The organism is Ignatzschineria sp. LJL83, from assembly GCF_054871845.1.
This window is the reverse complement of record NZ_JBTXLY010000008.1, coordinates 1-57,671: the sequence shown is the minus strand read 5'-3', so window position 1 is coordinate 57,671 and position 57,671 is coordinate 1. Positions and strand designations below refer to the sequence as shown.

Here is a 57,671-nt window from a genome sequence, read left to right as displayed (position 1 = left end):
TAACGGGATGAACTTATTGGGCGTGGATGCTTATTATCAGATGATTGTAAAAGGGAGTGTCATTTTATTAGCAGTTTTAATTGATAATAAAACAGTTCGTTCTTAAAAATTGGTGGGTAAAACAATTCAAAGGATCAATATAAGACGTTTTAAAAGGTATCTGTAAAATTATTTTTAATAGTATCGTAATGATATTACAACATTATTTAATTAGGAGTATTTATGAAAAAACATCTATTAAAAACGGCGTTAGTGAGTGCTTTAAGTATTGGTTTAATGGGAAGTGTTGCTTTTTCACAAGAGAAAATGGCGCTTGTAGTATCTACTTTAAATAATCCTTTTTTTGTGACATTGAAAGATGGTGCGGTACAAAAAGCGAATGAGCTCGGTTATGAATTAGTGGTATTAGATTCTCAAAATAATCCAGCAAAAGAGCTTGCAAACGTGGAAGATATTCTCGTAAAAGGGACGAAAGTTTTATTAATTAATCCTACAGATTCAGAAGCCGTTGGAAATGCCATATCTGCTGCTAATAAAGCTGGTGTGCCGGTAATTACCCTTGATAGAGAAAGTCTTAAAGGAGAGGTTGTCAGCCATATTGCATCTGATAATGTTGCCGGTGGAAAAATTGCCGGGGATTACATTGTTGAGCAATTAGGCAATGATGTGAAAGTTATTCAGCTTCAGGGAATTACGGGAACATCGGCATCTCGTGAGCGTGGAGAGGGCTTTAAACAAGCGCAATCTGAGCATGATTTTACAATTATTGCTGCGCAACCTGCGGATTTTGATAGAGCAAAAGGCATGAATGTTATGCAAAATCTGTTAACTGCAAATCCAAATGTTCAAGCCGTATTTGCGGAAAATGACGAAATGGCATTAGGCGCCATTCGCGCCATTCGTTCTGCTGGAAATAGTAATATTTTAGTGGTGGGTTTTGATGGTACAGAAGATGCCATCAAAGCTGTTGAACGTGGTCAAATGGCAGCAACGATTGCTCAGCAACCAGAATTGATTGGCGCAAAAGGCGTGGAAGCGGCTGATTTAATTATTAAAGGTGAAGCGCCTGATAGTAATATTCCTGTGGAATTAAAAGTGATTACAAAATAATAAATAGTAGTCGAAAGGGATTCTTTTTGACTTATAAATATTATTTGAGTCTTAGGGGTCAATAAAGAAACCTCTACTTTTATAAAGTAAGAGGTTTTTGTATTTATTAAGATTATTTATACAAGATAGGGATTTAAACCGAAGGTCTTATAGTGTGCATTTGATAGTTTTATAGATAATGGAAGAGTGATTAAATCTTCAATAAATGGATCTGAGTTAGGGGTTTGACTACGATCTAGAAATTTTAAATAGCTATAACATTCATCGCATACTTCAGCATGCATTGGGCTGTTGAGTTGTTCAATTTTATCTCGATAAAGAAATTGATTGCTATCACAAATAGTGCAGGTACTTCGAACGACATGCCATTTCGTTTCACAAAAACTACAGTAGAGATAACGCAATCCATGCTCAGAGTTATCTAATACACTACTAATTGCCGGCATTTTACAACATGGACAGGACTCTTTATTATCGACCATATGTTTTTCACCTACAGAACAGTTCGTTGCGAAAGAATGTAACAATGCTTGCATGGATGTTAGTAGAAATATGCGTTTAGGTGCAGGAATCAATTCTAAATCAAGATTTAAAATTTTTTGGAAATACTTGTTATTTTGGTGCGCATCTTCAATTTTTTCTAATAGATTCAGTAATATTTTGATAATTTCACTATATTTCTGAGAATCATCTGATTTTTCGAATATCTCTATAAGAGATTCACACAGAAGAATAGTTGCTTGTTTGAAATTCTCTGAAAGATTTGCAGTATTAATGATGGATGATTTTTGAGAAAAGGAAATCGGTGTATTCTGACAATTTAGAGATTGAAAAATAGTATTTTGAGCAGATACAATTGCCATTAAGAATGGAATAATTGGGGAATGAGGTTGTTTTTGAAGGGCAATTTCTAGTGATTGCAAACGAAGTAAGTAATTATTTTTTTCAGGAAATATTACTTGGACAATTTCTTGAGTAGTACTAGTTGAATTCATTTCCATATAAAATAGATCTCATTATCAAATTTTTTGGAGTTACGTGAAAACCAGCTATTGAGAGAGCTGGTTTTCATAGAAGTATTAATGATAATAATTATATAATAATGAATGTAAATTATTTATTTTGCATCATCTGTTTTTGAGGGCGTGGTCACTTCTTTGTGCCACAGAGGATGATGACTCTCTGCCCATTTTTCAGTAACAACGCCTTCTGTCATTGCTCGAATCGTCCCTTTCACCCAAATAGCCGCATACACATGCACGATAATTGATGCGATGAGAATCAGTGCAGACCATGCATGAAGTAAAATCGCAATTCTTCGAAGCGGAATACTAAACTCATTCGCAAAGTAGGGTTGCCACATCATAATGCCAGTAACGATTAAAATAATCATTGTTAAAGACATGATCCAAAACATGATTTTTTGACCGGCATTATATTTCCCGACATTCGGCATATGTTCGCCTTTAATGACTTTCTTAACAGAGAAAGCCCATTTGATATCTTCTTTGTTAATGAAGTTGCGACTCACATATCGAAAAAATTGCACAAAAAAGCCAACAAACATAATCACGCCGACAAAAGGATGCACAATTCGTGCCATTTGTGGTGTGCCAAATATTTGGCTGAACCAGAAAAAGCTTGGATAGAAAAAAGCTAATCCTGAAAATGCTAAAAGAATAAAGCATGCCGCAACAATCCAATGATTAATACGTTCAGATGCGGAATAGCGTTTGATCAATCTATTTTTAGTCATCGCTTATTCTCCTTTTTTAGAGTTTTTCTTGGGATCAATCACGTCTTTTCCTTCATCAGGATCATCAGCGCGACTCGGTCCTACGGTTACGTAATGTAAAAATCCAGTAAAGATTGCTGCCGCAATTCCAAATGTGGAAAGTGGTTTTAAGAAGCCTTTCCAAAGACTTGTGATCGGGCTAATTTGTGGATCTTTTGGTAAGCCACTATAAAGTTTAGGATTATCTGCATGATGAAGCACATACATCACATGGGTTCCGCCAACGCCGGCAGGATCATAAAGACCGGCATTTTCATAGCCACGATCATTGAGATCTTTGATGCGCATATTTGCATACACTTTCATATCTTCTTTAGACCCAAATTGAATCGCACCTGTTGGGCAAGACTTCACGCAAGCAGGCTCTTGTCCTACGGCAATGCGATCAGAGCAGAGCGAGCATTTATAGGCTTTATTATCTTTCTTACTTAAACGGGGAATATCGAAAGGGCAGCCGGTAATACAGTAACCACAGCCAATGCAGTTTTCTTGATTGAAATCCACGATTCCATTATTGTATTGCACAATGGCACCGGGAGAAGGACAGGCTTTTAAACAGCCCGGATCTTCGCAGTGCATGCAGCCATCTTTACGAATCAGCCATTCAAGTTTGCCATTTTCTGTGGTTTCATTGAAGCGCATCACCGTCCAAGAATCATTGGTGAGATCAGGGGGATTGTTATAGGTTCCATCGCAAGTTCCCACAACATCTCGAATATCATTCCATTCAGAGCACGCAACTTGACAAGCTTTACAGCCGATACAAGTTGTCACATCGATGAGCTTTGCAACTTCCACTACAGGCTTACGAACATCCGGCGATTTCGTTGAGGTTGCGGAACGTTGTTTAATATCTAAGGATTCTAAAATCATTTTCAGCAGCCTCTTATGCGTTGAGTGGTTCGATATTCACAAGGAATGTTTTATATTCAGGAGTTTGTGTATTAGCATCTCCCACGGCAACAGGCAGGAAGTTTGTCATAAATCCTTTTTGTGCCACGCTTTCAAAGCCCCAATGCAGTGGAACGCCGACTTGATGAATGGTTTTTCCATCGACCGTTAAAGGTGTGATTCGTTTAGTCACAACGGCAACGGCTTCAATAAAGCCACGATTGGAAGAAACTTTGACTTTGTCGCCAATATTAATCCCTTTTTCGGCCGCGAGTTCTTCGCTGATTTCTACAAATTGTTCCGGTTGCGTAATTGCCGCAAGCAGTGCATTTTTCGTCCAGAATTGGAAATGCTCTGTTAAACGGTACGTTGTGCCGACATAAGGGAAATCTTCATGAGAACCGAGAAGTTCACGATCTCGTTTAAAGATCCGCACCGCAGGGTTATTCACTTGTGAATAGAGCGGATTATAACCAAGCGGATTTTCCATCGCTTCAAAGTGCGTTGGGAACGGTCCATCGACGAGTTTATCGGCGGATGATAATCGTCCAACCCCTTCAGGATTCATAATGAAAGGATTCATATCACTGCCAGGTTTTGCCGTTGCATCAAAGTCTGGCACATCCCAACCAACCCATTTTTCATCATTCCATTTAAATAGACGGCGTTTTGGATCCCAAGGATTTCCCATTCTATCGGCAGAAGCTCGGTTATAGAGAATTCGTCTATTTGCCGGCCAAGCCCACGCCCATTTTGAAGTGATTCCTAAACCTGAGGGATCGCTATTATCTCGGCGCGCCATTTGGTTGCCTGCTTCTGTCCAAGAGCCGGCATAAATCCAGCAACCAGAAGCGGTTGAACCATCGGCACGAAGTTCGGCAAAGCTACTTAAAAGCTCGCCTTTTTTACGAATGATATTACCATTCGCATCGTAGAGATCCTCTAAGGCATAACCATTTTGTTCTTTGGTAATCTCTTCCGGCGTTGGGAATAAGGGCTGTGCGTAATCCCACTGAATATTCATAATGGGTTCATGGAAAGCACCACCTTCTTTTGCATAGAGTTCACGAAGTTTAAAGAGTAGGCGAGATAGAATCTCAGTATCCCCTTTAGATTCTCCAGGTGCATCTGCCGCTTGGTAATGCCATTGAAGCCAGCGAGCAGAGTTCACAATAGAACCTTTTCCTTCCACAAAACAGTTTGCCGGCAAACGGAAAACCGTTGTCATGATCTCTTTGGGATCGCTGTCATTATGTTTGCCGTGATTTTCCCAGAAGCTACCTGTTTCTGTGGTTTGTGGATCAATCACCACAAGGTATTTCAGTTTTGAAAGAGATTCTCTATTTTTATTGGAATCTGGAATTGCCGCTAAAGGATTGAATCCTTGACAGATATAGCCATTCATTTCGCCATTACGCATCATTTCAAATGAGTGAATAATGTCATACATTTTGTCCCATTTTGGAAGGTAATCAAATGCGAAGTTATTGGCTTTTGTCGCATGTTTTCCATAAAAGGTTTTCATCATACTATTGAAGAATTTAGGCGTGTTTTTCCAATAGTTCATCTGTTCAGGACGAAGGGCTTTGGGCGTTGTTTCTGTAATATATTTCTCATAGCTATCTTGAGAATCGCTTGGAAGATTGAGATATGCCGGCAACTGCGTTGAAAGCAGACCTAAGTCTGTTAAACCTTGAATATTGGAATGTCCACGAAGTGCATTCACGCCACCGCCGGGAACGCCCATATTTCCTAAAAGAAGTTGCACCATTGCCATAGTACGAATCATCTGCGTACCAACAGTATGTTGCGTCCAGCCCAGTGCATATAAAATCGTAGAAACACGGTTATTTGCTGAGCATTCTCCAAGAGTTTTTGCAACATGGAGGAAATCTTCAATGGGCGTTCCTGTCACACGATTGACCATTTCCGGCGTGTATTTCTCATAATGTTTTTTCATCATGTTGAATACAGAGCGAGGATGGGAAAGATCATGAGAAGTATCCAGTTTCGCATAGCCATTTTCATCAAGATCGTATGTCCAAGATTCTCGTTCATATTTTCCTGATTTAGGATCCCAGCCCGAGAATAAGCCATCTTCAAAATCATAATCAGGATGCATGATGAATTTCGCATTGGTATATTCACGCACATATTCCCAGTTGATTTTATTATTTTCAATCAGCCAGCGAATTAAGCCGCCGAGAAAGACAATATCAGAGCCAGAACGAATTGGCGCATAGAAGTCGGCAACGGCAGCGGTTCGATTAAATCGAGGATCCACGCACAGAAGTTTTGCACCCCGTTTTTTACCTTCGATTGCCCATTTAAAACCCACAGGATGCGCTTCAGCGGCATTTCCGCCCATGACTAAAATGACATCGGCATTACGAATATCGACCCAGTGGTTTGTCATAGCACCACGGCCAAAAGTTGCCGCTAAACTTGCTACGGTTGAACCGTGGCAAACACGTGCTTGGTTATCAATAGAGAGCATGCCAAGGGAGCGAACAAATTTGCCGGTAATAAAACCATTCTCATTGGTGGTTGCTGATGTTGCTAAAAATCCAGTAGAAGTCCAGCGATTGACGGTAACACCGTCCTTATTTTTTGCTTGGAAGTTTTCATCACGGTCATCTTTCATAAACCTAGCTATTTCATCAAGCGCAGAATCCCACGAGATTGGTTCCCATGTATCAGAGCCAGGGCGGCGAACTTCAGGATATTTCACGCGATTAGGGCTATGCACAAAATCAATGACGCCGGCACCTTTCGGGCAGAGAGAGCCTCGACTAACAGGATGATCGGGATCTCCCTCAATATGCATAATCTCGGCATGGGAATTTTTAGATTTTCCACCCATAGAATATACGAGCATACCGCAACCGACTGAGCAATAAGTACATACTGTACGAGTCTCTTTTGCTCTAGAGATTTTATACTCTCGTACTGCTGCTTCTGAAATATTTGGAACCATTCCAAGTGCTGCAAGGCTTGTTCCGCCTACAGTTCCTGCCGAAACTTTAAAAAATTGCCGTCTTGATAAGTGCATAATCGATACCTTTCTATTCCAGAAATGAACGGCAATGATGACTTTTAAAGTATATAACCGTTGCTAATCTAGGGGATATTCACAAAATAAACGTTATATTTTATCTTTATAAAAAGGATAATATTTCAACATGTGTAAATGTTTGTATTCATCCACAGAGGCGAGAGAATTCAAAATGTCATTGAGGATATTTCTTAAATAACAATAAGATGGGTTTTATCGCTTCATGAATAGAATAGTGAGCTATGATGAAAAATAGAATTTAAAGATCTTCAAAGAGAGCGTTTTAATATTATTGAGTGTTTACTCTGTGAAATGATAATTTTAGATTTGATTTCAGGTATACTTTTCTAGATGTTGAGTTTTGAAATGAGAGTACTCTTTTCTCGATTTACTTGTAGAAAGAGGGCGAAGCTCATATGTGAGTGCCTAATAGTTTCTCTCATGATTCCATTTCTAATGGAATAAAACTCAATAACAATATAATAAGCGAGTTGAATGGATACCATTAAATATGCGTTTATAACCCTTTTTTCTTCCATTACTTTGTTAAAGACCGTGCTATGAATAATTTAGAACTTGAAAATATTATTAATCAAAAATTAGAGAGCAATTCAATTAAGGATTATGTTCCGAATGGTTTGCAGATAGAAGGGAAACAAGAGGTAAAAAGAATTTTAACTGGCGTTACCGCAAGTTTAGAATTGATTGAAATCGCCATTGAAAGAGAAGTAGATGCGATTTTGGTCCATCATGGGTATTTTTGGAAAAGTGAATCTCCTCTTATTAAAGGGATGAAATATCAAAGAATTAAAAAACTCATTGAAAACGGTATTAATCTGTATGCATATCATCTGCCGTTAGATTTACATTCGGAACTTGGAAATAACGTATTGTTGGGGAATCTCTTGAATGTTCAAAATATCGCTCCACTTTCTGATAATCAGCCATTAGTGCTAACGGGAGATTTACCGGTTGAGATGGACATTGTGACTTTCTCGAAAATCATTGATAAAACGCTTCATAGACAACCTTTTATTGAAGCTTCAGGTCCTAAAGTGCTGAAAAAAATCGCTTGGTGTACGGGGGCTGCACAAGATTATTTAGAAGAAGTGGCAAATGCCGGCTTTGATGCATTTATTACCGGAGAAGTGTCGGAGAGAACCATCTATATTGCAAGGGAACTAGGCATTCATTTTATTGCGGCGGGGCATCATGCAACAGAGCGAGATGGTGTAAAAGCTTTGGGGCAGTGGTTGGCAGATAATTATCATTTAGATGTGGAATTTATAGATATTAATAACCCTATTTAGATGTAAAATAAGCGATTGAGTCATAGAAAATGGCGATGCAGTTGGGGATAGTGTAATGCTCCTAGAATGATTGTAATCAATGGATCAAATCCATAAGGATGTTCTCTTCTGACAAGTCATTTGAATATTGCTAAGCATGCTATTCATGACGCATTCGACAGAAATAAATAAACAGAGTCAATAAATCTAGGGAAGCATTCATAAAATGCTTTTGACCAAGGAAATATATAAATGTCAGTACCGCAAGATGATCTTGAAACAAGCAATGAGAACGATTTGCAAGCAGATACCGCTCAGCAGGCTTCTGAAAGCGAATCCAACAACATTAAAAAACCGCGACCTAAAAAAAAGAAACGTTCTTTATTGGGCCGTTTGATCACATCTATATTTAGTACAGTGTTCATGCTTGTCATTTTAGTCATCTCTTTGCTCTATTTTTTTATAGATACACAAGCGGGATTAAAAACATTGACGTATCTCGCGAATCGTTACGCCTCTGAATATGTCTCTATTGAAGAGGCAAATGGTAGATTAGGTAAAGACTTTAGTTTAAAAAATGTAGAAGTGCGTTTACCGAATTACCCGGCATTAGAAATTCCATATATCGCTTTGAAATGGGATTATTGGCAATTATTAGAAAAAAATGTAGACATTGAATCATTGCAGATTTCAGGGGCGGATTTAAACTTTACGCCCATTGCAGAAGTACTAGCTCCGTCTGAAACAGAGAGTACAACGCCATTTTCATTAAAAGATCTGAATATCCCAATCAATGCAACATTGTCACTTGTAGATTTAGATAGCAGTACGTTGAAAATCGGCGATACGCATTTAGCAGTCAATAACTTCAGGATAGAAGCGCTCACTTTAGTGGATAATCATTTGCGGTTAAAAGATGCGATAGGCGATCTGCAGGTTTTAGTAGGAAGTGATATCGATCTTCCTTTTATAGTGGCTTTAAATGGCGATGTCACAGCAGAAACAGAATTATTGGATCTTAATTTAGCAGTTTATGCGCAAGATGCCTTGATACAAGGGAATGAATTAAATCTTGCTTTAAATAGTGAGTTAAAAGGCACTTTAGATCAATTTGATCTGAATTTAGATGGGCGCGTGGATTGGCAGAATGTGCTCAATGACCCAATTTTATTGAAATTAAACAATCATATTACCTCTTTAAATGAGGTTAAAACCTATTTACATATCAAAAACCTCAAAAATCAAATCACGCTCAATAGTCTGTGGTTAATGGATAAACCATCGGATTTTGATCTGGATTTGAAGATGAATGTTCCTTATTTATCACAATTGCATCCTGGAATCAGAGGATCGGTTTATGGGGATATTGATCTAGAAGGGGATTTAATGAAACCTCTTTTAACAGCAGATATGAGTGTGAAGGGATTATCCGCATTTGGAGTGCAATTAGAATCTCTGCAATTAAATGGTACACATGATAATTATGATGCAAAAGTCTCTTTAGAAGCGAATCGTTTAAAATTCCAGGAATTTTATTTAGCCTTAATTGGCCTGCATTTAGATGGAACTCTGACAGAAGAGTTTGAGTTTGATTTAGTGGTAAAAGATCTAGTAAAAGCAGAAAGTCCTGCAGACATAGAGGAAGTTACTAAGAAATATGGCGATACTTTAGATATTGAATATACTAAAACCTCAGAGGGAGAAGACGATGAAGAGGTTTGGTATGCAGAGAATGTTCCCTTAGATTTAACACCAAAAGGTTCTGTAGAAGTATTGGTTGAAAATATGATTTATGATGTGAAAGGAACAGCTGAATCTCATAAATTTAAATATGCATTGAATAGTCTTTTAGGAAATATTCAATCGACAGGGATTGCATCTCTGAAAAATATCACGACAGATCCTTCATTTCATCTATTCCTTGAGCAATCGAATGTTCAATCTCCTTATGTAGGTGATTTTAAACTCAATAAGCCGGCATATTTTTACTTTAATGCATTGCAACAAGTTGTAAAACTTAGTCCTGTTTGTTATCAGCAAAATTATGTGGCGTTTTGTACGGAAGGTGCAAGAACGGATAAGGGGCTAAATACGGCAGTTATGACATTACATAATTTGCCATCTTCATTACTGACACCCTATTTGCCGGAGGATATTTCTATTAATACCAAAGCAAATGCCACTATTGCCGGTAAGTTTACAACCATGGAAGACTTTCTTGGAATTGTGAATGTGTCACTTTCAAAAGGAGATATTCGCTATCGCTTACAAGGCAGGGAAGTACTAGTGCCTCTCGATAAAACACAATTAGAAGTATTGGCGAAGCCTCAAGGTATTACATCTAATTTAAATGTAGATTGGGGAAAATACCTTGCGATTAATGGCAAAGCGTCTTTAACAGATCTTCTTAAAGAGAATCTTGTAGATGCAAGTCTAAAAGCGAATATCCCGAGCTTTGATTGGGTCTCGCCCTTAGTCCCAGTATTACAAGATTTAAATGGACAAGTGAATTTTACCTCAACAGTCACGGGTTCTTTACATAAACCGACATTAGCCGCTGATTTATCAGTGAGAGATGGAAGATTATATGTGGCCTCTTTAAATAGTCGTCTGAAAGATATTAATTTAGATGTAAATCTCAAAGAGGGAACGCCGGAGTTTTTTATTAAGGGAAATATCGGCACCAATGAGGGTAACTTAAAACTAGATGGTTATTACAATATTGCTAATTACAGTACTGCTATTACAGCGGATGGTGAAAATCTATTACTTGCAGATAGTGACAATATTAAAGTAAAAGTCACTCCTCACTTGAAATTTGTTGGCACTGGTAAAAATGGCGGTGATAAATATCAATTAACGGGAACAGTTCGAGTACCAGAATTAACGTATCTTCATTCATCAGGAGGAAGCGGTGGTTCAGTCGTAACGGTATCTGAAGATACGATCATCATTGGGGATGGAAGTGATCAGAGCCGAGAAAGCAGTTTTATGGATAATTTCAAGATGGATTTGAATGTCATTTTAGGACAGAAAATTCTTGTAGGAGCGGAAGGGCTTAAAGCAAATCTGAGCGGTAGTTTAAAGGTTCTGAAAGATTACCAACAACCTATCCGTGGTTTAGGTGTAATAAATGTAGGAAAAGGGGAGTTTGATATTTATGGACAAGTATTAACGCTTGATCGCGGAAAAATTCAATTTTCAGGAACTACCATTACAAACCCCGCTTTAGATATTCAAGCTTCTCGTAAGTTTGTTAATGAAATTGAAGGAAGAGAGATGCAAGTGGGGGTGAAGGTATTAGGAAGTGTGGAAGCTCCTAGAATTCAGCTTTATTCATCTCCGGCAATGACGGATATTGAAATAGCATCTTACTTATTTTTGGGAAGAAGCCCGAATTTAGAATCGCCTACGGAAAATCTAATGTTATTAAATATGGTTCGTAAAGTTGCTACAGGCGCTCCTATTTCAAGTTCTGAAGAGAGTATTGCTAATCAGTTGGGATTAACAGATTTAGGGTTTGTAACGACCCCAACGGGAGCAACAGGCGTTGGCTTAGGGAAACGTTTTGCGAATAGTTTTTATGTAGGATTAGGGGTTGGTATAGAAGATAGTGAGGGTGCATTTGCCATATTCCGCTATAACTTTATGAAATACTTTAACCTTAATACGGCATTTATGAGTGAAGGTGAGAGTTTTAATATTAACTATTTAAGAGATTTCTAAGATTGTTTAATATTGTTTCTATAAAGCATGCAAAAAACTAGATTTAGATGTATTGATGCTGAACTTTTTTAAAGTTTTAAGATTTTAAAGGGTAGTATTAAAAAACGCTGTTAGAGCTCACTCTTGTAGATGAATGAAGATATCAGTATTATCGGTATCTAATAGTGTCCAATATACAAAATTAAAACCCACTGAAAACAGAAAGTATTCATCTGTTTTCAGTGGGTTTTCTTATTCTTGCCCAAATGAATGTATCTAGTTAAGCACCATTTTGTCCACGATTACGTAGCGCATGATCTAGTAATACAATCGCTAACATCGCTTCGGCAATCGGTGTTGCACGAATGCCGACACAAGGATCATGACGGCCTTTGGTAATGACGGTTGTTTCTTCGCCGAAAGCATTGACGGTTCTTCCTTCTAAACGAAGGCTTGAAGTCGGTTTTAGAGCAATGTGGGTAATGATGGGCTGACCTGAAGAGATGCCACCTAAAATACCGCCGGCATGATTGGAGAGAAAACCTTCTTTGGTGATTTCATCTCTAAACTCTGTGCCGAGAGCTTCAATACAATCAAATCCATCGCCAATTTCAACGCCTTTAACGGCATTAATGCCCATCATGGCATGTGCAATATCTGCATCTAAACGATCAAATACTGGTTCCCCTAAACCTACCGGCGGATTATTGGCAATCACTGTCACTTTTGCACCGATAGAATCGCCGGATTTACGGAGTTCATCCATATAGGTTTCAAGCTTTGCCACATCTTCAATTGCCGGCCAGAAGAAAGGATTGTTTTCCGCTTCAATATCTTCTTTTTGGAAAGTAGAAGGTTGAATCGGACCTAATTGAGAGAGATAACCATAAATTTCTGTATTGTAGAGTTTTTTGAGTGCCGCTTTGGCAATAGCACCGGCAGCAACACGAATGGCAGTTTCTCTTGCGCTTGATCTTCCTCCACCACGATAATCTCTAAATCCATATTTATGATGATAGGTAAAGTCGGCATGTCCTGGTCTAAAGAGATCTTTAATATCGTTATAATCTTTCGAGCGCTGATCTTCATTCTCGATGATTAAGGCAATAGACGTTCCTGTTGTTTTGCCTTCAAAAACGCCGGAAAGAATAGTCACTTTATCCGCTTCACGGCGTTGTGTTGTGTGACGAGATTGCCCAGGTTTACGGCGATCTAAATCGATTTGAAGCATTTCTTCATTAATCTCAATGCCGGGAGGACAACCATCGACAATCGCTACTAAAGCTTTGCCGTGACTTTCTCCTGCGGTACTGACACAAAATAGTTTACCAATGCTATTGCCGGACATGCGTGAATTCTCCCTTGCAGATACAATTAATGTTTATTTTATTAGCCATGCAGAATAGCATTTTTTTATATAGATAGCATCTCTGAATCCGCATTTTCAGAAGCATAAGAAAGACCTAAACAGAGGATTGTTGAGAGATTAATTTGATATTTTTTTAACCAAAAGTCGACATAATGTGTTATAAAATGTTGGAAATTTTTGAAAGAGTGCCTGTGTCATTGAATATAAATGGGGCGCAATTGATTCTTAGATATGAGTGATTTAGTCATTCATCGAATCAGATTAATAAGGGATTTGTAGATGGTTTTTCAAAAAAATAGTTTAGTTATAAAGTACGGCTTATGGGTGCTTTTGGCGCTTTTGTTATTATGTTTAGGACCTTCAAAAGCACAAGAAAACTCAGAAGAAAATGCTTTTCTATGGACGATTCAATATAACAATCGAGATGTCGGAACATTATTAGGAACGGTTCATATTGGGAGTGAAAATGCGACTCTCTCTTCAGAAGCGAAACGATTATTAGACCAAAGTCATACGTTGGTAACAGAAAATACAGTGCTTTTTAAAAAAGATGCACATTTTCAGGAAGTCTATGCTAAAGCGATTATTAATAGTTTTAAGCCTTCTACAGAAACTTTAGAAGAGCGATTTGGTAGCGAGTATGCGAAGGCTATTCAAGATATCTTAATCAGTTATGGTGTCGTTTCTGTTTACCAGCAAGATAGAATGTCTAATGAATTTATCATGATGCTGATGCTTGCGAAAGTAGGAGGCGATTATCATGAAATTTATGGTGCGGAAAAGCTACTACAGAACTATTTATCTGAACGTAAAATTAAAAATATAGGTTTAGAAAAGGTTGAACAGACACTTAATCTCTACGTTGAAGCAGCGAAGCCTGTTTCTAAGTTCATGATTGAAGCATTAGTGGATAATCAAGCAGAATTGCAGATGCTATTGCAATCTTTGATCACGAGTTATGAGAAGAAAGATATCGTAGGCTTTTTGGATGGGTTAGAGCAATTGGATGAAATCGGTTCTTTTACAGAAAGCCAGCAACGCTTAAAGGATGAAAATTACCATCAAACCCTGATTGTCGATCGTAACAAAGATTGGATAGAAATATTACAGCCCCTCTTGAAGCAGGCGGATAATAAAGACCAACCATACTTTATTGCTGTAGGTGCTATGCATCTTTTTGGTGAAGAGGGCATGGTTCAATTACTTGAAGCAAATGGTTTTAAATTACTGCCGATTGCTGAATATTAAAAGTTACAGTAGCTGAGAATATGTAAAGGAATATCACTATACGATAGAGATAAGATGTTTTATGATTTATGAGCGCTCTTCAAGAGAGCCATTCATTTCTTCATTGATGAACAGTTATCAGTGATCTTCATTTTTCATTATCTCGTTCAAAAAAAGGATTTTTTTGTATCATGGCAACTTTTAGGCAGTACCTAACGCAAAAAGGGATTTCGCTTTCACCAAGAGTTTATTTTATTGATGCGCTGAGTTATATGGCGCTTGGACTTTTCTCATCACTATTGATGGGGCTTATTGTTAAAACGCTTGGACAACAACTTGGAATAGAATCTTTTGTGGAGTTAGGTAGCTTTGCGATGGATCCGAAAATTGTCGGAGGAGCGATTGGTGTTGCGATTGCCATGAGTTTAAAAGCTCCTCCTTTAATCCTTTTTTCAGCGGTATTTGTCGGCGCGTTTGGGAATCATTTAGGAGGTCCTGCCGGCGCTTATGTGTCTGTATTAATTGCGGTCGAAGTTGCGAAACTTGTGTATAAGCTCACAAAATTAGATATTATCTTAGTACCATTTTGTACCTTCCTTGTGGGATTTTGGATTGCAAAATGGGTTGGCATTCCCATCAGTGAATTGATGGAAGGATTAGGCGATTTAATTAACTGGTCCACGGAACAACAACCTTTTGTGATGAGTATTTTGGTCGCAACCTTAATGGGATTAGCTTTGACAGCCCCCATTTCAAGTGCGGCGCTCTCATTTATGTTGGGGCTTGAAGGATTTGCTGCCGGTGCTGCTGTCATTGGCTGTAGTGCACAAATGATTGGTTTTGCAACTGCAAGTTATCGTGAAAATGGCTTTGGAGGATTTATCGCACAAGGACTTGGAACCTCTATGTTACAAATTGCCAATATCATCAAAAATCCGATTATTTTATTACCGCCCACAATTGCCGGAATGATTGTCGCTCCGATTGGTATTGTACTGTTTAAAATGACCAATAACGCAGCCGGTGCCGGTATGGGAACGAGTGGATTTGTAGGGCAATTTATGGCATTTGAGTCAATGGGATTTAGTTGGATGACGGCTTTGTATGTTGCCCTTTGTCATTTTATATTACCGGCATTGATTAGCTTATTACTTGCAAGATATTTTTATCAAAAAAATTGGATTAAAATGGGAGATATGCGCTTACATTATGAGTAACTCTTGCATTATCAACAGGTTTGAAAAATAGCACTATTTTAGTGCTATTTTTTATGAAGCTTCCTATGCTACTATAATTTCTGTAGTAAGTTTCGGCATGAATGATTGAATTTAGGGGATATTCCAGATAGAAATATTTCAAATATGAATCATTACATGATTGATAATTTGGATAGAAAAGGATTAATGATGGCTAATAGAACAGATATTACAATGGGTGGAAACCCAATTACGCTTATTGGTTCAGAAACTATTGTAGGCGATAAAGCAAGAGATTTTACAGTGGTAAACTTTGATCTTCAGCCTGTAACATTGGCGAGTTTTGAAGGGAAAGTGAAAGTTATTTCTGTGGTTCCTTCTATTGATACGGGGGTATGCTCAATCCAAACTAAGAGATTTGAATCAGAAGCTGCAGCATTAAAAGATACTGTTGTGATTACAATTTCTGTAGATCTTCCTTTTGCGCAAAAACGTTTCGTAGGTGAGAACCTTATTGAAAATAATATGCTTCTCTCAGATTACCAAACACATGATTTTGGTGTGGAGTATGGTTTTGAGATTGAAGGCTTAGCGCTTTTAGCTCGTGGTGTTGTGGTGATCGATAAAGATGATGTTGTTCGCTATGTAGAATATGTGAAAGAAGTCACAACAGAGCCTGATTATGATGCAGCATTAGCAGTAGCAAAAACTTTAGCGTAATAAACTGATCATTCACATCTATAATATATAGATGTGAATAGATAAAAGAATGAATAAGAAGCATGATATCTTTGTAGAAATTATGTTTCTAAAATCAAAAAACCTTGAAATTTCATGATGATATTTCAAGGTTTTTTTATATTGTCTATATCTGTTTTCTATATTTTTCTATGTTTTTTTATAGATTTTTATATGATTGATATAAAAATTGAAACTCTCTTGTTAATTCATAATGAAAATTAATTGCCGGCAGCGGTTAGGCTTTCAAGATATTGATTGATTGCATCAGATTCATACATCCAATTCACAGTCCCATCTGCTTGTTCAATACGAAGGCAAGGAACTTGTTTTTTTCCACCTTCTTGTAACAGTTCATTTGCAAAAGTTTCATTATTTTTCGCATCACGCAATTCAATATGAAGATTTAAGCGAGTAATGGTTCTGCGTACTTTTACACAGAAAGGGCACATGTGATATTGGTAAAGTGCGAGATTTTTGGTTTTTTCATCAATCATTTTTTGTGCTTCAGGCGAACGCTTTACCGGCGTAGGTGCAAAAGTACTATCAAAGAAGAGAATGGTTTTTCCAAGAATATTACGAATAAGTTTCATGAGAATGTCCTTATTAAGTCAGAAATATTAAATGATTAAATGATTAAATGATTAAAGAGAAGGATAAATGAGCTTTGTTATTAGTGTAGCAATATTTTTCAAGAAAAATAAAAGATACATAAAAGGGATATAAGCTAGAAGAAATTTTCTTAAGACTCTAAGTTGCGATGATGATCCCGTAACCAAAGATCTAAGCTATTAGTAAATAGTTGACGATCTTTTTGTGTTAAAGGATCAGGGCCTTTCGTTTGAATGCCACTTCCACGCAGTGTTTCATTGAAGTCTCGCATGGTTAATTTGGCATCAATCGTACCCAGATCATAGAAATAGCCTCGAGGATTGAGCGCAAATCCTGCTTTATCCAAAACATCTTTGGCTAATGGAATATCCGCCGTGATGATTAAATCATCTTTTTGTGTAAGTTCTACAATGCGTTGATCGGCAACATCAAATCCTGATAATACTTGAATTGTTTTAATAAACGGAGAGCGTTGTACTTGGATTCTTTGATTGGCAATAAAAGTAATCGTAACTTTTTCACGAATTGCTGCTCGGCATAAAATGTCTTTAAGTACATTGGGAATTGCATCAGCATCCACAAGAATTTGGGTCATAGAGAAATCAGTTTTAATAGTAAAGTAGGGCGCATAGTTTATCAGTTTAAGCGAAGAGATTAAAGAAAAGCCCTTTGACTATGGAAGCTCAAAGGGCTTTAGGAGTTATCTTTTGAATCGTTAGATTTAAATCATTAACGAACGATCATAATATCGCAAGTTGAATAGCGAACTGTGCTCTCAGATACAGAACCTACAAACATTTTTTCAATCATGCCATAACCTGTTGCGCCCATGACAATGAGGTCTGCTTGTACTTCAGGTGCAATTTTTTTCGCAATAGCACTGCGTGGAGATCCTTCTTTTTGAATAGTAACAACATCTGTAAGACCTGCAGCTTTTGCTTTTTCTGCCGCATGAGCAAGGACTTTTTTAGCATTATCTTCGGCATACTCTTCTAGAGGCTCTCTATATGCAATTGCAAGAGAATATGAACGAACATCAATCACATGCGCAATGGCAAGCTTACTGCTATAGAATTTTGCTAATTCAATTGCACGATCTAATGCTTTTAGGGAAGCTTCTGATCCATCAACAGGAACTAAAATTGTTTTATAATTGGTGCTCATATAAATTCTCCTAGATTAATATTTATGGTTTTTATCATTTAAATTCAGTCTATTTATTATATAGAACTTTACATGTATTTACAGTTAAAGAGATGACCCTAATCAGCTATATAGTAATTAATGTTTCTCTTAAATCGATCTACTAAGATTGAGTATATAAGATTTATTTTAAATTTTTTTAATAAAAACAGAAATACTAATAATTACCGAGTATTAATAATAGATAAGGTTGATATAGATTGAATCACTAGAGGTTTTGATGGGTTAGTCGAGAATTAATGAGATATACTCTGCTTGCCTTAATGGTTGATAGCACAGTGAAGTTAAGGTAATAAAAAAGCACTTCCGAGTGAAGTGCTTTTAGTTTTGTATCCGATTTATTTCAGTAGTCTTTGAATTTTACTTACCAAGATCTTCAAAAAATCGTTTGGCTTTATTGAGCCATCCTTTCTGTTTAGGTGCGTGATTCTCACCAAGCGTTTCGCCAAACTTCCGGAGCATCTCTTTTTGTTCAGAGCTAAGTTTTACCGGTGTTTCTACCTTGATAGAACAGTAGAGATCGCCTTGAGCGCCGCCACGTACAGGTTTAACGCCTTTTCCGCGTAGTCTAAATACGCGATCTGTCTGGGTTTCGCTTGGAATCTTGAGGTTTACTCTGCCATCTAATGTTGGCACTTCGATCTCGCCACCTAAAGCCGCAGTTGTAAAACTTACCGGCAATTCACAATAGAGGTTTTCATCTTCACGAGTAAAGATAGCGTGTTTTTTCACGCGAATCTGCACGTAAAGATCGCCGTTAGGACCGCCATTTTCTCCAGCTTCACCTTCGCCGGCAAGACGAATGCGATCGCCGGTATCAACGCCCGCTGGCACTTTAACTTCAAGCGTTTTGTTTTTCTTAATCGTGCCACCACCATGACAATGTGTACATGGATTGGTGATTTTCTTACCACGGCCATGACAATCTGGACATGTTTGCTGAACAGAGAAGAATCCTTGGGAAACTCTGACTTGTCCGGCGCCATTACACGTTACACAAGTGACCGCTTCAGAACCTTCAGCTGCACCTGAACCATTACAATGATGGCAATGAACGGTTGTAGGAACGGTAATGCGAGTTGTTGTGCCAAATACAGCTTCTTCGAGAGAAATGTCTAATTGATAGCCAACATCTTCACCTCGATACGCTCTAGGACCACTTTGATGATGACCACCGCCACCACGACCGCCGAAGATATCCCCGAACATATCGCCGAAAATATCTCCGAAATCTGCGCCACCAAAGCCACCGCCACCGAAACCACCTTGTCCCGCTTGGCCATTAATGCCGGCATGACCAAATTGGTCATACATTTTTCGTTTTTCTTCATCGTAGAGAACTTCATAAGCTTTTTGAACTTCTTTGAATTTCTCTTCCGCTTCTTCTTTGTTATCTGCGTTACGATCTGGATGGTACTTTCCGGCCAGACGTCTATAAGCTTTACGAATATCGTCCTGTGTCGCTGACTTTGACACACCTAAGACTTCATAATAATCGCGCTCCGACATATATGCTTATTCCTTACTGTTAAATCTACAAATTCGTATGGGATCATTAAAAATTGATCAGGATAGATCGAATCATGATCGATCTTTGGCGCTTGTGCTTTTTCAAGCTCGCCGATTCATGTTTTGAAAAAATATCTGGGGGATATTAAAACATATTATCAATCGGGAAATCATTTAAATATCCATATTGATAAGATGTTTCATGGCTTTAAAAGAAGGATACCTCCAAGAGGTATCCTATCTGTCTTATGAATAAAAAGAGCGATTAGTCTTTTTTATCTTCTTTTTTGTCGTCTTTTACTTCTTCAAACTCAGCATCCACAACGTTATCATCTTTGCTTTCAGATGCTTCTTCCGCACCTTCCTGCTCAGCATAAGCTTTTTGTGCTAATGCGCCGGCAAGTTCTGTGAGTTTTTCAGTTTTAGCATTGATTGCTTCAAGATCATTGCCTTTTACAACTTCTTTCACTTCTTCAATCGCAGCTTCAATCGCTGTTTTTTCACTTTCTTCCACTTTATCAGCAAGATCTTTGAGAGATTTTTCTGATGCATGAATCATTTGTTCAGCCATGTTACGAGCAGATACTAATTCTTGGAATTTCTTATCTTCTTCCGCAAATTTCTCAGCATCTTTTACCATTTTCTCGATGTCATCTTCAGATAAACCTGAGTTAGAACGGATTTGGATAGATTGCTCTTTACCTGTTGCTTTATCTTTCGCAGATACATTCATGATACCGTCTGAGTCAATATCAAATGTTACTTCGATTTGTGGTGTGCCACGTGGTGCTGGCGGAATATCCGCAAGATCAAATTGACCTAAAGAATGATTTTCTGTCGCTTGTGGACGTTCACCTTGTAATACATGGATTGTTACAGCAGGTTGGTTATCTTGTGCTGTTGAGAACGTTTGGCTTGCTTTCGTTGGGATTGTTGTATTTTTCTCAATAAGCTTTGTCATTACGCCGCCCATTGTTTCAATACCAAGTGATAAAGGTGTTACATCAAGAAGAAGAACATCTTTAACATCCCCACCTAAAACACCGCCTTGAATTGCCGCACCAGAAGCTACTGCTTCATCAGGGTTTACATCATGACGAGCTTCTTTACCAAAGAACTCTTTAACTTTCTCTTGAACTTTAGGCATACGCGTTTGTCCACCAACGAGGATTACATCGTTGATTTGGCTTGCTGAAAGACCTGCGTCTTTAAGCGCTGTACGGCATGGTTCTAACGTACGATCAATTAAATCATCTACTAATGATTCTAATTTAGCACGCGTCATTTTGATATTAAGGTGTTTTGGACCTGTATTATCTGCTGTGATGTATGGGAGGTTGATCTCTGTTTGCTGTGCTGAAGAGAGTTCAATTTTCGCTTTTTCACCAGCATCTTTCAAACGTTGAAGTGCTAATGGATCATTTTGTAAATCAATCCCTGTCTCTTTTTTGAATTCTGCAACAAGGTAGTTGATCACTGCGTTGTCAAAGTCTTCACCGCCAAGGAATGTATCTCCGTTTGTAGAGAGAACTTCGAATTGTTTGTCGCCGTCAAAATCTGCAATTTCGATGATAGAGATATCGAATGTACCGCCACCTAAGTCATAAACTGCGATTTTTGTATCGCCTTTATCTTTATCAAGACCGTAAGCAAGTGCAGCTGCTGTTGGCTCGTTGATGATACGTTTTACATCAAGACCTGCGATTTTACCAGCATCTTTAGTTGCTTGACGTTGTGCGTCATTGAAGTATGCAGGTACAGTGATAACCGCTTCTGTCACTTTTTCACCTAAATATTTTTCAGCTGTCTCTTTCATTTTCATTAAGATACGTGCTGAAACTTCTGGTGGAGCCATTTCTTGGTTTTCTAATACTGAAACCCAAGCATCACCGTTGTCTGCTTTGATGATTGAGAAAGGAACGAGTTCACGATCTTTTTGTACTTCAGCATCATCAAAACGGCGTCCGATAAGACGTTTGATTGCATAAAGTGTATTTTTTGGGTTTGTGATCGCTTGGCGTTTAGCAGGCTCACCTGTTAAAACTTCATCTGCTGTATATGCAACTACTGAAGGGGTTGTACGATCGCCTTCTGCATTTTCAATAACACGTACTTTGTCGCCTTCCATGACAGCTACACAAGAGTTCGTTGTTCCTAAGTCAATACCAATAATTTTAGCCATTGTTAATTTCCTTTAATGAATATATTAATTAGTTAATAGTCTTTTTTGTGCGTGTTATGACTTCACATCGTAAGTAAGTCATATTTGGGCCTGAAGACAATATGGGAACAAAAAAGGATACTTCAAGGAGATTTATAAAATTTTTTTAAATTTTCTTAAAATTTTGATGAATTATTGTATATCTAGCTTTGGATGATACTTAGGATCTGGCGCCAAAGATATCGCTTCCCACCCGTAAAATAGTGGCTCCTTCAAGAATTGCGAGTTCTAAATCTTGACTCATTCCCATGGAGAGATCTTTTGCTTCTTTGGGTAATAATCCTTCAGAAATCATCTTGAATTGTAGCTCTCTTAGGTCTGAAAAGCCTTTGCGCACGATCATTTCATCATCAGATTGCATGCCGATTGTCATGAGTCCTTGAATCGATAGATGGGAAAACTCTGCAATTTCGGTAAGAAACTGCGGAAGATCTTCCGGCAATACGCCTTGTTTTTGAGGATCACGGCTACTGTTTACTTGAATCATAATGTTCTGTGTAAAATTATGTTCAGATGCATATTGATGAATTCTGCGAGCAATTCTAGTTCTGTCGACGCTTTGAATGCAGTCAGAAAGAGCAGTAACCTCGTTGACTTTATTCCCTTGTAGCGTGCCAATAAAATGCGTCTCTCTTGGGGTAATCAATGTAGGTTCTTGAGAAATAAAAGGTGCTTTATCGACAAGTTCCTGTGCTCTGTTTTCGCCAATCAAACCATAACCTAGCGCAATGGCTTGGTTAATAGTCTCGGGTGAGCGGGTTTTGGTAGCAAGTAGAAGGGAAATTTCTTTCGGATCTCTTTTTGCTAGAGTTGCGGCATTGAGGATTCTTTCATTGATGCGTTGAATATTATTGAGTAATTCAGTATCAGTCATAACGGTAACCTTGGTGTGACTTGTGAGCTAATCATTCGGTTAGCTATTTTAAATCTAGATTGGCCTGCGATCTAGATTTAGTGTGAAAGTGGTTCGGAGAAGGAAGTAGATATCTGATGTGATCCCCTAAACTCTGATTGGTTTATTGGAATACTTATCATCCATATTTGTAATCTGAAGAGTCTTAAGAGCCTTTTTTAGGGTCAATATCTAAAGACTTTAGCTTGCGATATAAGTTTGTACGCTCCATTCCGACAAGTTCTGCTAAATTTGCGATATTTCCTTCAGAGCGTTCAAATTGTGCAATTAAATAAGCTCTTTCAAATTGTTCTCTTGCTTCTCTGAGTGTTAAGTGAAGTTGGAGATGATCGGAAAAAAGGAGGGGGTCAGAGCTTTCAACTTTCACATCATTTTCTAAAGCTTGATTAACTTCTTCAAGGGAAACTTCATCATTTTTACCGAGAACAAGCAGGCGTTGAATGATGTTTTTTAAGGAGAGATGATTGCCTTTCCAGTGATGATTTCTAAGGCGATTTTGCGCAGCGATAGAGAAGTGACGATACGTCAGATGTTTGTCATCTACAAAATGATGGACATAATAGTTAATCAGCTCTGGAACATCTTCAGGATGTTCTGATAATGCCGGGATATTAATGACAATTCCATTCACAAGATGCCATAGCGCCTCATTAAAATTACCGCTATCAACTAAGTGATAGAGAGCGGATTGCGCTGAAAATAGGAAGCGTATATTTGCTTGAGTAAGAATGGCAGTTTGAGGGTGAAGATATGATTTTGTTTGGAGTAAATCATAAATAAGCTGTTGCGCTTGAGGATCTGTCTGCTCTAGATTACTAATATAAAGCGTGCCACCTTCAATGGATTGTAGAAGCTGTGATCTTTTTTCGCTATTTTCAATAAGTTCTTTGACGTCATTTAGCGTCAGTGAATTACAACTAAGTTCTAAAAAAGGCGCGGTTTTTCGTTGTGAATTTGTATGAAGATAGCTTGCGATACCGGCAACTTCAGAGCCAAAAGAGTGAGTCAAAAGTATATTGCTTTCAACTTTCGCAATCTCTTGTAACTTTTGGCGTAAATTATTCATCGCTAAACTTTTACCGACAGGCTCAAAGATAGGCGTATTTGAAGGTTGAATCATTGGGGAAGTAGTCGTTTCTATTGGCTCTTTCGCATCTTCTAGTGTTTTTTCAACGACGAGAAGAAGTTTGGCGAGAGTTAAGGGTTTTTCCAGGAAATCGGCAGCCCCGAGTTTTGTTGCTTCAATGGCATGCTCTAATGTTCCATGACCACTCATCATGATCACAGGGCAGTGGAGCTCTCCATTTTGACGCCATGATTCAAGCAATGAAATACCATCAATATCCGGCATCCAAATATCTAGCAAGATAAGATCAGGCTCACGTTTTGCTTTTTGTGCTTTTGCTTCAGCGCCGTTATAGGCTGTGGCAACTTCATACCCTTCATCTTGTAAAATATCACTGACAAGGTTACAGATATCTTTTTCATCATCAATAATCAAAATGTGAGGGGTTTTAGGCGACATATTTTTCGTATCTCTTAGGTTTAAATGATTAAGTAGCTATCATACGATAGATAGGGATATAGGCTCAAATTAACATCTCATTTTTGGGGAATGATCGTTAGTAATAAAAAACCTTAGCATCTCACGATTACTAAGGTTTTTAGTATTATCAGCTAGCATTACGAAAAGTAATCCATCAATAAAATGATTATTTAGCCGTTGTTAGGCATCTTTATCGGCATCAGTCTTTTTTGTTGTGGATTTTGTAGCTGTCTTTTTAGGTGCTACTTTAGTCGTAGTTGTTTTAGTTGTTGTTGCTTTTTTCGCAGTCGTCTTTTTGGTAGCCGTTTTAGCGGTAGTCTTAGTTGCGGCTTTCTTTGCCGGCGCTTTTTTAGCGGTTTCTTTCTTTTCTGCTGTTTTGCTCGCAGTTTTTTTAGTAGCCGCTTTGCGTTTACCTTTTGCCGGCGCTTTTTCAAGCATCTCTTTACATTGTTCTAACGTTAACTTTGTTGGATCTTCATCTTTTGGAACTTTTGCATTTTTAGTGCCGTCAGTCACGTAAGGTCCAAAACGACCATTGATGATCTCAATAGTTGTTTCGCCGTCTTGGAAAGAGCCGATGAATTTCGCAGCTTCAGCAGCTTTGTGAGCTTCCACAATTTCCATCGCACGTTCAAAGCTCACGCTATACGGATCATCTTCTTTAAGAGAAACGAATTTACGTGTGCCATATTGAATATATGGGCCAAATCGTCCGATATTCGCACGAATATCATAGCCATCTTCGGCAGTTCCGAGAACTCTTGGAAGTCTAAACAATGCCATCGCTTCATCAAAAGAGATAGTGTCAATACTTTGTCCTGGTAATAGTGAAGCAAAACGAGGCTTATCTTCATCATCCTTGTCGCCGATTTGGGCAAAAGGTCCATATCGTCCCACTCGAACAGAGACAGGTTTTCCTGTTTTGGGATCTTCCCCTAATACTTTTGCTTGTGCAACTTCTGCGCGGGTGACATTTTCTTCTACGAACTGGCATTGCTCACTGAAAGGTGTCCAGAATTCCTGCAAGAGAGGTACTCTTTCAAGTTCTCCGCCGGCAACCTCATCGAGATCATCTTCCATTTTTGCCGTAAATTCAAAATCCACAATGCGTGTGAATTCAGAGCTTAAGAAGCGTGAAACAATTTTACCCACATCGGTTGGCGTGAAACGGCGATTATCTAAAATCACATATTCACGATTTTGTAGTGTCGAGATAATAGAAGCATAAGTTGAAGGGCGTCCAATTCCGAAATCTTCTAACGATTTTACAAGAGATGCTTCCGTATAGCGTGGCGGCGGTTCTGTAAAATGCTGATTAGGATTGATGGATTGAAGATCAATTTGATCGCCGGTTTTCATCTCAGGAAGAATGCGATCTTCCTCTTTTTGTTCCTCTTTTTCATCATCCACATCTTCAAGATAAAGGCTCATGAACCCTGGGAAAGCAATAGTCGATCCCGTAACTCTAAAGGTATGAAGACCTTTTTCACCTAAATCGATAGCCGTTGTATCCATGATTGCAGATTCCATTTGAGATGCGATTGCGCGCTTCCAAATGAGCTCGTATAAACGGTATTGATCTGAAGAGAGATGTTCTTTGACAGATTCAGGCGTGCGGAAAACAGAAGTGGGGCGAATTGCCTCATGCGCTTCTTGTGCATTTTTTGCTTTTGTTTTGTACTCGCGCGGTGCTTTCGGTAAATACTCTTCACCATGTTTAGTGTGAATATATTTACGAATATCTTCTAGTGCTTCATTAGAAAGCGTTACGGAGTCAGTACGCATATAGGTAATTAAACCAATCGTTTCATGCCCTAAGTTGATCCCTTCATAGAGATCTTGAGCCGTTCTCATGGTACGAGAAGTGCTAAAGCGCAACTTTCTAGAAGCTTCCTGTTGAAGCGTTGAGGTTGTGAAAGGTGCTGCGGGATTACGTTTTCGCTGTTTCTTTTCAACATTGTAAACAGGAATATTATTTTCAAATTTTTGCGCTAATGTTGAGCGAACTTCTTCGGCGATTTTTTCATTCGTGAACGTAAATTGTTCTACTTTCTCGCCTTTATACTCTGTAAGACGACCTGAGAACTGCGATTGATCTTTTGCCATATCTGCAAAAATTGACCAATATTCTTGAGATACAAAGGCATTGATTTCATCTTCACGTTCAACAATTAAACGAAGTGCCGGCGATTGTACGCGACCCGCAGATAAGCCAGGGTTGATCTTTTTCCATAAAAGGGGGGATAGATTAAAGCCCACAAGATAGTCTAAAGCGGTACGTGCTTGTTGCGCTTCTACAAGATCCATATCGAGTTGTCTTGGGTGCGCTACTGCATATTCAACGGCGCTTTTTGTGATTTCGTTAAAGACAACGCGAGTAATATTTTTGCCGGTAAGTGCTCGTTTTTCTTTTAGGTATTCCAAAATATGCCAAGAAATTGCTTCGCCCTCTCTATCCGGGTCAGTTGCGAGCATTAAGTTATCGACATCTTTCAGTGCTTTTTCAATCGCTATTAAATGTTTTTTGTTTTGAGGAATGACCTCATACTTCATAGCAAAGTTATTATCAGGATCAACTGATCCTTGTTTACGAACTAAAGCTCGAACATGTCCAAAAGAGGCAAGAACAGTAAAATTCTTACCAAGATATTTTTCAATGGTTTTTGATTTTGCGGGGGACTCAACAATAACTAATGATTTGCTCATTTAATCTCAATTATTCCTACGATTGTTTATAATTATGTTTATTTTAATTTTATAGTTCAAAGGGACTTGGATTTGCTACAATGCTAAATTCAGTATTTGGAATGAAGTAGTAGTTTGAGTAATTTGCATTAAGAATTCAAGCGCTCTCTTTAAATTAACATTAAAAAATAGAATTTATATCACTATGTATTACGAACAAAAAAAATCAAAAAAATCTTTTAAGTGGCTCTATTTAATTCTTATTGTCGCCTTTATTGTTTGGGTAATGCTTGATGATACCGATAAAGAGAGCGAAGCAAATCAAATTATTGAAGTTCAATTACCAAGATAGAATTACGGTATTAAAATTTTTTAATGATGAACTAAATTTATGCTAAAAAAAATGAATAAGCCAGGAAAAAAAGGGTTTGCAAGAATTATTGCTGCTTTTGGATATTCCTTAAAAGGATTAAAAGCGGCATATCAGAATGAAGCCGCTATTCGACAAGAACTTATTGCTGGAATATTAATCATTCCATTAGCGTTTTTTTTCGCAAATAATGGCATCGAATTAGCATTGTTATTGAGTAGTGCATTATTAATATTTTTAATGGAATTAGTGAATTCAGCAATCGAGTCTATCGTGGATAGAGTTGGTTCTGAGTATCATGAATTGTCAGGACAGGCGAAAGATATTGGTTCAGCCTTGGTGTTAGTTGCAATGATTATATTTGTGGTTACGTGGGGATCTATTCTTTTTTACCCAACCTAGCAACGCATCAGAAGACGTAATTTTAAATTTTCTCAAAACACTATCAATTATTAATTCAAAATATTAATATAAAATTAAGTAAATAAATGTCTTTTAATGTTGTATTAATGCCAAGATGTAGATGAATGACCGCCGTGTATTCATGATAGTGAATTATTTTATATAGCAAAGTTTGTAAAGCATAGAGGCGAATAGTGATCGTATTAGGAATAGAGAGTTCTTGTGATGAAACAGGAGTTGCAATTTATTGTAGTGAAAGAGGGTTATTAGCTCATCAGCTGTATTCTCAAATTGCATTACATGCTAAATATGGAGGTGTTGTTCCGGAACTCGCCTCTAGAGATCATATTCGTAAATTACCACTTCTCGTAAACGCTGCGGTTGAAGATGCTGGGATTAATTTCACTGAACTAGAAGGGATTGCTTTTACAAGAGGGCCGGGATTAATTGGGGCTTTGATGGTTGCGGCAACATATGCGCAAGGACTTGGACTGGCACTTAATATTCCAATCCTCGGCGTGAACCACATGGAAGCGCACTTAATGGCGGCAATGCTCGAAGAAGAGAAGCCTGAATATCCGTTTGTTACGCTTTTAGTGTCAGGCGGTCATACACAATTAGTACTAGTAAAAGAGTTTGGGGAGTACGAGCTCTTAGGTGAAAGCTTAGATGATGCTGTCGGTGAAGCATTTGATAAGACAGCAAAGATTATGGGGTTGCCATATCCTGGTGGCCCAGAGCTTGCGAAATTGGCGGAAGCAGGGAATGCAGAAAAATATACATTCCCAAGACCCATGTTAAATAGACCAGGTCTAGAGTTTAGTTTTAGTGGTATTAAAACCAAAGCATTACTGACAATTGAAGCATCTGAAAAGTCGGATTACCCAGATATCGCCGCAGGTTTTCAAGAAGCTTTAATTGATACACTGATTCAAAAATCTATGAGAGCACTGAAGATGACAGGTGCAACTAATTTAGTTGTATCCGGCGGAGTTGGTGCGAATAAACATTTACGAACTGAATTAAAAAAACTCTCAGAAGAACGTGGTTTTGGTATCTATTTCCCTCGCGCAGAATTTTGTACAGATAATGGCGCAATGGTTGCTTATTTGGGGCATGAAAGAATGATCAGAGGTGAAAAATCCGACGCTATAAAGTTAAAAGCGCGTTGGCCGATTGATCAAGTGACAGAGAATTTTGAGAGTGGGCAGTAACCTATGGATAATCATTATTTGAGACATCGTTGGGCTGAGCTTTTGCCTCAAGTAAGATTAGGGGTTGATCTTCCTTTTGCCGGAAAAGGATATCGTACCGACTTTCAAAAAGATTTTGATCGCTTGATATTTTCAGCATCTTTTAGACGACTGCAGGATAAGACTCAAGTTTTCCCATTGGCACAAACAGATTATGTGCGCACTAGACTGACGCATAGTTTAGAGGTAAGTAGTGTTTGTAGAAGCTTTGGGGCAATGCTCGGGGAATATCTTGTAGAAGAACAGAGTTTAGAAAATATTACTCCTGCAGATTTAGGGGCTATTTTAGCGGCTGGTGCTTTAGCGCATGATATTGGGAATCCTCCTTTTGGTCATGCCGGAGAAGAAGCTATTAGTCGGTTTTTTAAAAGAAATCCTGTGGGTCAACAAGCGCTGTTAGGAATGACGGAGGCCGAAAAGGCAGATTTTTTAGCGTTTGAAGGAAATGCACAAGCTTTTAGAGTGCTTACCAAATTGCAGAATTCAGATAATCTTGGTGGATTGCAACTATCTTTGCCGGTATTAGCATCTATTATGAAATATCCATGCGGCAGTAAGAATAAACCGCAAGAGAACAATATCGCATTTAAAAAGTTTAATTATTTTCAATCTGAGAAAATGTTTTTTGCAGAGGTTGCGAATGGTTGTCATTTAGTTAAACATCCTCATGTAGAGGGTGCGTGGAGTCGCCATCCGCTCACTTACTTGTTAGAAGCTGCGGATGATATCTGTTATCATTTGGTGGATTTAGAAGATGCTTATCGTTTATCACTCATTAGTAGTGATGAAATTATTGGCTTTCTAAAAAGTGTGATTGAAACTTCTGCGGAGATTCCTGTTAAGAAGCTACAAAAGATTAAGCGTGTCAAAGATCAGATTGAATATTTAAGAGCTTTTACAATAGGCTTGTTAATTGATCAGGCAATGGCAGTTTTTATTGAGAATGAAGTTGCAATTGTTGATGGAAGTTTTCAGTCTAGTTTACTGGATCATGTGCCGGCAACGGGTGCTTTGAAATCGATTAAAAGTTATTCCCAAGAACATATTTACCACTCAGATACTGTTTTGGAAGTAGGAATTGCGGGATTTAAGGTCTTAGATACTTTGCTTGAAGCTTTCGTTGGGGCTGTGGAACAAGGGAATGCTGGTGGCGCAAGAACAAAGATGTTACTGAAGTTTTTGCCGGATCAGTTTTTTTTAGAAAATAGGGAAATAAGTAGCGATCCATATACTAGAGTACAACAGGTAACTGACTTTGTTTCAGGGATGACGGATCGCTATGCGGTAAAAGTATTCAAAATGATTACAGGGGTTGATTTGCCTGTATAAGTCTTGTTTAATATGCGCTGAACCTCGGGGTCTTAGCGTTTTTAACTTGATACTATAATATTGATAGATATCAAGGAAGTAATGCTCGATTCTAGTAAGATGAGGGCTCGAGTAACATTAGTACGGGATGCATTTAATATGATGTTTGTTAAATTTTGGGGGAACTATGGGACAAAGTAAAAGTCTTCATGATCATTATGAGTACGGGGTCATCCGCGGACTCGTAATTAGTACTCTGTTTTTCGGAGCGCTAGGATTATCCGCTGGGCTTTGGGCGGCTCTTGAGCTGACTTGGCCTATTTTAAACTTTGATTTGCCAGGACTGTCGTTCGGGCGATTGAGACCAGTTCATACTACATTAGTAATTTTTGGTATGGGTGGTTCGGCGTTGATTGCAACGTCTTTCTATGTAGTACAGAGAACGTGTCAAGTACGTTTGGCATTTCCGGTGCTTGCATACATTGTGTGGATTGGTTGGACAGTAGTATTTACGATTGTACCGATTACATACATGATGGGTTACACGCAAGGTAAAGAATACGCTGAATTTGAGTGGATCTTTGACTGGATCATTGCTGTTATTTGGTTAATGTATTTCCTTATTTACGTTGTAACGGTTTTACGCCGTAAACAGCAACATATCTATGTTGCAAACTGGTTCTACCTAGGCTTTATCTTAGCAACAACGCTCCTTCACGTATTTAACAATATCTCGATTCCAGTATTCGGCGCTGAAGGATTAAAGTCATACAACGTATTTAGTGGTATGCAAGATGCGATGGTTCAGTGGTGGTATGGACATAATGCTGTTGGATTTATCTTAACAGTTGCATTCCTTGGAATGATGTACTACTTCGTACCAAAAGAAGCAGGTCGTCCAGTGTATTCATATAGACTTTCGATTGTTCACTTCTGGGCATTAACATTCCTTTATATGTGGGCGGGTGCGCACCATTTACATTGGACATCTTTACCTGACTGGGTTTCTTCACTGTCAGCAACATTCTCTATTATCCTACTTCTTCCATCATGGGGCGGTATGATCAATGGTATTATGACGCTTTCAGGTGCTTGGGATACGATTCGTACTAATCCAATTATTCGCTTCATGGTTGTTTCATTATCGTTCTACGGTATGGCAACATTTGAAGGTCCTTTAATGAGTCTTCGCTCAGTGAATGCATTATCGCACTATACTGACTGGACTGTAGGACACGTACATGCGGGTGCACTTGGTTGGGTTGCAATGATTACCTTTGCTTCGCTCTATCATATGGTTCCTAGAATCTTCGGTGGTAAGATCTTTAGTGAGCGCATGATTTTTGCTCACTTCTGGTTAGCGACGATTGGTATCGTTATTTATATCGTTTCTCTCTGGGTTGCAGGTATTGGTCAAGGTATGATGCTTCGCGCATTTAACCCTGAGTATGGAACATTAGCGTATGAGTTTATTGAAACAGTGAAATTCATGCATACTCCATATATTTTCAGAGCGATTGGTGGTGGCTTGTTCTTACTTGGTGCAGTTCTTATGATCATTAACTTTGTTATGACAATGATTATCGGTACTCGTGCACAAGCGGATAACAATGCGTTAATCCCTGATGCCAAAGCTCATGCATAATTAGGAGGAAATTTTAAATGATTAAACATGAACGTTTAGAGAAAAATACCGGGCTATTGCTTCTTTTCACTTTAGCGGTAATTAGTATCGGTGGCTTAATTGAAATTGTTCCTCTTTTCTATATCGATGGTTCAATTGAAGATGTTAAGAAAAATGTTACTGAAGTGAAGCTTGATGAAAACTTCAAATCAGTATTAGATGAGAAGGGTAATGCAGTAATGGTGACTCGTGAAGTAGATGCGATTCGTCCATATACTCCATTAGAATTCTTAGGCCGTAATATCTATGTTGCGGAAGGTTGCTATAACTGTCACTCACAACAAATCAGACCATTGCAAGATGAGTATGAGCGTTATGGTCACTATTCATTAGCAGCTGAATCTCAATTTGATAAGCCATTCCAATGGGGATCACGTCGTATTGGACCAGACCTTGCTCGTGTAGGTGGAAAAATGGATAACCAGTGGCATGTTGACCACTTAGTAGATCCAAAAAGCCGTGTTCCAGCTTCTATCATGCCTAGATATCCTTGGTTACAAGCGGATGATCTCTACTATGCAGATGTGAAAGATCACTTAAGTGCTGCGCGCATTGCGGGAGTTCCTTATTCTAAGACTCAAGAAGAATATGAAGCAAACATTGAACGTTTCGGTGTAGACGTTGCAAATATGCTTGTTATTGATCTTGCGGCTCAGAACTTAGAAGCTCAAGCAGCAGCAGGAAACTATGATATGAATCCTAATCGTCTTACTAAAATGGATGCGATTGTTGCTTACCTACAAGTGTTAGGGACAATGGTTGAATTTAAAGAAGACCAGGGTATCGAATTCAGTAAATTCCGTTAATTTTATTAGGAGAATGTGTGATGATGGATTTCTTTGTATGGTTTACAGATTTAGGCAATGCTAAGACATTAGCGGCTGTAATCTTCTTTACGGTTTTTATTGGAATTATCATCTACACATTCACCGGTAAAGAACGGAAGAAACGTTTTGATGAATATCGATATATTCCATTTATGGATGATGAAGAATTTATTTTTGATAAGAAAGATGACAAATCTAAGCAAGATCAAAATAAAGATGGGCAAAAATAGTCGCTCTTCATGATCAAAATGACTGAGGAATAAAATAATGAGTGATAATACAAATAAAAAAGAAGTAGAGAACTTAGAAACCAATACAACTGGTCATGTATGGGATGGTGATCTTCAGGAATATAACAATCCTCTTCCAAGATGGTGGTTGTATGCATTCTATGCAACGATTGTATTCGCAATCGGTTACTGGATTCTCTTCCCAACTTGGCCTTTACCTAACTCTTATACTAAAGGAGTTTATAAGGTTAAAATTGAGCAACCAGTTGTGCAACAATCTGGAGATTTATTGTTGAATTCTGAAGATCTTCAGAATGCACCAATGGAAGAAGTGGAAGTGCATTGGACGACTCGTGCTCGTTTAGTGAATGAATTACAGTTTTCTAAAGAAGCTGAACTTCGCCACAAGCACTTCTCTGAGTTGATGGTGAAAACTGAAGAAGAAATCATCAATGATCCTAATATGATCAAGTTCGCGGAAAATGCTGGTAAAACATTGTTTACGGATAACTGTGCAACATGTCATGGTCCACAAGCTGAAGGTGTTGTTGGTTTATATCCTAACTTAAATGATGATAACTGGATTTGGGGTGGAAAGCTTGCTGATATCGAAAAGACAATCACAGGTGGTGTGAATGGTCCTACGGGTGGACGTAAGGGTTCAATGACGGCAGGCAAGTTAACAATGACTCCTGAAGAGATTCAGGATCTTGCTAAGTATACTCTTACACTTTCGAATAACTATACACCGGATGAAGCTACATCTAGAGGGGAAGAGTTGTTCTTTGGGAAAGGTGGTTGTATCGCATGTCATGTTGACTATAATTCAGACGAGAATAAGAGCTTACTTGCGGCAGGTTCTAGACCATTGCCTAAAGGTAATCCATTGATGGGAGCTCCTAACTTAACGGATCAAATTTGGGAAATTGTGGATGTTAATTCAAAAACAACGCCTGAAGAGAAAGTTGCAACGATGATTCCACAAATCCGTGATGGTGTTGATCCAAATACCACAAATCGTGTGATGCCAGCATGGGAATCGCGCTTGAGTCCTGAGCAAATTCGTGCGCTTGCAGTATACGTGCATCAGTTAGGTGGAAATAGTGCTGAAACTGAAAACTAATTGAATGAGATGATCTTCCACAAATCATGAATATGATCTACAGGAATTCAGATCTTTTATAGTAGTTAAAAGCGCCCTTTAAAGTTGATTTAAAGGGCGTTTTCTTTGATGTAAACTAGTAATTGCTATTCCTTTGCTCGGAATGCTTAAGGTTATAGCTAAAGTTAGGTATAATACGACATAATAATCATTGGCTCAAAAGGTGTGTAAAGTGGAAAAAAATCTATCCGAGCAAACTCCCTCAATGCCGCAATCAAGTAAAGACTTGTACGCTAAGCGCATTCCGATCTATCCTCGAAGTGTAAAGGGGAAGTTTAGGACGTTCAAAAGCTCTGTTTTGACATTAGCATTTCTAGTGTTTTATTTGTTGCCATGGGTGCCATGGGATCGTGGTGCTGGGCTGCCAGGACAAGCTGTAGTATTTGACTTAACGGCGAAGACTTTCTATATTTTTAGTTTGCCGGTAGATATTCAAAATATATTTTGGCTTGCTGGTGTTTTAGCAATCTTTGCATTTGCGCTGTTTTTTGTAACCGCTATTTTTGGTCGAGTATTCTGTGGATACTTCTGTTTCCAAACTTTGTGGACAGATGCATTCATCATGATTGAATCTTGGATTCAAGGAAATAGAAATGCCCGTAAACGATTAAATGAAGGGCCATGGACAGGGGAGAAAATTAGTAAAATCCTTTTAACGTGGTTAGCTTGGCTTATTGTGGCATTTTGGACAGGATTTACATTCACATCTTATTGGATGCCGGCACCAGAACTCATTAAAGTTGTTTTCATTGGGGAGGCACCATTTGCAGCGTACGGTACGATTGCATTTATTACGGCAGCAACATTTATTGCAGCAGGATTTTCAAGAGAACAAGTTTGTACCTATATGTGCCCTTATGCACGATTCCAAGGCGTAATGTTTGATCGTGATACGTTAGTGGTAACTTATGATGAAGCTCGCGGAGAAGGTTCAAAGGGAAGAGCGAAGCCAACTAAAGGTCTTCGAGATCGTGATGAGCGTATTGCTGAGGGTCATGGAGATTGTATTGACTGTGATCTTTGTGTTCAGGTTTGCCCTGCCGGGATTGATATCCGTGAAGGGATTAACTATAAATGTATTACTTGCGGTCTCTGTATCGATGCTTGTAATAATATGATGACAAGTCTTAAGTTCCCGACAGGATTGATTCGTTATGATTCTGAAAATGGTTTAGAAGGTAAGAAAACGAATTACTTTACGCCAAGAAATATCGGTTATGCATTGGCGGTAATCGTTGTTGCAACGATTTTAGGTTGGAGTATTTCCCATCGTGATGTTGCGCACTATGTCGTAGAATCTTCAAGAAAACCGGCGACAATCTTAAGTGATGGGCGTTTACAAAATACATACGAACTTAAATTTAATAACTTGACATTAACGCCACAAAAACTTCATGTAGCAGTCGAAAATAGTGGTTATGAATTAGCAATGAGATTTAATGATTACGTATTAGATCCTAGTAAGCGTGTTGTATTGAATGCCGCTGTGCGGAAAGATAAGGATGTTGCATTTTCTCCAGAAATCATTTTTGTGTTAACCATTACAGATCCTGAAACAGGGGATGTGATTGATACCCAAAAAATGAATGCAATTTTCCTCAATAGATAAAAAAGTAAAGGGATTTTTATGAATGAAACCGTTGCAATTATGCTGTTAGGCGTAGCTTGCGTATTAGTAGCATGTTTAGTGCTTAACAAAGTTTTTCGATTCACGGCACTTCAAGCAGCAAGTATCACAGCTTTAATGGGAATTGCGGTTGTTGTACCATTTTCAATTGTAAGATGGCGCGGAGGAGATGTTTTTACGCTCTATATTACTTGTAACTTGATGACTTCATTTGCTTACTACCTATTAGGTAGTGGCGGGATGAAAAATCTTCGAGGTAAAGATGGCAAGAGAATGCATTGGGTGCCGATTACAGTATTAGGCTTTTTCTTAGTGCTTACGATTCAAAATGGGGCGTTTATCGTGATGGCGGAAAAAGGCTTGATGTTTAAAAGTAATGAGGAAGATTCTTTCGTAAGTACCCGTTTCCCTGGAGAAGTACCGAATGCTTATCATAAAAAGGAAGCGTACTATAATGCGTACCAACAACGTCTTCTTGAGCAAGAAAAAAGAGGATGGCAAGTGACTTTCGGATTTACAGCAGAGCCTTTTGTGAATGAAGATAATTTCTTTAAAGTGCAAATCTTAGATAAAGATAATAATCCTTTAGATAGTGCTGAAGTGGTTGCAAAATTTACAAGATCGGCAGAACAGGAGTTAAATCGCACTTATGCTTTAGAGATGTTGGAGCCGGGAATTTATTCGGTTTCGACAAATTTTGAACGCATTGGACCTTGGGGCTTGGAGCTTGACATTGTTCGTGGTGATGATACGCATGAATTGGTAGGAAGAACATTGATTAACTGTCCACCTGATATGGAATGTGATTTGCAGCGAAAACTACGAGTTCGTTAAGTTGATTAAAATTGGTAAAAAGAGCAGAAATGCTCTTTTTCTAGTTGTAGGGAAAGTGAAGAGTGATCTTGGTGTGAATGGTCTATAGTCATTGGATGATCTATCACATATTGCACTATCGATCAGGGGAAGTATCATGAGTTTTTTTAAAGAGTTTATTTGAAAAGTTTGATCAGGCTTCAAGCATTCTTTTACCCTCAAATGATCTATAATAAATCAATTAATTGTATTGAGTAAGGTGTAGGCTTTTATGACCAAAACTTTAGATAAACAGCAATGTTATCACTGTGAGTTACCGATTATTGGTAAGGCACCTTTTACGGCAGAAATTCAAGGTAAAGAACAACCCATGTGTTGTACTGGTTGCCGAGCTGTTGCGGAAATGATCGATCAAACGGGTTTGACGAAATATTACGAATTTAGATCAGAAGCGCCCATAACGCCAGAAACCGCAATTAATTTGATTCCGGAAGAATTAAAACAGCAGATGCATTTTTATGATCATCCAGATATTGCGGTGCAGTTTATCTCTAAAAGAACAGATAAGCATGGCAAAGAGATTTCAGATGCATATCTAATCATCGATAAAATCACCTGTGCTGCTTGTGTGTGGTTATTAGAAAATACCGTGAAGCGTTTAAAAGGTGTGGAGCGATTTGACATTAACCTCACAACCCATCGTGCGCATTTGAGTTTTAATCCTGAAGAAGTAAAAGTGTCAGATATTCTCCTTGCAATTTTAAACTTGGGGTATCAAGGAACACCGTATGATGAGCAATTAGAGCAGAAGCGCTTAAAGAAAGAATGGCGCTCGTTATTAATGGAATTTGGTATTGCGGCACTTTTTTCCATGCAAGTGATGACGATTTCAGTCGCGCTCTATTTTGGTTACTATTCTGGCGATATGTCAGATAGTTCTTATCAGCTGTTGCGGTGGTTTAGTCTGTTTGCAACGATCCCATGCGCAACTTATTCCAGCATGAGTTTTTACAGATCTGCGTATCATGATCTTAAAAATAAGCATTTGACCATGAATGTGAATATCTCCATTGCCGTGATTGCTGGTACATTATGGAGCGCATATAACACCGTGATGGGCATTGGAGAAACCTATTATGAAGGTGTCACGATGTTTGTCTTTCTACTTTTGGGTGCAAGGGTTTTAGAAACAAGCGCGAGACATAAATCTCTCTTGATCTCTGATGATATCTTGAAGCTCAAACCGAATTTTGCAGAAAGAATCAATCCGGATGGTAGTGTTGAATTAGTGGCAACCAATCGATTAGCAGTGGGCGATATTCTTCTCATTAAGTCCGGCGAAAGTATTCCGGTGGATGGCGTTTTATTAGAAGATTTGGCAATGGTAGATGAATCGCTCCTTTCAGGAGAGAGTTTGCCACTTGAAAAGCATAAGGGCGATCAGCTCATTGGCGGTTCTGTAAACTATGAACAGCCTTTGAAGATGAAAGTGACCATTGTTGGCGCTGAAACCGTTCTGTCGCAAATGGCACGATTAATCGATCGTTCGATGAGTGAAAAGCCAAAAATTGCCATGCTTGCCGATATTATCTCTACCTATTTCGTTATTGGTTTATTCATCGCCTGTGCCGGCACTTTTATCGCTTGGTACTTTATTGATGGATTATCGGAAGCATTTGCCGTAACGCTTGCAGTGCTCGTTGTATCTTGTCCTTGTGCACTTGCATTAGCAACGCCTTCGGCATTAAGTGCCGGCAATCAGGCAATCATTGAGAAAGGGCTCATTGCCACAAGAGCAGGTGCGCTTGAAACCTTAGGGAAAGTCACTGATATCGTTTTTGATAAAACAGGGACTTTAACGGAAGGAATATTAACGATAGATAGCGTGCATGTACTATCGAAAGCGCAGAGTGAGCGTGAATTTATGCAAATTGCCGCAACGTTAGAATCTACGTCAAGCCATCCGATTGCCTTTGGTTTTAATGAATGGCTCTATGAGAATAATGTAGAAATATTACCGGCACTTGAAATTGAAAATATCGTGGGACGTGGCATTACCGGAAATATTGCCGGCAAAACCTATAAAATTGGGCGTTTAGATTGGTTCAATTTAGAAAATATCGATATTGAATTTGATTCTGGGCTTTGGGTTGGATTAGGGATTGATGATGAGCTGTTGGTAGCGTTCTCACTGCTTGATACCTTAAAAGAAGATACAGAAGAAGTGATTAACTATCTGAAATCTGAAGGATATGTGCTACATATCCTAAGTGGAGATCGACAAGAAACCGTGAATCAGTTTAATGAATCTCTACAAATTGAAGATGCAAAAGGCGATCTTCTGCCGAAAGATAAGCTGCGCTATGTGGAATCACTGCAAGAGAAAGGCGCTATTGTCGCAATGCTCGGCGATGGGATCAATGATGGGCCAGTATTAGCAAAGGCGGATGTATCTATTGCCATTGGACAAGGTGCGTTATTAGCACAATCTACGGCAGATATGATTTTAATGAGTAAAAATCATTTAGAGCCTTTAGTAGAAGGTTTAAAAATCGCCAAAAGAACCGATAAAATTATTACGCAAAACCTCTTTTGGGCGTTATTATATAATGTCGTCGCGATTCCATGCGCTATGACGGGATTAGTTTTGCCATGGATGGCAGCTTTAGGAATGAGTTTAAGCTCATTAATTGTAGTTGGAAACACATTACGAATTAGGGAGGGACGAGAAGAATGAGTCCACTTTTTATATTACTTCCCCTAACATTAGCGGGAATGGTTGCTGCGGGATATGCCTTTATTTGGGCAGTTCGTTCAGATCAGTTTGATGATATGGAAGGGCCGGCACATCAGATTTTATTTGATGAAGATATTCGTCCCTTAGAAGAGAAAAAAGTAGAGAAATCTGTCGAGCAAGGATCTTCTCTTGATGAAACACAGAGTACTTCCAAAGAAAGGATAAAAAATGAAAATTGATCATAAAACGGTAGAGTGGTTAGCTTTTTTATCACATCTGCATGTTGATGAAAAGTTAGAGAGCCAGAAAATGAGGCTCGAAGATATGGCGGAAGTCATTCGTGGTATTAAAGATGTGAATACTGAAGGAATTATGCCGATGACGAATCCTTTTGATGCAACGCTTCGCCTTCGTGCAGATGTTGTGACAGTTGAAAATGAGCGCGATGAGCTTCAAAAATTGTCGCAAAGTGTTGAAGATGGTTTATATCTTGTTCCTCAGGTTATTGAATAAAAGAGAATGATTATGCATAAACAAACAATTGCCGAACTTCGCGCGCAATTAGATAAAGGCGAAGTTTCAGCTGTAGAAGTGGAAGAATATTTCCAAGCACGAATTGAAAAGTATGATACGCAATTAAATAGTTTCATCACCACGACTTTTGATGATGCAAAAGAGGCTGCGAAAAATGCCGATGAAACCATTAAAAATCATCAGCAATCTCTCTTAACAGGGATTCCCATTGCGCATAAAGATCTTGTTTCTACAAAAGGAACCTTAACAACCGCTGCTTCAAAAATGTTGAGCAACTATGTGCCACCATTTGATGCAACCGTTGTCGAAAACCTTCGTTCAAACGGTGCTATTTCACTTGGTAAAGTGAATATGGATGAGTTTGCGATGGGTTCAACGGGAGCGACAAGCTTCTTTGGTACAACGAATAACCCTTGGAGCGCAGAGCACGTTGCCGGCGGTTCATCCAGTGGTTCAGCAGCAGCAGTTGCCGCAGGACTTGTGATGGCAGCAACAGGTTCAGATACCGGCGGTTCTATTCGTCAACCTGCAAGTTTCTGTGGTGTTACCGGCATTAAACCCACTTACGGCCGTGTTTCTCGTTATGGTTTAATCGCATTTGCATCGTCTTTAGATCAAGGCGGTGTCCTTGCGAAAAATGCAGAAGATTGCGCGATTGTTCTTGAAGGTATGGCGGGATTTGATGCGAAAGATCCAACATCTGCAGATATTGCATTACCAAGATTTTCACAAGAATTAAATCAGCCGTTAAAAGGCATGAAGATGGCGCTGCCACGCGAATTTTTTGCCGGCGATATTGATGCGGAAACTGCAAAAGCCATTGATGAAACATTAGAAATTTATAGAAAGCTCGGCATTGAGATGGTTTCTGTAGATTTGAAATATCATGAACTTGTAACGCCGGTATATTACGTGATTGCGCCGGCAGAAGCGGCAAGTAACTTATCGCGTTTTGACGGCATTCGCTTTGGTTATCGTGCGGAAAATGTTCAGAATTTGGAAGAGCTCTATTATCGCACACGAACCGAAGGTTTCGGCGAAGAAGTGAAGAGCCGAATCTTAATGGGAACGTATGCAACGACAGAAGTGCTTTACGATGATTTCTTCATTAAGAGCCAACAAATCCGCCGTTTAATTACCAATGAATACAATGAAATCTTAAAAGATGTCGATTTCATTGCAGGACCGACCGTTGCAGGACCGGCATTTGGTAAAAATCATCAAGCGCCAAGTATTCAAAATTCTCTCTTTGATGCCAACTTAATTGGGGCAAACCTTTCAGGATTGCCGGCAATTAGCCATCAAATGGGCTTAAGTTCAGGACTTCCTGTCGGATTCCACTTAATTGGTCGTGCGTTTGAAGAATCGAAGCTCTTAGCAGCAACGCATCAATATCAACAAAATAGTGATTGGCATAAAGCATTCCCAGCGAATTTTGACTAAGTATCTTTAGAATCTTTAGAAAACTTTCACTTCATGGTATTTGAAGAAGCAGAAAGTTGTAGAAATCGTCAAAATTCATTATGTATTTTTATGCAACAATATTATTTAAAGAAAAAATAGAGGAATAATCATGAGTTGGGAAGTGGTAATTGGACTTGAAGTCCATACTCAGTTAACGACAAAAACCAAGCTATTTTCCGGTACAAGCACTCTTTATGGGCAACCGGCAAATACTCAAGCGGGGATTTTTGATATTGCGTTACCCGGCGTATTGCCGATGCTAAACGAAGCTGTGATTGATAAAGCGATTCGCTTAGCAATTGCAACAAATTCAAAAGTGCAACAACGCACTATTTTTGAGCGTAAACATTATTTTTATCCAGATTTACCAAAAGGCTATCAAACAAGTCAGCTGGATGCGCCGATTGTGTATGATGGATTTTTAATGATCGAAACAGAAGATGGTCCGAAAAAAATTCGTGTAAACCGTGCGCATTTAGAAGAAGATGCGGGAAGTTCACGTCATGGTGCCGTTCCGGGAATGACTGGAATTGACTTGAACCGCGCAGGAACGCCACTTTTAGAGATTGTTTCTGAACCTGATTTAAGTTCGGCAAGTGAAGCGATTAGCTATCTTCGCCAATTGCATCAAATCGTCACTTGGTTAGATATTAGTGATGGTAACATGCAAGAAGGTTCATTTAGATGTGATGCGAACGTTTCTATTAGAAAACCAGGCGAACCTTTAGGAACGCGTACAGAGCTTAAAAATATCAACTCTTTCAGATTTATCGAGCAAGCGATTAACTACGAAGTTGCGCGTCAAATCAAAGTGCTTGAATCCGGCGGTTCAATTACGCAAGAAACAAGATTGTATGATTCAGATAAAAATGAAACAAGATCGATGCGTGCAAAAGCGGAAGCGAATGATTACCGTTATTTCCATGATCCAGATCTATTACCAATCATCATTAGTGATGAACATATTGAAGCTGTGAAAGCGAGCTTCCCATTAATGCCGGACGAATTGAAAGTCGAGTTGATGGAAAAATATGAGTTATCAGATTATGATGCCGGCATTTTAGTGCAATCACGCGCAATGGCAGATTACTTTACGGCTCTGTTGTCGTTTAAAGTCGATCCAAAAATGGCAGTCAACTGGTTGTTAGGCGATGTTTCGGCATACTTGAATGAAAAAGGCTTAGAAATTGATGAGCTTTCAGTTTCAGCAGAGAACTTAGCAGGACTTCTGAATCGTATTCAAGATAAAACGATCTCCAATAATATTGCGAAAAAAGTATTTGGCTTAATGATTGAGCGCGGGAATAGTGCAGATGAGATTATTGAGCGAGAAGGCTTGAAGCAAGTAACGGATACCGGCGCAATTGAAGGCTGGGTTGATGATATTATTGCGAAGAATCCAAAACAAGTTGAGCAGTTCAAGTCAGGTCAAACGAAGATTTTAGGTTTCTTTGTGGGGCAAGTGATGAAGCTCAGTCAAGGAAAAGCAGATCCAGCTGCGATCAATAAGATCATTATTGAAAAGTTAAATCAGTAACTTTTGAAATAAACGATGTTATATTTCATATTTTAATTGACATTAATCATAAATATTAATTTTTTATAATTTAAATATTTTTGTTTTTTATTAAATTATTTTTAATAACAACATCTGTTTTGATAAAGAAAAGCCAGACAACAGTCTGGCTTTTTATTTGTGAAAAAAATCGTGAAGGCTGATTCTTACGTTAAATCAGGATAAAATCTTTGAGAAAGTTGTCTATTTACCACTCATTATTTGATCATTGTCACAGACTATAACTCTTTATAACTATTGTAGAAATAGCTGCTCTTAATAATATTAAAATTTATTATTTTTAGTTATTTGATATTTAAATATTGATTTATTTTTGTAAATCTTTATATTTTATATTTAGGCAACAAAGATTTCTAAGATTGAAAAATTGCTTATTTCCGCTGCTGGAGAAATTCTATATAAAATAAAAGATAAAGCTCGATGTGAATAATCACATATTACGAACTGTCAGGACAACTTCAACAGCAGCTTAAAATTGAATGTTACGAGGAGGAATATTTATGATTCCCATAGAACGACATGAGGCTATCTTATCGGTAGTTTCTGAAAAAGGGATCGCAACAATTAATGAGCTCATTGAGTTATTGGATGTGTCACATATGACCATTCGCCGCGATTTACAAAAGCTGGAAAAGAAAGGAAAGGTTATTACGGTTTCCGGCGGTGTAAAAGCAGCAGAGCGATTATCGAGCGAATTAACGCATAAAGTGAAAGAAGCGCTTCATGAGGATGGGAAACGGATGATTGGTGCCTTAGCCGCCAATGAAATTCCTCCTAACAGCTGTGTCTTTTTAGATTCAGGTACCACAACTTTGGCGATTGCGCGTCAGATTAAAGATCGTGAAGATCTCACAATTATTACCAATGATTTTTTGATCATGTTTTACTTGATTGAAAATGGTCGTGGAAAACTCATTCATACCGGTGGAACAGTTTGTCCTGAAACAAATTGTAGTGTTGGCGAAAGTGCCGCTCGCGGTGTTGAAAATTATCTGATTGATATTGCTTTCGTATCAGCGCCATCTTGGGGTTTGAAAGGGGTATCTCTTCCTACAGAAGAGCGTGTTCCGATTAAAAAGGTTCTTCCAGATATTTCAAAGCGTTTAGTGCTTGTTGCAGATAATAGTAAATATGGTGCAGTTGCAACCTATTTAGCACTTCCTTTAAGTGCATTCGATACGATTATCACAGATGGCGAGTTACCTTCTGAAATCTCTATGATGCTTCATAATCGTGATATTACACTGATTACACCTGAAGCAAATTTTCAGAGCTTTAACCACCAATAACGTTCGTTATCGGCATAATTTTCAATGCGAAGCTGAATTTTTGGCTTCGCATTTTTATTGTCTGATGAAATTTTTAGATGTAAATGGATAGTTCCATAATAGCTATTATATGAACGAATATTCGGTGTTGTTTTACTGAAGTTTTGAGGGGGTTGGAAGTTTTTGGGACTTTCTAAATTATCAAAATTATCAAAATTATCAAAATTATCAAAATTATCAAAATTGTCGAAATTAACGGCATCAAAATGAATGGAATGAATAGAGTTTGTAACACTAGAGTGAAGCTCCCGAGTTGAAAATAACGCAATATTATTTTGGATGTTGGAAGAAAAAAAGGAAGGTTGTAGGGGATAGCGACTACGACCTTGATTTGGGTAGAGTAGAATTTCGTGAGAATATTCTGTTTCGGAAGAATCATGGAGAATTTTGTTGTTTTGAAAATCCTTCCATTCTAATTCTGTAATATCAGATACAAGATATAACCGAACTTGATCGGCAATGGTTACGGCAAAGGCACAGCTAGACTGAATTTCAGGAATGGGCTGAATGGTAATGAAGCTTGCCTGATTGAAAGCACCTTGGAGCTGCCGGCAATCGGTTGCTTCATCTAATAACCATAAGAGATCTTGGTGTGCAATGATGTTATGAATACGATCTTGCGGAAGATTCGTTCGAATCGATCTGGTGCCACCAATATGTTGCTGATTTTTAAGACTTAGAAATAGCAGATCTAAATCTTGCATATTGAGATAATTTAAAGTCGGTAAAATAATCTGCTTGCCGGCATCAAAATTCATAAATCGATTCCCCGTATCGAATAAAAAATTCAGCTTTGAGGAATGAAATAGTAGCGATAATCCTTCGCCTACCGGTAAGAGATAAATATGGATGTTATCTTCTTGAGCCTGATTTTGCATCTCTTGGTGGTTTTCATGATACTGATAGATCATGATTGCAAAAGAGATAGACATCATACCGATCCCGATGACGATGAATATCAGCAGTGAATGTCTGATCTCTTTGAAGAAAAAATGCCGGAAAAAATTATATAACTGATAATGGTATCGTCTGCTCTGTAATACAAATAATGGTAAATATCGTGATTTCAGTAATTTTAATCTTGGATAATAATAGAGAACAAATAGCGATATGGTTGTGATTAAAATAGCGAATATGAGCGGTATTTTTGTCGTGTGAATGGATGCGAAAGGAACTTGTGCGCTCCATTGGATGCTTGTCACTAATACATGGATACCTTGATCAGCAAGATTGAGAAAAAAATTGGCGATCACTTTGCTGATGGGTAAAAACAGAGTTCCAAGTAATAATGACGGCATGATCATGATACTTGTCCACGGAATGGCGAATAAGTTGATGAGAGGGCTGATGAGAGATACTTCTCCAAAGAAACTTGCAGTTAATGGAATCAGTAATAGAGAGATAATGCATTGTGTAAAAAGTAAGGTTCGAATGGAAGAGGTAAAAACACGAGAGGATAATATTAAAATCGTGACAGCGATAAAAGAGAGCCAAAATCCCGGCTGTAGAATAGAGAGAGGATTTAGGATTAAGATGATTAACAGCGCCATACTGATGCTATGTAAGCTAAATAGCGCTCGATTAGCAAGGAGAGAACACATCACGAGCGTAAACATGATGGCGGCTCTTAATGTAGGTAAGCTCATGCCGGCAATGAGCGCATAATTCCAAGCGACGATGATAGAACAAATCGCCGCAAATTTAAAAGGGGGAATTGTTCGAAAAGCAAATAAACCCGATAATACTCTAAAAATAATAAAGGCATAAAATGCGGTTAAAGAGAGATGTAGGCCAGAAATAGAAACCAAATGAATCGTGCCTGTTTGCCTTAATATCTGCCAATCTGTTTGCGTTAAATGTTGTGTGACACCGACAGATAGAGCGCTTAAGTACCCTCCAAATTTAAAGTTTTCATAAAAATATTGTATGCTCTGTTGCCGAAATAATTGAATGGTAGATTTTTCTGAAAGTTTTTCTGGGATATCTTCAAGTTTTCCATAACCAATCTCTTTTTTAGCAAGGGATTGTAAAATTCGTTGTCGGTCGCCGGGAATATTCCGATAAAAACGAGGACGTATCGAGATGGTTCCTTGATAGATTTCTCCTTCAGACATGGAGCTTTTAATTTCATGTTTTATATTAAAAATGCGAATTTGGCTATGCTTTAAAGCTTCTGCTAATAATTTCTCATTTTTGATTTTCTCTCTACTTTCTTTACTTTCCTGACTTTCTCTACGTTCTATAAAGGATGTTATGAGGGATTCATTGCTATCGGTGTCTATCACATGAGCTTTGAGAATTTGAATGGTGGTACTTTGTGCTTGATGGTTTTGGATCACTTGAAAAGTTGTTGAAAAGGTCTGAGGCAAACTGTTTGCAATGAGTTGCTGTTCTTTCAATGCTGGAAAATAGAGATAAAAGCTTCCCATAATGCCGATCGCAATAAAGCTAAAAAATGTATTGGTTGTGGAGAAAGAGAATGAGTGCTTAATGAACAAATAAGATGCCCAAAGCAGTGCCATAAGCGCACTGATTATGGAAACTGTGATTGTGATGGTTTCATTGAAAGGAGAAAGAATCAGCCATAAAGCTTCAATCATAAAAGCAAAAGCGATGGGAATCATAATGATAAGTGAGTTTGTAAAAAGCGATCATTGAAAGCTTTTTAATAGAGAAAAAGAATAGAGCGCGGTTTTCATTGGAGTTTTTCTGATTAATGATATTTTGATCGTGTGAAGAAAAATGCCTAACGGTCAATATTCATTAGAGAGAAAGACGAATTTAAGAAGTGTAGGAGAGATTTTGAAGAGAGGGCAATTCGCGATACAATTTTGTGTTGGTCTCTTTAGGATATACAGATTAGCAGTCTGATATCCGAATTCGAGAGCGGATTTTTAGATGTGATATTTTCAAATTAAATATTGATGACATTATGACAAACCACAATAAATTATTAAAAAGTAGGCTGAAAAAAGCGTGTCCTTGCCAAAGCGGAAAGCATTATCAAATGTGTTGTTATCCGCTTCATAATGGCGAAGCTCCATCTACCGCGGAGCAATTAATGCGTTCTCGATTTTCAGCCTTTGCCTTTGCGATGCCGGAGTATTTGATGCTAAGTTGGCATAGCACTACTAGGCCCAAAGAGGGCATCGAAGAAGATCCCTCATTACAGTGGTTTTATTTGAAAATTCTTAAAACGGAAGCTGAAAATGAAAAAGGGGAAAGCTTTGTAACATTTGAAGCGCGATATAGAGATCAAGGAGAAGTGGGTAAGCTCATTGAAAGAAGCCGATTTGTCGTAGAAGAGGGAATGATCAAATATCTTGATGGGGAGTTTTAGATCTTGAGGTTTTTAAAGTAATATTTCATTAGGAATATCTTCATAAGGCATCCACTCCATAAGACATCAACGGTAAGAGAAGATACAGATAAGAGAGATGAAAAAACAGAAGCGATAAGAGAAGTAAAACGCTTATCGCTTCTGTTTGTTTTATAAAAGTTATGAAGCTTTTTTGATTTCTAATAGTAATATTTCATAGATATCTTCAATATGCTTTAAATAACAGCTCATCTTTTGTAGATCTTCTTCTAATTTAACTTGCAAGATGTCAGATGTACTTTCAGTTTGGCATCTCTCTCTGAGATCTTTGGTATGTTCAATTTGTAAGCAGTAATCTTCGAGTGTAAAAATATACTCTCTAATTTCATTGATAGAAGTATGGCTCTTATCATTTACCGCAATTGTGAAGATGGTGTAATCAATCAGATTAAGTAGCGCTTGTTTAATCTTTGTGACGGAATCTAGGTGTTCCAATGTTTCTAAACTAAGATTTAAACTTTTAAGAATGGGAATCGTTTCAAGAGTATTTTGTTGATACACATTCATACGATATTGCAGTAGTTTTTCGATTCCTAAGGATTGTAGGTTATTAATGCCTGTTTGAATATTATCAAAGAGTTCGGAGTCTGTAAATTTGCGAGATTTAAGAGAAATTTCTTTTGGTGTATGTGATAAGTTTATCTCTTTAAAAGAGTAACAAAGACTGAGTTTTTGATAAAAATTGATGAGTTCATTGTCGTATGTATTTTTTTTCATAGCCCCTCACTATCAGTTAAATTCCCTATTGAGTTATGGATTGCTAGGGTTTGATCTGTTATGAAGCGCTTAACTAGTTGTATTTATTGGCTTCACCATAAAATAGTAACGTATCTCTATACAGAGCGGGAATTTAAGTGATCATTACCTGATTCTGATCAGGTAATGATTTTCACAAATTTTCAAATACATAAATTCACATATTTATAAAAAATGAGATTATTTGAGCTCTCTTGGCTTAATAAGAGAGAAGTTAATGTGACAATATCCTCTTGGATTTTTCGCTAAATAATCTTGATGCATCTCTTCGGCATTCCAGAAGTTTTTAAGCGGTTCAACTTCAACAGCAATCGGCGCAGAATAAGCTTGTTGCTCTTGCATAAAGAAGTGTTTGATTACTGGAAGATCCTTAGAATCAGAGTAGTAAATGCCGGTGCGGTATTGCGTACCCACATCACCGCCTTGTTGATTAAGCGAAAGCGGATCAATCATTCGAAAGAGATGCTCTAAAATATTCTCAAGCGTAATGACATTATGATCATAAACGACTTCTACAACCTCTGCGTGATCGGTTTCCATCGTGCAGACTTCTTCATAACTTGGATTATCCGTAATGCCTTGCGAATAACCTACCGTAGTTGAAATCACGCCTTTCAAGCGTTTGTAATATTCTTCCACGCCCCAAAAACAGCCACCGGCGACGACAATGGTTCTAATATCTTGCTCTTGCATGAATATATCCTTTTTAAGTATTTTGTGATTTGTTCTAATTATTTAAATGCACTTCAAATAGCCTTTTGAATATTGTTTATTTGAAGAACATTTATCGTGAAATTGGTTTGAGAAACTTCAATTGAAAAATGGAGGCTGAGTCATCGCTGGTGCTGATGCTTACATTCTTCAGAAGATTCCGTGCCAGCTGTATTAATCCTTTTTAGAATTTGAAACCGAAATAATGATGCATCGGAAAGTATTCAATTTTCATATTGAAGTAGACATGAGTAGAGCATAACGTATTTCATCAATTTTTTGTGTGTAAAATCTAGGGAGAAGGGGGAATTCGCAATATCTACTAACTTTTATCGGGTTATTGAATTTTTATGTTGGATTTTATATTCCCTAACTTATTGATACTGATCTTTAACCACCTCTGTTTTTAGCGTAGAATTTCCTTTATGAAAACTATTTTACTGGGCATGCTCGATTTTAGTATGAAGCAGATCAATAGTTGTATTTTTGGGATCTCGATATTACTACTTATCGTTCTGACATCTTGGATTTATCCTCAAAATGCTGTATTAAGCCGATACGATTTTTTGACTCTTTCGGCTGTTGTGATACAGCTTCTTTTTGTGCTTTGTAAAATAGAAACATTACGAGAATCAGGAATGATCTTTATCTTTCATATTTTGGGAATGAGCATGGAGATCTTTAAAGTAAAAATGGGATCATGGAGTTACGAGCATGAAGGATTTTTATATCTCTATGAAGTACCGCTGATTACCGGATTTATGTATGCTTCGGTGGGTTCTTATATTTTACGATTTCAGCGTAATTTCCAGTGTCAATTTACGAATTTCCCCCATTATTATGCGATATTAATTATTGCAAGTTTGGCGTATGTGAATTTTGTCACGCATCATTATGTATCAGATTTAAGATGGATTATTTTTGTCTTGAGTGTTCTGATATTTAGAAAAACGATGATCTCTTTTAAACTTACGGTTGGCACGATTAAAGTCCCCTTTTTAGGGATTCTGTTTTCCATCGGCATTTTGCTCTGGATTGCCGAAAATATTGGTACATATTACGCTGTATGGAGTTATCCGCATCAAGCAAATTTATGGCAGATTGTGTCTCCACAAAAAATTATTTCTTGGTATCTTCTGATATTAACGGCATTAGCGATTGTCTATAAACTCTATCCTGTCACAAAGAGTGGAAAGCTCTCATATACCTAAGGATAATGAGATTTGTTAAGAGTATCTATTTATCTATCAATATGATTTTTAATTAAAAATTCTCGATTAGCGAGTGAGTATTTTATGGATATTTCATGAAAAATTGATGAAGATTAGACAGAAATCAGGAATATTTTTGAGAGTTTAATATAATGAAGCCTTGTCTATTGTAGGAGAGTTAAAAATGAGTGAAGAGTTAGATGATTTAACGTTTGATTTGGATAATCTCTATGATGGCGTTGCCGGGAATTCAGAGAATCCGATTGATGCATCTGAACCTGAAGAGATTGAAGATGTGGGCTGTGTGGGCGGTGCTTGTACGTTGTAATACTGCTTTGGTATCGAGATAGGTATCAGTATCGGCAGTAGTGTTATCAGTGATGTCCACAAAAGAATGATATAAAAAACGATTTCCATTTGGAAATCGTTTTTTAGTTTTATGTACTTCAGCTTTCTGAACTAAACTTTTATAAGTTACAGATTGATGAATAACTGTACGCAACTAATCAATTAGTTCGCAACAATATTCACTAAGCGATTTGGAACAACGATCACACGGCGAATTTCACCTTCGATGAATTTCTGCGCGTTTTCATTCGCAAGTGCTGCTTGTTCAATCTCTTCTTTCGAAGCAGATGCCGGCATCACGATGTCGCCACGAAGTTTACCATTTACTTGAACCATATATTTCACTTCATCAGCGACTAATGCGCTTTCTGAAACGAGTGGTAATGCGTGATCCAAAATATCATCACCGAAAAGATCCGACCAAATTGTGTGCACAATGTGCGGTACAATCGGGCTTAAAAGACGAAGCATGATTGCGAAACCTTCCTGTTTTACTGCCGCATCATCTTTTGAATCTTTCAATTTGCTTAAGATATTAAGCATAATCATATTCGCAGAAATCACAGTATTAAAGTGGAATCTTTCGTAGTCATACAATGCTTTTTTGAGCTCTTGATGAATTTCACGGCGAGCATCTTTCGCAGCTTTCTCTGTGATGTTGTTCACATCTAAAGTGCTATCTTTGAGAAGCGCTTGGTTTTCATACGCAAAGTTCCATACTCGGCGTAAGAAACGATCTGCGCCTTCAAGACCGGCATCAGACCATTCAAGAGTTTGCTCTGGTGGCGATGTAAACATCATGAATAGACGAGAAACGTCAGCGCCGTAAGCTTTTACGATTGCTTCAGGATCTACGCCGTTATTCTTCGATTTACCCATCTTCTGAATGCCGTAGTAAGTCACAGGTTTGCCGTCTGCTTTTAAGAAATACTCTTTTTTACCATCGACATCACGTGCTTCCACATCTTTCACGTTGAACCATTCATAGCCTTTAGAACCATGACGGAAGAATGACGGTGCAACCACCATTCCTTGTGTTAAAAGTGCTTTAAATGGCTCAGGACCTACCTTTTCAACATCTCCTAACAGACCTTCATTACGCATGAGTTTATGGAAGAAGCGAGAGTAGAGAAGGTGCAAAATCGCATGTTCAACGCCGCCGATATATTGATCCACAGGAAGCCATGCGGTTGCGGCTGTAGGATCAATCATGCCATCTTTATATTGGCTACATGCAAAGCGCGCGTAATACCATGAAGATTCAACGAAGGTATCCATCGTATCGGTTTCACGTTCCGCAGCGCCACCACAACTTGGGCAAGCAACTTTCTTGAAAGAATCCAATTTGTTGAGCGGATTTCCAGAACCATCTGGAATACAATCTGTTGGAAGCACTACCGGAAGATCTTTCTCAGGAACCGGTACTTCGCCACAGCTTGGGCAGTTAATAATCGGAATTGGGCAACCCCAATAACGTTGACGAGAAATTCCCCAGTCACGAAGACGATATTGCGTTTTTGCATGACCTAAGTTTTTCGCTTCTAATGCCGCACCGATTTTCTCAAATGCTTCATCAAAGTTTAATCCTGTGAATTCGCCAGAATTTACTAATGTGCCATGTTCAGCAAGTTCTTCACGCCAAACATCTAATGATTCGTTGCCATCTTTTGGCTCGATCACAAGTTTCATCGGCAAATTGTATTTTTTCGCAAAACCAAAGTCACGTGAATCGTGCGCCGGCACAGCCATTACCGCACCATCGCCGTATGCCATTAAGACATAGTTCGCAACCCAAATTTCGACTTTTTCACCCGTTAAAGGATGTGTTGCAAATTGTCCTGTCGGCATGCCTTTTGCTTCTTGTGTTGCAAAATCAGCTTCACTTGTCCCAGTTTTTTGGCACTCTTTGATGAACTCCGCAAGTTCTGCATTGTTTTCTGCTGCTTTCGCTGCAATTGGATGCTCCGGCGCTACGGCAACGTAAGTCACACCCATTAATGTATCAGGGCGTGTTGTAAATACGTTGAATTGACCATCATCATGAAGGAATGTGACTTCCATTCCTTGTGATTTTCCGATCCAGTTCGCTTGCATGGTGCGAACTTGTTCCGGCCAATCTTCAAGAAGATTTAGATCATCCAGTAATTCATCAGCATAATCTGTGATTTTGAAGTAATACATTGGGATTTCACGGCGTTCAACGAGCGCATCAGATCTCCAACCACGGCCGTCAATCACTTGCTCATTAGCAAGAACTGTTTGATCCACAGGATCCCAGTTTACAACGCCATTTTTGCGGTAAATGACGCCTTTTTTATAAAGTTGTAGGAAGAACCATTGCTCCCAACCATAATATTCAGGATCGCACGTTGAAAATTCACGGGACCAATCAAAGCCAAAACCGAGCTCTTTAAATTGCTGACGCATATAGACGATATTTTTATTCGTCCATGAGTTTGGCGATACTTTGTTATCAATCGCCGCATTTTCTGCCGGCATTCCAAATGCATCCCAACCAATTGGTTGCATAACATTGTAACCACTCATTTTTTTGTAACGTGTAATCACATCACCAATGGTGTAGTTACGAACGTGACCCATATGTAGCCTTCCTGATGGATAAGGGAACATTGAGAGACAGTAATAGTTCGGTTTATCTGTTTGATCGACCACTGTAAAGGAGGCGTTTTTTTCCCAGAATGCTTGCGCAGCAGCTTCGATTGCGGCCGCTTCGTAGGTTGGTTTCATCCTATAAAATCCTTTATTTATAATATAGAAATACAACAAATTGAGATGAATCATCACACTTTAGGAGAGTTCTCGGCATTTAGTGATCCATATTTTTAGATCAAATAAAGGCTTTTTCAGCGTTCTAAAATGTGACAGTCATCAAAATATACAAATAGATCAAATTATATGAATCTATATAATTTTTAACCTTGCTATTATACACGAACTTCAATGGGAGTTGTTCTAATGAAGGTAGAGTTTGATCAGAAATGTTCCGCCGAACTTATGGAATGTTGTTATAATAATCGGCTTGCATAAGTATTAGAAAACGTAGGAATTATCATATATGACAAGTCAATCCACTTTGGTCGTTGAAAACATCCATAAATCATTTGGCGATCGCGAGATTCTAAAAGGAATTTCATTAACGCTCAATAAAGGCGATGTGGTTTCCATGTTAGGTGCTTCCGGCTCCGGAAAAAGCACCTTCTTACGTTGTATTAATATGCTTGAAAACCCTGATCAGGGCGATATTACGCTCAATGGCGAAAAGCTCGTATTAATTCCCGGCGATAAGGGGTTAGTTGCGAAAGATCCTAAAGCCTTGCAAAAAATGCGTTCAGAACTCGGCATGGTATTTCAAAACTTCAATCTTTGGGGACATATGACGGTTCTTGAAAATATGGTTGAAGCGCCGATTCATGTTTTAGGTTTATCCAAAGCAGAAGCAAGAGAGCGCGCATTAAAACTCTTAGCAAAAGTGGGTATGAGCGAGCGAGTGAATGATTATCCGATTTCACTTTCCGGCGGACAACAACAACGAGTGGCAATCGCAAGAGCACTCGCAATGGAACCAAGCGTAATTCTCTTTGATGAGCCCACATCAGCGCTTGATCCAGAACTCGTGCATGAAGTATTAACCGTGATGCAAGATTTAGCAAAAGAAGGCATGACGATGATTGTTGTAACACACGAAATGGATTTTGCACGCAATGTATCGAATCGCGTGGTATTTTTCCATGAAGGTAGAATTGAAGAAGAGGGCGATCCGCAAGAACTCTTCACGAATCCAAAATCAGAGCGTTTTAAGCAATTCATCAAGCACTATAATCGCTAATCAAAAACGCAATCATCACAGTATTGAATGAAGATTATGCCGAGTAAATTCTCGGCATTTTAGATCAATAGCAATATCCGTATCGCTATTGATAAACCGCAAAACTTATGGAATGCCGGAGAGATGCAAACGATTCATTGGTATCATCGGCTCGTTGCAAATTCTAAAATGCCGGCATTTACTATTTTACGGCGTGATTCTTATAATCAGGAATATGAGGGGTTCGATTTCTGTTTTGAACAGGATTCAAATGTTCAATATCGCTCCCATCTTGCCAAAAGAACGCCGAAAAAGGCAGGATATTTTCTCGCTATTTGGGAAAAGGATTCTGAAAATAAGAATATCCCCTTTGATGTAGAAAAATTCTCTGATTATTTAGTTGTGAATATTATGGATGGGAATCAAAAAGGGCGTTTCATCTTTCCTAAATCAATCTTACTCTCGCAAGGCATTTTATCTTCTCAAATAGAGAAAGGAAAAATGGCATTTCGAATCTATGCGCCGTGGGATAAAAACCTCAATTCTAACGCTTCTAAAGTTGCTCAATGGCAATTGCCATTTTTTATTGAGTAATAATATAAACTTATTGTATTTGTTATATTTGGATTTAAATTTAAACGCAGTAAAATAACCCCTTTAATAATAAAGGGTTGTTGGAATGAGTGGTAAATTTAAATGGAAAGTAAGTCAAGATGAAGATACCGCTTATCTGAAATTCCCTAGAGAAAATAAGAATAAAGATTTGGTTAAATCCCAGATTAAGCTCCAAGATTATATTAATACGGGATCAGCAGAAATATTTATAGATTATGATGAAAATGGAAATATATACGGTATAGAGATCTTATTGTAATTAAGAATATGTATTTAATTTATAAGATAGATACTTTTTATTTTAATTAATAATATTCTTATGATGCTTAAAAGTTTGACTAATAGTGACATATATATACCTAAAAGGAGATAATTTTGAAAAAAAATATAGCAATAGAATTTAGCAAGGATTTACAAATAATTTTTGATTCTGGACTATCTATAGAAATGCAAGTTTTTTTAAATAGCTTAAAAGATGAAAAGATAATTAAGGATTTTGATTTCTTTACGAAGCCCAAAGGTTACTTCATCGATGTTTTTGTAAAAGAATATGATAAATATATTGTAGAAGATCTGTTCTTATCTTTTGTGAAATGGATAGAGTATTCCTATTTCACCTTTTATACAAAGGAATATAATGTTGATAGTTCTTCTTATCAGATAATTTCTGGTTTAAGTGATTTGATAGCATTTAATTGCATGATATCTTTCAGGAAAAATTAATAAAGATAGTTGTTGTTTAGGAATAATTCTTATTCAATAGAATGAATGGGGCAATTATCTCTCGGTCTATAACGGGCAAAAATGCCGAGGATTTCGTTTCAATGCCGAAAATGTGCTAATCGGATGGAGCGGAAAATATCATGGTAAATATTATTCTGCGGAATATGATTTTTTTTGGCTTTACTTTTTTTACTCCGATAGCGGAAGTAAGAGATGAATATTTAGTAGGTTTTATAAGAGGGATTAGGAAGAAGTTATGAGCTTTTTAACATTACGGGATATTTCATCAAATTTAATTAATTTAAAAACGTGGAATCCAGAACCTGAAGATATCAATTTAAGTTTGGATTTAACAATCGCTTTTGATGATACTGATGGAATTAATTATTTCTATGTGTCTTTAGTCAGTCCGCAAGCATTAATGAAAATTGACTATAAACGACTTTTTTTACTTACTGGTAAACATACATTATTAATAAGTCATTATAACTATGATTTGTTATATGACACTTTAAAGGACATTGTAAGAAAATGTGATGAAGGGGATTATGTTAGAAGTTGTTCCTCCCTTTGCAAGTATTTTGGGTGGGAATATGATTCATATTTTCGATAAAACTTTAGATAAATCTATGAGATGAATTATGAGAGTATTGAAACGATTGAAGCTGGTAGATATCAGTAATGACAATATAAGAATGAGACATTGGAGTCCTTTAAATGAAGATGTAGATATTATTATGAAGTTGATATTTAAATATGATGATGTAGGTCCAGAAAAACAAGAAGTTTATTATTGTAGATTACTGACACCAGAAGCCGCTTTTAAGGGAGAAAAGAACCAACCATGTTTTTTAATAGAAAAAAGAGGTTTCTTAATTATTTCACATTATGATTACAAAGAACTGAGAAATTCTATCAATAAAATATTGAAAGAAGCACATGAGAGATTTTATGAAAATCCACTTATATGCTTAGATAAATATTTTTATAGGTGAAAAAGATGTGGAAAAATTATTATTCATGGAGTTTTTTTTGAATAAGTTAAGGTGTCTGCTTTATTGGGAGAGATTGCGTAGTGTGTTTTAATTCTCTTTGTGTAGAAACTCTAATAGAGTTGATCGATAGCTATCTTAAAGAACAAATTACAGCTTCAGATTTTGAAATTAAATACAGTAAAAAATGGCGAGAATGTAGAGATTTTATTGATGAGGGGATGAAGGTTACATTACAAACACAAATGTATATTGATATGGTTTTTTCTACATTAGATTGTTATTGTTCAGATCCTTTGTTAAGAGATATAAAAGATCTGAATGATGAGGAACTATATACTGAAATATATTTGTTAAGTAACTCATGGCAGAAAAATCGTTGTAATTCTTGAAGTTGTTGTTGAATGGGTTTGTTTTTATATGTTGTATTTAAAAGAAAGAAATAAAAAAATTATTTTAAAAATAGTTGATTATGAGTTTTCACATTCAATGGATCTGTATGATAAGAATTGGTTGGTAATTAATGTATTTATAGAAGATCCTGAAAATAATTTATATATCAATAAAAAAGATCCCTGTTTACTGACTAGAGAGCTTATAGAAAGGCAGATTCAAATACGAAGTGCGACAAGTACGTTTTTGACCAAATACTCATAAGGTGTTAAATATCCTAACACCTTTCTAGGTCTATTATTTAGTAGATCTTCCACATATTGAACTGCTTGCGTATC

At 37.9% G+C, this 57,671-nt stretch carries 51 protein-coding genes (1 of these 51 running past the window's edge); 34 read left to right on the top strand and 17 right to left on the bottom strand.

Going from position 1 to position 57,671, the window contains the following annotated elements; translation table 11 throughout:
* Together rbsC and rbsB are read left to right on the top strand one after the other, a co-directional pair.
* Positions 1–106, top strand: partial view of a ribose ABC transporter permease gene (rbsC, locus tag ACYSN2_RS06550; RefSeq protein WP_461749455.1) — the final stretch only. Its footprint begins 842 nt before the window's first position; the window shows 106 of its 948 coding nt (coding positions 843–948); its start codon lies beyond the left edge, outside the window; it ends in the stop codon at positions 104–106.
* A 116-nt stretch (positions 107–222) separates the two neighbouring features.
* A complete protein-coding gene (gene rbsB / locus ACYSN2_RS06545; protein WP_461749454.1) occupies positions 223–1,110 on the top strand; it encodes a ribose ABC transporter substrate-binding protein RbsB in 888 nt (295 codons plus the stop codon).
* A gap of 116 nt (positions 1,111–1,226) precedes the next feature.
* Here the strand turns inward: rbsB and ACYSN2_RS06540 are convergent, their stop codons facing one another.
* From ACYSN2_RS06540 to fdnG, 4 genes are all read right to left on the bottom strand, one after another.
* The gene (locus ACYSN2_RS06540) at positions 1,227–2,111 is read right to left on the bottom strand and encodes a hypothetical protein (protein WP_461749453.1); all 885 of its coding nucleotides are present in this window, start codon (positions 2,109–2,111) and stop codon (positions 1,227–1,229) included.
* 116 nt (positions 2,112–2,227) lie between these two features.
* Positions 2,228–2,866: a formate dehydrogenase subunit gamma gene (locus ACYSN2_RS06535; RefSeq protein ID WP_461749452.1), complete on the bottom strand. Its 639-nt coding sequence runs from the start codon at positions 2,864–2,866 to the stop codon at positions 2,228–2,230.
* Positions 2,867–2,869: 3 nt separating this feature from the next.
* Positions 2,870–3,778 (bottom strand): formate dehydrogenase subunit beta, encoded by a 909-nt coding sequence (fdxH, locus tag ACYSN2_RS06530; protein WP_461749451.1) that lies wholly within the window; start codon positions 3,776–3,778, stop codon positions 2,870–2,872.
* A gap of 13 nt (positions 3,779–3,791) precedes the next feature.
* On the bottom strand, positions 3,792–6,848 hold the full coding sequence (gene fdnG, locus ACYSN2_RS06525; RefSeq protein WP_461749450.1) for a formate dehydrogenase-N subunit alpha: 3,057 nt from the start codon (positions 6,846–6,848) through the stop codon (positions 3,792–3,794).
* Between the two features lie 563 nt (positions 6,849–7,411).
* Here fdnG and ACYSN2_RS06520 point away from each other — a divergent pair.
* Together ACYSN2_RS06520 and ACYSN2_RS06515 are read left to right on the top strand one after the other, a co-directional pair.
* Positions 7,412–8,161 carry a Nif3-like dinuclear metal center hexameric protein gene (locus tag ACYSN2_RS06520; RefSeq protein ID WP_461749449.1) on the top strand — a complete coding sequence of 250 codons (750 nt, stop codon included), beginning with the start codon at positions 7,412–7,414 and terminating at the stop codon, positions 8,159–8,161.
* Between the two features lie 231 nt (positions 8,162–8,392).
* Positions 8,393–11,866, top strand: a complete 3,474-nt coding sequence (locus ACYSN2_RS06515; protein ID WP_461749448.1) for a translocation/assembly module TamB domain-containing protein — start codon at positions 8,393–8,395, stop codon at positions 11,864–11,866.
* 259 nt (positions 11,867–12,125) lie between these two features.
* Here ACYSN2_RS06515 and aroC read toward each other — a convergent pair whose 3' ends face one another.
* A complete protein-coding gene (gene aroC / locus ACYSN2_RS06510) occupies positions 12,126–13,193 on the bottom strand; it encodes a chorismate synthase (RefSeq protein WP_461749447.1) in 1,068 nt (355 codons plus the stop codon).
* Between the two features lie 300 nt (positions 13,194–13,493).
* On the opposite strand from aroC, the gene ACYSN2_RS06505 reads away from it, so the two are divergent.
* The 3 genes from ACYSN2_RS06505 to tpx all read left to right on the top strand — a co-directional run bounded on the left by ACYSN2_RS06505 (position 13,494) and on the right by tpx (position 16,357).
* Complete coding sequence (locus tag ACYSN2_RS06505) at positions 13,494–14,462, top strand: TraB/GumN family protein (RefSeq protein ID WP_461749446.1); 969 nt, start codon at positions 13,494–13,496, stop codon at positions 14,460–14,462.
* A 170-nt stretch (positions 14,463–14,632) separates the two neighbouring features.
* A complete protein-coding gene (locus tag ACYSN2_RS06500; protein ID WP_461749445.1) occupies positions 14,633–15,658 on the top strand; it encodes a PTS transporter subunit IIC in 1,026 nt (341 codons plus the stop codon).
* A gap of 189 nt (positions 15,659–15,847) precedes the next feature.
* On the top strand, positions 15,848–16,357 hold the full coding sequence (tpx, locus tag ACYSN2_RS06495) for a thiol peroxidase (RefSeq protein WP_461749444.1): 510 nt from the start codon (positions 15,848–15,850) through the stop codon (positions 16,355–16,357).
* Between the two features lie 239 nt (positions 16,358–16,596).
* Here the strand turns inward: tpx and ACYSN2_RS06490 are convergent, their stop codons facing one another.
* From ACYSN2_RS06490 to topA, 8 genes are all read right to left on the bottom strand, one after another.
* A complete protein-coding gene (locus ACYSN2_RS06490) occupies positions 16,597–16,968 on the bottom strand; it encodes a glutaredoxin domain-containing protein (RefSeq protein WP_461749443.1) in 372 nt (123 codons plus the stop codon).
* 149 nt (positions 16,969–17,117) lie between these two features.
* Entirely contained in the window at positions 17,118–17,582 is a 465-nt protein-coding gene (locus ACYSN2_RS06485) for a YaiI/YqxD family protein (RefSeq protein WP_461749442.1), read from the bottom strand.
* A 134-nt stretch (positions 17,583–17,716) separates the two neighbouring features.
* On the bottom strand, positions 17,717–18,151 hold the full coding sequence (locus ACYSN2_RS06480) for a universal stress protein (RefSeq protein ID WP_461749441.1): 435 nt from the start codon (positions 18,149–18,151) through the stop codon (positions 17,717–17,719).
* 399 nt (positions 18,152–18,550) lie between these two features.
* Complete coding sequence (gene dnaJ / locus ACYSN2_RS06475; RefSeq protein ID WP_461749440.1) at positions 18,551–19,699, bottom strand: molecular chaperone DnaJ; 1,149 nt, start codon at positions 19,697–19,699, stop codon at positions 18,551–18,553.
* 265 nt (positions 19,700–19,964) lie between these two features.
* Positions 19,965–21,881 (bottom strand): molecular chaperone DnaK, encoded by a 1,917-nt coding sequence (gene dnaK, locus ACYSN2_RS06470; RefSeq protein WP_461749439.1) that lies wholly within the window; start codon positions 21,879–21,881, stop codon positions 19,965–19,967.
* A gap of 199 nt (positions 21,882–22,080) precedes the next feature.
* Entirely contained in the window at positions 22,081–22,794 is a 714-nt protein-coding gene (locus ACYSN2_RS06465) for a YggS family pyridoxal phosphate-dependent enzyme (protein ID WP_461749438.1), read from the bottom strand.
* A gap of 184 nt (positions 22,795–22,978) precedes the next feature.
* Positions 22,979–24,358 carry a sigma-54-dependent transcriptional regulator gene (locus ACYSN2_RS06460; RefSeq protein ID WP_461749437.1) on the bottom strand — a complete coding sequence of 460 codons (1,380 nt, stop codon included), beginning with the start codon at positions 24,356–24,358 and terminating at the stop codon, positions 22,979–22,981.
* A gap of 201 nt (positions 24,359–24,559) precedes the next feature.
* Positions 24,560–27,085, bottom strand: coding sequence for a type I DNA topoisomerase (topA, locus tag ACYSN2_RS06455; protein WP_461749436.1), 2,526 nt, complete (start codon positions 27,083–27,085; stop codon positions 24,560–24,562).
* 184 nt (positions 27,086–27,269) lie between these two features.
* Here topA and ACYSN2_RS06450 point away from each other — a divergent pair, with 184 nt between their 5' ends.
* The 16 genes from ACYSN2_RS06450 (at position 27,270) to ACYSN2_RS06375 (ending at position 44,340) form a co-directional block, all read left to right on the top strand.
* Entirely contained in the window at positions 27,270–27,416 is a 147-nt protein-coding gene (locus tag ACYSN2_RS06450) for a hypothetical protein (protein ID WP_461749435.1), read from the top strand.
* A gap of 51 nt (positions 27,417–27,467) precedes the next feature.
* On the top strand, positions 27,468–27,836 hold the full coding sequence (locus ACYSN2_RS06445) for a diacylglycerol kinase (protein ID WP_461749516.1): 369 nt from the start codon (positions 27,468–27,470) through the stop codon (positions 27,834–27,836).
* Positions 27,837–28,030: 194 nt separating this feature from the next.
* Positions 28,031–29,050: a tRNA (adenosine(37)-N6)-threonylcarbamoyltransferase complex transferase subunit TsaD gene (gene tsaD / locus ACYSN2_RS06440; protein WP_461749434.1), complete on the top strand. Its 1,020-nt coding sequence runs from the start codon at positions 28,031–28,033 to the stop codon at positions 29,048–29,050.
* A gap of 3 nt (positions 29,051–29,053) precedes the next feature.
* On the top strand, positions 29,054–30,418 hold the full coding sequence (locus ACYSN2_RS06435) for a deoxyguanosinetriphosphate triphosphohydrolase (RefSeq protein WP_461749433.1): 1,365 nt from the start codon (positions 29,054–29,056) through the stop codon (positions 30,416–30,418).
* Between the two features lie 166 nt (positions 30,419–30,584).
* Positions 30,585–32,042, top strand: coding sequence for a cytochrome-c oxidase, cbb3-type subunit I (gene ccoN / locus ACYSN2_RS06430; protein ID WP_461749432.1), 1,458 nt, complete (start codon positions 30,585–30,587; stop codon positions 32,040–32,042).
* A gap of 20 nt (positions 32,043–32,062) precedes the next feature.
* Entirely contained in the window at positions 32,063–32,887 is an 825-nt protein-coding gene (ccoO, locus tag ACYSN2_RS06425) for a cytochrome-c oxidase, cbb3-type subunit II (protein ID WP_461749515.1), read from the top strand.
* Positions 32,888–32,907: 20 nt separating this feature from the next.
* Positions 32,908–33,138, top strand: coding sequence for a cbb3-type cytochrome oxidase subunit 3 (locus ACYSN2_RS06420; protein ID WP_461749431.1), 231 nt, complete (start codon positions 32,908–32,910; stop codon positions 33,136–33,138).
* 37 nt (positions 33,139–33,175) lie between these two features.
* Positions 33,176–34,261 (top strand): cbb3-type cytochrome c oxidase N-terminal domain-containing protein, encoded by a 1,086-nt coding sequence (locus ACYSN2_RS06415; RefSeq protein WP_461749430.1) that lies wholly within the window; start codon positions 33,176–33,178, stop codon positions 34,259–34,261.
* Positions 34,262–34,505: 244 nt separating this feature from the next.
* Positions 34,506–35,909 carry a cytochrome c oxidase accessory protein CcoG gene (gene ccoG, locus ACYSN2_RS06410; RefSeq protein WP_461749514.1) on the top strand — a complete coding sequence of 468 codons (1,404 nt, stop codon included), beginning with the start codon at positions 34,506–34,508 and terminating at the stop codon, positions 35,907–35,909.
* 18 nt (positions 35,910–35,927) lie between these two features.
* Complete coding sequence (locus ACYSN2_RS06405) at positions 35,928–36,761, top strand: FixH family protein (RefSeq protein ID WP_461749429.1); 834 nt, start codon at positions 35,928–35,930, stop codon at positions 36,759–36,761.
* A gap of 250 nt (positions 36,762–37,011) precedes the next feature.
* Positions 37,012–39,477: a heavy metal translocating P-type ATPase gene (locus ACYSN2_RS06400; protein WP_461749428.1), complete on the top strand. Its 2,466-nt coding sequence runs from the start codon at positions 37,012–37,014 to the stop codon at positions 39,475–39,477.
* Positions 39,474–39,716 carry a cbb3-type cytochrome oxidase assembly protein CcoS gene (gene ccoS, locus ACYSN2_RS06395; protein ID WP_461749427.1) on the top strand — a complete coding sequence of 81 codons (243 nt, stop codon included), beginning with the start codon at positions 39,474–39,476 and terminating at the stop codon, positions 39,714–39,716. Before ACYSN2_RS06400 ends, ccoS begins: the two co-directional genes overlap by 4 nt.
* A complete protein-coding gene (gene gatC, locus ACYSN2_RS06390; protein WP_461749426.1) occupies positions 39,706–39,990 on the top strand; it encodes an Asp-tRNA(Asn)/Glu-tRNA(Gln) amidotransferase subunit GatC in 285 nt (94 codons plus the stop codon). The genes ccoS and gatC overlap by 11 nt, the downstream gene beginning before the upstream one ends.
* 12 nt (positions 39,991–40,002) lie before the next feature.
* Positions 40,003–41,454: an Asp-tRNA(Asn)/Glu-tRNA(Gln) amidotransferase subunit GatA gene (gene gatA / locus ACYSN2_RS06385; RefSeq protein ID WP_461749425.1), complete on the top strand. Its 1,452-nt coding sequence runs from the start codon at positions 40,003–40,005 to the stop codon at positions 41,452–41,454.
* Between the two features lie 130 nt (positions 41,455–41,584).
* The gene (gene gatB / locus ACYSN2_RS06380; RefSeq protein ID WP_461749424.1) at positions 41,585–43,012 is read left to right on the top strand and encodes an Asp-tRNA(Asn)/Glu-tRNA(Gln) amidotransferase subunit GatB; all 1,428 of its coding nucleotides are present in this window, start codon (positions 41,585–41,587) and stop codon (positions 43,010–43,012) included.
* Between the two features lie 539 nt (positions 43,013–43,551).
* Positions 43,552–44,340, top strand: coding sequence for a DeoR family transcriptional regulator (locus ACYSN2_RS06375; RefSeq protein WP_461749423.1), 789 nt, complete (start codon positions 43,552–43,554; stop codon positions 44,338–44,340).
* Here the strand turns inward: ACYSN2_RS06375 and ACYSN2_RS06370 are convergent.
* Entirely contained in the window at positions 44,319–46,979 is a 2,661-nt protein-coding gene (locus ACYSN2_RS06370; protein ID WP_461749422.1) for a ComEC/Rec2 family competence protein, read from the bottom strand. The two genes, ACYSN2_RS06375 and ACYSN2_RS06370, sit on opposite strands and share 22 nt — an antisense overlap.
* Positions 46,980–47,311: 332 nt before the next feature.
* Here ACYSN2_RS06370 and ACYSN2_RS06365 point away from each other — a divergent pair, with 332 nt between their 5' ends.
* On the top strand, positions 47,312–47,719 hold the full coding sequence (locus ACYSN2_RS06365; RefSeq protein WP_461749421.1) for a YchJ family protein: 408 nt from the start codon (positions 47,312–47,314) through the stop codon (positions 47,717–47,719).
* Positions 47,720–47,878: 159 nt separating this feature from the next.
* Here ACYSN2_RS06365 and ACYSN2_RS06360 read toward each other — a convergent pair whose 3' ends face one another.
* Both ACYSN2_RS06360 and msrA read right to left on the bottom strand, forming a co-directional pair.
* Complete coding sequence (locus ACYSN2_RS06360; RefSeq protein WP_461749420.1) at positions 47,879–48,475, bottom strand: hypothetical protein; 597 nt, start codon at positions 48,473–48,475, stop codon at positions 47,879–47,881.
* Between the two features lie 219 nt (positions 48,476–48,694).
* Entirely contained in the window at positions 48,695–49,207 is a 513-nt protein-coding gene (msrA, locus tag ACYSN2_RS06355; protein WP_461749419.1) for a peptide-methionine (S)-S-oxide reductase MsrA, read from the bottom strand.
* Between the two features lie 443 nt (positions 49,208–49,650).
* Between msrA and ACYSN2_RS06350 the strand changes: the two genes are divergently transcribed.
* On the top strand, positions 49,651–50,436 hold the full coding sequence (locus ACYSN2_RS06350) for a DUF817 family protein (protein ID WP_461749418.1): 786 nt from the start codon (positions 49,651–49,653) through the stop codon (positions 50,434–50,436).
* 184 nt (positions 50,437–50,620) lie between these two features.
* On the top strand, positions 50,621–50,764 hold the full coding sequence (locus tag ACYSN2_RS06345) for a hypothetical protein (RefSeq protein ID WP_461749417.1): 144 nt from the start codon (positions 50,621–50,623) through the stop codon (positions 50,762–50,764).
* A 182-nt stretch (positions 50,765–50,946) separates the two neighbouring features.
* On the opposite strand, the gene leuS is transcribed toward ACYSN2_RS06345, so the two are convergent.
* Positions 50,947–53,532: a leucine--tRNA ligase gene (gene leuS / locus ACYSN2_RS06340; protein WP_461749416.1), complete on the bottom strand. Its 2,586-nt coding sequence runs from the start codon at positions 53,530–53,532 to the stop codon at positions 50,947–50,949.
* A gap of 328 nt (positions 53,533–53,860) precedes the next feature.
* Between leuS and ACYSN2_RS06335 the strand changes: the two genes are divergently transcribed.
* From ACYSN2_RS06335 to ACYSN2_RS06300, 8 genes are all read left to right on the top strand, one after another.
* Positions 53,861–54,631, top strand: coding sequence for an ABC transporter ATP-binding protein (locus ACYSN2_RS06335; protein WP_461749415.1), 771 nt, complete (start codon positions 53,861–53,863; stop codon positions 54,629–54,631).
* Positions 54,632–54,754: 123 nt separating this feature from the next.
* Complete coding sequence (locus tag ACYSN2_RS06330; protein ID WP_461749414.1) at positions 54,755–55,204, top strand: MepB family protein; 450 nt, start codon at positions 54,755–54,757, stop codon at positions 55,202–55,204.
* A gap of 85 nt (positions 55,205–55,289) precedes the next feature.
* On the top strand, positions 55,290–55,484 hold the full coding sequence (locus tag ACYSN2_RS06325) for a DUF2283 domain-containing protein (protein ID WP_461749413.1): 195 nt from the start codon (positions 55,290–55,292) through the stop codon (positions 55,482–55,484).
* A 116-nt stretch (positions 55,485–55,600) separates the two neighbouring features.
* On the top strand, positions 55,601–55,948 hold the full coding sequence (locus ACYSN2_RS06320; protein WP_461749412.1) for a hypothetical protein: 348 nt from the start codon (positions 55,601–55,603) through the stop codon (positions 55,946–55,948).
* Between the two features lie 256 nt (positions 55,949–56,204).
* Positions 56,205–56,561, top strand: coding sequence for an Imm8 family immunity protein (locus tag ACYSN2_RS06315; protein ID WP_461749411.1), 357 nt, complete (start codon positions 56,205–56,207; stop codon positions 56,559–56,561).
* A 28-nt stretch (positions 56,562–56,589) separates the two neighbouring features.
* Complete coding sequence (locus ACYSN2_RS06310) at positions 56,590–56,943, top strand: hypothetical protein (protein ID WP_461749410.1); 354 nt, start codon at positions 56,590–56,592, stop codon at positions 56,941–56,943.
* Positions 56,944–57,023: 80 nt separating this feature from the next.
* On the top strand, positions 57,024–57,332 hold the full coding sequence (locus ACYSN2_RS06305) for a colicin immunity domain-containing protein (protein WP_461749409.1): 309 nt from the start codon (positions 57,024–57,026) through the stop codon (positions 57,330–57,332).
* 28 nt (positions 57,333–57,360) lie between these two features.
* Positions 57,361–57,597: a WapI family immunity protein gene (locus ACYSN2_RS06300; protein WP_461749408.1), complete on the top strand. Its 237-nt coding sequence runs from the start codon at positions 57,361–57,363 to the stop codon at positions 57,595–57,597.
* Positions 57,598–57,671: the final 74 nt, after the last annotated feature.

What these genes read in the sequence shown, in the direction of transcription:
- dnaJ (WP_461749440.1), bottom strand. Translation starts at nt 19,699, where the DNA reads ATGTCGGAGCGCGATTATTATGAAGTCTTAGGTGTGTCAAAGTCAGCG.
- ACYSN2_RS06480 (WP_461749441.1), bottom strand. Translation starts at nt 18,151, where the DNA reads ATGAGCACCAATTATAAAACAATTTTAGTTCCTGTTGATGGATCAGAA.
- ACYSN2_RS06400 (WP_461749428.1), top strand. Translation starts at nt 37,012, where the DNA reads ATGACCAAAACTTTAGATAAACAGCAATGTTATCACTGTGAGTTACCG.
- ACYSN2_RS06370 (WP_461749422.1), bottom strand. Translation starts at nt 46,979, where the DNA reads ATGATTGAAGCTTTATGGCTGATTCTTTCTCCTTTCAATGAAACCATC.
- ACYSN2_RS06310 (WP_461749410.1), top strand. Translation starts at nt 56,590, where the DNA reads ATGAGAGTATTGAAACGATTGAAGCTGGTAGATATCAGTAATGACAAT.
- leuS (WP_461749416.1), bottom strand. Translation starts at nt 53,532, where the DNA reads ATGAAACCAACCTACGAAGCGGCCGCAATCGAAGCTGCTGCGCAAGCA.
- ACYSN2_RS06350 (WP_461749418.1), top strand. Translation starts at nt 49,651, where the DNA reads ATGAAAACTATTTTACTGGGCATGCTCGATTTTAGTATGAAGCAGATC.
- ccoG (WP_461749514.1), top strand. Translation starts at nt 34,506, where the DNA reads ATGCCGCAATCAAGTAAAGACTTGTACGCTAAGCGCATTCCGATCTAT.
- ACYSN2_RS06540 (WP_461749453.1), bottom strand. Translation starts at nt 2,111, where the DNA reads ATGGAAATGAATTCAACTAGTACTACTCAAGAAATTGTCCAAGTAATA.
- ACYSN2_RS06365 (WP_461749421.1), top strand. Translation starts at nt 47,312, where the DNA reads ATGACAAACCACAATAAATTATTAAAAAGTAGGCTGAAAAAAGCGTGT.
- ACYSN2_RS06535 (WP_461749452.1), bottom strand. Translation starts at nt 2,866, where the DNA reads ATGACTAAAAATAGATTGATCAAACGCTATTCCGCATCTGAACGTATT.
- ACYSN2_RS06335 (WP_461749415.1), top strand. Translation starts at nt 53,861, where the DNA reads ATGACAAGTCAATCCACTTTGGTCGTTGAAAACATCCATAAATCATTT.
- gatB (WP_461749424.1), top strand. Translation starts at nt 41,585, where the DNA reads ATGAGTTGGGAAGTGGTAATTGGACTTGAAGTCCATACTCAGTTAACG.
- ACYSN2_RS06420 (WP_461749431.1), top strand. Translation starts at nt 32,908, where the DNA reads ATGATGGATTTCTTTGTATGGTTTACAGATTTAGGCAATGCTAAGACA.
- ccoN (WP_461749432.1), top strand. Translation starts at nt 30,585, where the DNA reads ATGGGACAAAGTAAAAGTCTTCATGATCATTATGAGTACGGGGTCATC.
- ACYSN2_RS06415 (WP_461749430.1), top strand. Translation starts at nt 33,176, where the DNA reads ATGAGTGATAATACAAATAAAAAAGAAGTAGAGAACTTAGAAACCAAT.
- ACYSN2_RS06360 (WP_461749420.1), bottom strand. Translation starts at nt 48,475, where the DNA reads ATGAAAAAAAATACATACGACAATGAACTCATCAATTTTTATCAAAAA.
- msrA (WP_461749419.1), bottom strand. Translation starts at nt 49,207, where the DNA reads ATGCAAGAGCAAGATATTAGAACCATTGTCGTCGCCGGTGGCTGTTTT.
- topA (WP_461749436.1), bottom strand. Translation starts at nt 27,085, where the DNA reads ATGAGCAAATCATTAGTTATTGTTGAGTCCCCCGCAAAATCAAAAACC.
- ccoS (WP_461749427.1), top strand. Translation starts at nt 39,474, where the DNA reads ATGAGTCCACTTTTTATATTACTTCCCCTAACATTAGCGGGAATGGTT.
- ACYSN2_RS06445 (WP_461749516.1), top strand. Translation starts at nt 27,468, where the DNA reads ATGAATAAGCCAGGAAAAAAAGGGTTTGCAAGAATTATTGCTGCTTTT.
- ACYSN2_RS06500 (WP_461749445.1), top strand. Translation starts at nt 14,633, where the DNA reads ATGGCAACTTTTAGGCAGTACCTAACGCAAAAAGGGATTTCGCTTTCA.
- ACYSN2_RS06325 (WP_461749413.1), top strand. Translation starts at nt 55,290, where the DNA reads ATGAGTGGTAAATTTAAATGGAAAGTAAGTCAAGATGAAGATACCGCT.
- ACYSN2_RS06490 (WP_461749443.1), bottom strand. Translation starts at nt 16,968, where the DNA reads ATGAAACTTATTCGTAATATTCTTGGAAAAACCATTCTCTTCTTTGAT.
- gatA (WP_461749425.1), top strand. Translation starts at nt 40,003, where the DNA reads ATGCATAAACAAACAATTGCCGAACTTCGCGCGCAATTAGATAAAGGC.
- ACYSN2_RS06465 (WP_461749438.1), bottom strand. Translation starts at nt 22,794, where the DNA reads ATGACTGATACTGAATTACTCAATAATATTCAACGCATCAATGAAAGA.
- ACYSN2_RS06315 (WP_461749411.1), top strand. Translation starts at nt 56,205, where the DNA reads ATGAGCTTTTTAACATTACGGGATATTTCATCAAATTTAATTAATTTA.
- ACYSN2_RS06300 (WP_461749408.1), top strand. Translation starts at nt 57,361, where the DNA reads ATGTTGTATTTAAAAGAAAGAAATAAAAAAATTATTTTAAAAATAGTT.
- aroC (WP_461749447.1), bottom strand. Translation starts at nt 13,193, where the DNA reads ATGTCCGGCAATAGCATTGGTAAACTATTTTGTGTCAGTACCGCAGGA.
- ACYSN2_RS06520 (WP_461749449.1), top strand. Translation starts at nt 7,412, where the DNA reads ATGAATAATTTAGAACTTGAAAATATTATTAATCAAAAATTAGAGAGC.
- ACYSN2_RS06330 (WP_461749414.1), top strand. Translation starts at nt 54,755, where the DNA reads ATGCAAACGATTCATTGGTATCATCGGCTCGTTGCAAATTCTAAAATG.
- ACYSN2_RS06515 (WP_461749448.1), top strand. Translation starts at nt 8,393, where the DNA reads ATGTCAGTACCGCAAGATGATCTTGAAACAAGCAATGAGAACGATTTG.
- ACYSN2_RS06405 (WP_461749429.1), top strand. Translation starts at nt 35,928, where the DNA reads ATGAATGAAACCGTTGCAATTATGCTGTTAGGCGTAGCTTGCGTATTA.
- tpx (WP_461749444.1), top strand. Translation starts at nt 15,848, where the DNA reads ATGGCTAATAGAACAGATATTACAATGGGTGGAAACCCAATTACGCTT.
- dnaK (WP_461749439.1), bottom strand. Translation starts at nt 21,881, where the DNA reads ATGGCTAAAATTATTGGTATTGACTTAGGAACAACGAACTCTTGTGTA.
- ACYSN2_RS06450 (WP_461749435.1), top strand. Translation starts at nt 27,270, where the DNA reads ATGTATTACGAACAAAAAAAATCAAAAAAATCTTTTAAGTGGCTCTAT.
- ACYSN2_RS06375 (WP_461749423.1), top strand. Translation starts at nt 43,552, where the DNA reads ATGATTCCCATAGAACGACATGAGGCTATCTTATCGGTAGTTTCTGAA.
- fdnG (WP_461749450.1), bottom strand. Translation starts at nt 6,848, where the DNA reads ATGCACTTATCAAGACGGCAATTTTTTAAAGTTTCGGCAGGAACTGTA.
- gatC (WP_461749426.1), top strand. Translation starts at nt 39,706, where the DNA reads ATGAAAATTGATCATAAAACGGTAGAGTGGTTAGCTTTTTTATCACAT.
- ACYSN2_RS06345 (WP_461749417.1), top strand. Translation starts at nt 50,621, where the DNA reads ATGAGTGAAGAGTTAGATGATTTAACGTTTGATTTGGATAATCTCTAT.
- ACYSN2_RS06485 (WP_461749442.1), bottom strand. Translation starts at nt 17,582, where the DNA reads ATGACCCAAATTCTTGTGGATGCTGATGCAATTCCCAATGTACTTAAA.
- rbsB (WP_461749454.1), top strand. Translation starts at nt 223, where the DNA reads ATGAAAAAACATCTATTAAAAACGGCGTTAGTGAGTGCTTTAAGTATT.
- fdxH (WP_461749451.1), bottom strand. Translation starts at nt 3,778, where the DNA reads ATGATTTTAGAATCCTTAGATATTAAACAACGTTCCGCAACCTCAACG.
- ACYSN2_RS06435 (WP_461749433.1), top strand. Translation starts at nt 29,054, where the DNA reads ATGGATAATCATTATTTGAGACATCGTTGGGCTGAGCTTTTGCCTCAA.
- ACYSN2_RS06460 (WP_461749437.1), bottom strand. Translation starts at nt 24,358, where the DNA reads ATGTCGCCTAAAACCCCTCACATTTTGATTATTGATGATGAAAAAGAT.
- ACYSN2_RS06505 (WP_461749446.1), top strand. Translation starts at nt 13,494, where the DNA reads ATGGTTTTTCAAAAAAATAGTTTAGTTATAAAGTACGGCTTATGGGTG.